Genomic DNA, 57,671 nt, shown 5'->3' on the forward strand with positions numbered 1-57,671 from the left:
CGAAAACAATAGATAAACAAATTATGATCACACGAACCGCTACAGATAAACCGGCTCTCGCCATTAGTATTAACGGTGTAACTGGAGCGACAATGGTGAACAATAAAACCGTAAATCTTCCCACACTACCCTTCATCGTAAACGGTTCCATGTATCTGCCACTTCGCTTTATAAGTGAGCAACTCGGAGCAAAGGTTGAGTGGCTCCCACAGGAGGAGCGCATCGCCATCACGATGCAATAAGGAATAATCAAAAAAAGGTGTCCCATCACGGGACACCTTTTTATTAATCTTAAGATAAACGTTCGCTGAAATCTTCGAAAGCAAACTGTTTGATTACTTTGATTCCCTCTTCTTCATTGTAACTAACAATAGAAGGCAGATTCACACCGTTAAACATATGGTTCTTCACCATGGAATAATGGGCCATATCAAGGAATACGAGTCTGTCGCCGTATTTCAAAGGCTCCTTGAAGGAATAATCTCCGATAACATCTCCCGCAAGGCAAGTCATTCCACCTAATCTGTACGTATAAGGAAATTCCCCAGGTTGTCCAGCATCGATAATGTGCGGACGGTACGGCATAGCCAGTACGTCCGGCATGTGGCACTCTGCTGAGGTATCGAGAATCGCAATGTCCATTCCGTTATGCATCACATCAAGAACGGTAGCTACCAGATATCCGGTATTGAGAGCTACTGCCTCTCCCGGCTCCAGATAGATTTCCACACCGTAAGTCTCTTTCATGTGTAGAATACACTTCACCAGGGTCTCCAGATCATAATCAGGGCGTGTAATATGATGACCGCCACCGAAATTAAGCCATTTCATTCCTTTGAGATAAGGTCCGAACTTCTCTTCGACTACCTTGAGCGTACGCTCAAGTGTATCCGAATTCTGTTCGCACATGGTATGGAAGTGTAGTCCATCAATGCCCTCAAGCTCTTCCGGTCTGAAGTTAGGGAGAGTTACTCCCATTCTGGAATAATTGTAGCACGGATCATACAGCGGAACTTCGATCTCGGAATATTCCGGGTTCACTCGAATGCCGCAGCTGATGTGTTTCGGTGCATTCTTAACGCGATCCTTGAATCGATTCCACTGGTCAAAAGAATTGAACACAATGTGATCGGAGTATCCAAGGAGCTCATCAAACTCACTATCTATATAAGCTGGTGCATACACATGAACCTCTTTGCCCATCTTTTCATAGCCAAGTCTGGCTTCGAACAAGGAGCTTGAGGTTACACCATGCAAGTACTTCCCAACTAACGGATACAAGGAATGCATGGAGAAGCCTTTTTGCGCGAGCAAAATCTTTGCTCCAGTGCGTTCCTGTACAGAATTCATAATCTCAAGATTACGTGTAAGCAATCTTTCATCTACAAGGTAACATGGTGACGGGACCGCGCTGATATCTATATCCATTATCGCGCCTTAGTCTAACAGCGTTGGCGAGAAATCTTCTTGCCAAGGCAGACCATGTTTATTTAAAGCTTCCATGAATGGATCTGGATCGAACTCTTCAACGTTGAATACGCCCGGCTTCTTCCAGATACCTTTTATAATTAACATCGCTCCGATCATTGCAGGAACGCCTGTAGTGTAAGAAATGGCTTGGGAGCCAACCTCTGCATAGCACTCTTCATGATCGCAAACATTGTATACATAATAAGTTTTTGGCTTTCCGTCTTTAGTTCCTTGGATGATACATCCAATGTTCGTTTTGCCTTTTGTTCTTGGTCCCAAAGAAGCTGGGTCCGGTAAAATAGCCTTCAAGAATTGCAGAGGAACGATCTCTTTTCCTTCATACATGATAGGCTCGATAGAAGTCATGCCCACATTCTCAAGCACTTTCAAGTGAGTCAGGTAATTCTGCGAGAAGGTCATCCAGAAACGGATCTTCTTTACACCCTTAATGTTAACGGCCAAAGACTCTAATTCTTCATGATACAAAAGATAAATATCTTTTGGTCCAATTTCCGGAAGATCGTATACTTTTTTCTCGGAAAGCGGTGCAGTTTCAATCCACTCGCCATTCTCGAAATAGCGGCCATTGGCTGTAATTTCACGAATATTGATTTCAGGATTAAAGTTTGTTGCAAATGGATATCCGTGATCACCAGCATTGGCGTCTACAATATCAATGGTATGAATCTCATCAAAATAGTGCTTTTGAGCGTAAGCTGTGAACACGCCCGTTACACCTGGATCAAATCCACTACCAAGCAACGCGGTAAGGCCTGCTTTTTCGAATCTTTCTTTGTAAGCCCACTGCCAAGAGTATTCAAATTTCGCTGTATCTTGTGGTTCATAGTTGGCAGTATCCACATAATGCACTCCTGTTGCCAGGCACGCATCCATGATTGTCAGGTCCTGATATGGGAGAGCGACATTAATAACGACATCCGGCTCAAAGCTCTTGATCAGTTCAATGACTTCGTCCGTATTATCTGCATCGACCTGAGCAGTAGAAATCTTCGTGCGGCCTCCGGCTAATTTATCTTTCAGAGCGTCACATTTCGCGACAGTTCTGCTAGCTATGCAGATCTCTTCAAATACATCCGGGTTCTGGCAGCATTTGTGAACAACAACACTGGAAACACCGCCAGCGCCAATAATTAACGCTTTTCCCAAAATAAAAACCTCCTAAAATTCCATTTGCAAAATCAACAAGGCTGATTATACATAATATTTTTGAATAAATCAATAAAAACCGACAAAAAATGATGTTTATTGTGTAAAATCTTCAAGGATTCTTGTTAATACTCTTGAATGCTCATATTTCCTCGATTATCCACCTATATATCTAATGAAAATCGCTGGAATGGAGTAAATTTCCGGAAACTAGGACAACTAGATTATTCTATCACAATAGGGGGCTACTTCATACGTTTTATTTTAAGTTCAATGAGAAACCTCACCACCCTTTCAACTCCGCGTAGAGACGTTCAGTTTCAGTGGCATCCTTATTGTTGTAAAGCACATATATATCTGACAATTTGATCACAATGTACGGCGGAGAATTTTTCACAAGATAGACCTTACTTTTTCCAAACCCGTCAAACTTAAAGTTTCCAATGGCTACTGTATCCGTCGCAACACCATTTGTTCTTCGGCCTCTTGGTAAGCTGTCCACAAGCGTCAGTTCTTGCACATCCTTCATGGCAAAGCTGTAATTGTACATCGGATATTCAATCGAGACCCTTCCATTTGTATCTGTAGTTAAGGTAGGTGTTGAGAAATCAGTCTGAACGCCCATCCAACCCGTCCCGATCAACAGCAATGCAACGAATACAAAGAGGCCGTAATATATACTCTTACCCGTTTTTGTCCCAATATTAATCGTAGTACCAATCCCAAGACGCTTCGGAACCATAACAGAGCGATCATTGGGGTTATTATACGTTGTCCCATTAATCCAATATTCATCATCATCCGTGTAAAGTATCTCATGATCACCTTTTAGCAGCGCAGCTTCAAGTTGTTTCAATTTATTATGTACATAAAAAATACCTGTCACCGGAATAACGGAGAAAAAGAAGACCCCCAAACTCCATACTATAGATGAAGCCGCTCCATTTAAGGATAAGGAATACACCGAAATTACGGCGATACAGCTATTGATGATCGCCATGCCAAACCATAGAAAGGACCAGTATCTGCGATTAGCCTGGTTAAGCAGGATATTAGTCTCGCTATTATGCGTGTAAACTTTAGGCTTCATTCGATTAAAGGAGATAGCAATAATACAGAAAAATACGGTCAACCCTAACGCTATGCCACCAGCCATTCGAAGAATTTCAATACTATCCTCCGGAACTGGAATCATAAAAGATAACGCAGCAATCAGTGCAGGGATTATGTACCAGTATAAAGAAAGACTCATTTTCTTTTTTAGCAGAGATAGCTTGGTATCCATTCGAACCATTCGCTTCTCTCCCACGAACCACTCATTTTCCCGTTTCAGTTCTATCGCTGCACGATGTGCCTTAAGGAATGGAATTCGAAGCAGAAGCATCATTCCACACGTCCAAACATAAAAAAAGATCAGTGTGAAAGAGAGATAGGAGCTTAAGAACAAGATAGGAATCAAAGCCAGAACTGATAGGAGTCCATATTTTTTATACCTCTTCTCAGTTGAAATTTGCAGTTCGCGCAGACGTTCATCCTCAAGAGCAAACACCGGCAGACTAACCCCAAACCACAGATTATCCTTCAGCTTCAAAGTACTCATATACGTAAAAAACAAAATAACTAAAATAAATATAGCTATACAAAAGAAGACGATAGCCATCTGAGTGTCCCCCTAGTCCGTGATAGATGTAGACTTAAACGATACGGATGAAAAGATTCCGGCACACATTTGCATAAATTCCTCCCGGCCAATCCCTTTTACACTCGCCTCCGAGATGACTAACCGTAGTTCATTTTCCAGCTTCTCCTTAAACTCTGGCTGTCCATTCCCTATCGGAGCAACTGTAGCACCATGCCTGCGATCTATCGATATGAAGCCTTCATTCTTCAAAATCGCGTACGCTTTGTTCACGGTCATTGCATTTATCCCTAAATCTTCAGCCATTTGGCGCACCGTCGGTAATTTCTCCCCATCCGCCAGTTCACCTGAGCCTATTCCAATCACGATCTCATTACGAAGCTGTACATAGATTGGTGTATCACTGTTAAAATCAAGCGTAATAATCATATTATCCATCCATTCAAAAAAAGTATTATTTGTATTAGTTATACTAATACAAATAATACTTACTGTCAAAATACCACTATTTAATTGGAATGAATTTGAACAGCATAAGCTTCGGCATCCCATTCTACCTTAGCGCCTAACATTTCACTCACCAGTCTTAAAGGTACATATACACTATCATTAATAAAGACTGGCTTTTGATCTGTGGCTATCACTTTTCCATTCACTGTCGTTTGTCCATTAACCGAATTTAAGATCAGCGTAGTAGAGGTAGATTCCTTCACGGCAATAACTGATCTCGATGGAACGTCCCAACGTACATCCACTCCCATTTGCTGAAATATTCCTCTTAAAGGAACGTAAGTAGAATTGCTGAGCAGTAAAGGAGGCATGGTCAGATCCATTTTACTATTGTTCAACAGGACCTCTATCGATTTCTTCACGGGCTGAGGCGTGTCAATCATAAAATCTCTAACCCCCAACCCAGTCTGTCCAAATTCATTCGTCCCCCATGCAAGAACATGACCGTCTTTTAAGAGCACATAATGATTTCTGTTCCCGCTGGTAATCGAAACTGCATTTTGAATACCACTAATCTGTTTAACATTCATCTTATTCTTATCGCCAACTGTCCACTGCCATACGGTCCCATCGGCTTTTACTGCAGAGTCCGTTGTCATCGATACGACATCAGTGAGTCCTGGAATCTGAATCGGCTGTAAAGTTCCACCCGGATTCATATCTGTGTAATTATTCCATAACCAAACGGTACCATCCCATCTCAAAGCTACTCCACTCCACCCATCAGTATCAACAGCTCTGTACTCCCCGCCGCCTTTAAGTAGGGTAGGCTTTAGAACCGCATCCTTTTTAATGCCTCTAGTTTTAGATGAGCCCCATACCCACACCTCTCCGCCGTTTCCAAGTGCCACTGAATTATTCGATCCTGCAGCTATAGCTAAAATGGAGGGTAGTCCTTTCACCTGCACCGGTGTTAGCCCGTTTTTCCCCGAATTATCACCGAGTTCTCCTTGCTCATTGCCTCCCCACGCCCATACCGTTCCGTCTTTTCGAAGCGCTAAGCTATGTGTGTCTCCTGCTGAAACAGAAATCACATCCGTTAGCCCCTTCACTTGAACCGGCTCTACAAGGACTGTCGAGGACTGCGCTCCAGTGCCAAGTTGTCCATGTTCGTTCCCCCCTACTGCCCACACTGTTCCATCGTCTTTCAACATCAAATTATGACGGTAGCCACCTGAAACTCGCTTAACATGATCGATGCGCATTTTGACTGGAGTATACGCTGGCGTGGTTGCCCCATTACCAATAGAACCGTATCCACCACCCCAAGCCCAGGCTGTTCCATCCGCAGTGATGGCATAAGCACTTCTATCCCCCGCATCCAGCCCTGTGATGCCAGACAATAACTTCTTTTCATCCGGGAAATTCACAACACTGTCCGCTTTTACTATTAATGGTGAGGCTGTAGCTAGGATAATAGCTGCCCCAACAACTACAATACCTATTCGTCTTATCTGAATTTTAATGCTTGAAATTTGTCTTCCCACTTAAGATCACTCCTTTTAGAATCGGTAGGGTCAAACTGTTGATCTGCAACAATAGAGACCCCCACTGTATTCAATCTTCTTATATAGACTGTGGAATATTATGTAAAGTTGCGAGAAACTGTAATTTTTTAAATCAATTTATACGCTTTAACCTGTAGTTTAGGATTGAAGCTGATTTTAACTGTTTATATGGCATAAATCGCTTGTTGCTGCGCTCTAGGTCTCTCGTCCGTCTTTTGACACACTAAAACTTCAAGAGCATAATAAGCATCGGCATATTGCAACGGATTCCCACAACATACAGAGTTATGCAGGATTTTAGTTTGTTTTGCACCAGGGAGGATGATTACGAGTGAAAAAAGATTTTCAAATAAAAAACAAGCCCTTTCTAATTTTTAGCTTTATCCTGCTCTTAAAATGCGCAGTGGCCTGGTTCGTAGTATTTAGTGACGGCCCTAATTGGAGCATGCTGCTCACAGAGATCCCGTTCTTCTTTATCGTCTTTGGACTCATTGAATGGATGGCTTCCAAACGGAAGTTTCTGTATTACATGATTGCGAACTTATTAATTTCAGTGATTTATTTTGCCGTCCTGATGTATTACAAATATTACGGCGTAATTGCTACTTACCATGCTTTGCAACAGGCAGATAAGGTAACCAAGGTCGGAGAAAGCACATACTCCTTGCTGGATCCATACTATTTGTTCATTTTTGTGGATATTGTAGTCTTCATGTTCTTCATGTTCCGTCCCAAATATATTGCGATCTGGAAAGAAAGAGGTATGAACCGGCGTATGAACCGAACTGCCTTGCTTGGGATCATCAGTGTTTCACTTGCGATCTGTGTCTTTAATATTTGGCCGAATCACGCCAGTATGAACGAGAACAAAAAGGCAGAACGTATGGGGATTCTCAATTACGAGGTATATACCATTTTTGCCGACACCACAGAAAAGAAAGAAATGATCGACAGCAAAGAAATTACGCAGCAGTCTGTGGACGCTACAAAGGGAATTACGGAGCCAGTCTCACCAAAGTATTGGGCAGCGGCTCAAGGTAAAAATCTCATTGTAGTGCAAATGGAATCTTTTCAGAATTTCCTGCTTGGCTTAAGCATTGACGGACAGGAAGTAACTCCCAATCTAAATAAACTTATTTCAAGCGAACATTATTTCAATAACTTCTATACAAATGCGGGGCAAGGAACAACATCGGATGCTGAGTTTGTTGTGAACACCTCTCTCTATGTTCCTCATCACGAAGTAGCCACTTCGTCCAACTATATGACTAAGGAACTTCCAAGTTTGCCTAAGCTGATGAAAGCTAATGGATATAACACGGCTACCTTTCACACCAATAGCGTAGAATTCTGGAATCGCAAAACCTTATACAAGGTGCTAGGCTTTGATAAATACTACGATCAGTCCTTCTATGGAGATGATGATCATATCGCATTTGGATCTTCCGATGAGGTGCTGTATGCCAAGACCGTTCCTGAATTAGTCAAAATGGATGCGGAAGACGATCCTTTTTACGCGATGGTCATTTCTATGAGCGCTCATCACCCTTATAAAATGCCAGAATCTAAATTTAAAATGACGTTGCCTAAACGGTACGAAGGGACCTTAGTCGGCGACTATATTTTAGCCCAAAATTATGCGGATTACGCCATGGGACAATTTCTAGACGAACTGAAGTCCAGCGGGTTATGGGACGATAGCGTGATTGTCTTCTACGGAGATCATCAAGGTGTATCCCTGTATTCCCTTGACGGCAATGAGAAATCATTAATGGAGGAAATGGTCGGACACGAGTATGGATATACCGATATGTTTAACGTTCCTTTCATAGTTCATGCCCCGGGCATAGACCAACCTACTGTGTATACCCAAACTGGCGGTCAGATTGACATCTTACCAACCGTAGCTAATCTGTTAGGGATTTCTATGAAGGACCAGCTCCACTTCGGAGAAGATCTGATGAATCAACAGACCAATCTGCTACCTGTTAGACATTTTCTTCCTACTGGTTCTTTTATTAATGACACAAGCTTGTACTTGACTGGTGTTGATTACGATGATGGAAATAACTATAACCTAATCGACGGCTCTGAAACTGAGGGCGGCTCAACACAAGCGCAATTTGATGCCGTTCAGCGGCTCCTGAATATGTCTAATAGTTATATTCTGCAACGGCCGGATTTATCTTCTACGGATGATGGCGAACAGAGTAAATAATTGATATTTAATAAAAAGAATGCCCTTCAGCCATTGGCCGAGGGGCATTCTTGCGTTTATTAAAATAATTAAACCGTTGTTGCAGGCACACTCTCACGAATTGCCTCTTGCTCTACAGGTGCGTTAACCAGCATATACACACGAGATTCGTAAGGGCGTAATGCCACTGTCTCGATCTTCTCGGCAGGGTCAACTTCATAGTTATTCAACAGCAACTCACTGGAGTCAAATTCCAACTCAAACGGAAGGTCGAACAGCGCTTCCTCTGAAGTCAGGTTTGACATGACCAGTAATTTCTCATTGCCAAGTGTACGAGTATAAGCGTAGATTCGTTCATCTTCAGGCAGGATCAAATCATAGGTTCCATAAACGGTAATAGGATTAGCGGCCCGAAGTGCGATTAGCTTTTTATAATGATGGTAGATGGAATCAGGGTCCTGCTTCGCACGCTCCACATTGATCTCCGTGAAATTAGGATTGACCTTCATCCAAGGCTTGCCGCTACTGAAACCAGCGTTCTCAGAGTCATCCCATTGCATTGGCGTTCTAGAATTGTCGCGACCGTTCTTCCAGATAACCTCCATTACTTCTTCATGTGATTTTCCGGCTTCTGTCTCTAAACGATACAGGTTCTTCATCGCCACATCATCATAATCATCCATGGAATCAAATCGTACATTAGTCATCCCAATTTCTTGACCTTGATAAATAAACGGTGTTCCTTGCATTAGGAAATACATTGTAGCCAGCGATTTGGCCGATGTCTTCCAATACTCGCCATCATTTCCCCAAGTGGAAACTGAACGTGGTTGGTCATGATTCTCGATAAATAATGCATTCCAGCCTCTACCCTCAAGACCTTTTTGCCAGCGGGAAAGTGCTGATTTCAGCTGCAGAACATCCAAGCCACCCGTAACACTCTTATTCCAAAGAGCTAAATGCTCGAATTGAAAAATCATATTGAATTTGCCCTGCTCCTCGCCTACCCACATTTCCGCTTGATCGACACTAACACCACTCGCTTCACCAACGGTCATAATGTCATAACGATCAAATGTTTCCTGTTTCAGCTCCTGAAGAAAATCGTGAATTCCTTCCCGATTCATATGACCCGCGCCGGACGAAACGAACGGAAGATTATCTGGATTTGGCAGATCAGGAAGACCTGGAATTTTCTTAATATGTGAAATAGCATCCACTCGGAAGCCGTCGATCCCTTTATCTAGCCACCAATTGACCATACCGTATAATTCCTGACGCACTTCAGGATTCTCCCAGTTGAGATCAGGCTGTCTTTTGGAGAATACATGCATGAAATATTGCTCTGTAGCAGGGTCAAGCTCCCAGATCGAACCGCTGAAAATACTCTCCCAGTTATTCGGTTCCTTTCCGTCCTTAGGATCTCTCCAAATATAATAATCACGTTTAGCATTATCCTTGCTTGAACGCGCTTCTACAAACCAAGGGTGTTCGTCTGAAGTATGGTTAATGACAAGATCCAGAATCAGCTTCATGCCCCGCGCATGAACCTCGCTTAATAGCTGATCGAAATCAGCCATACTGCCGAACTCCGCCATAATATCCTGGTAATCTGAAATATCATATCCATTATCATCGTTCGGGGATTTATAAATAGGACAGATCCAAATGACATTGATGCCAAGGTCCTGTAAATAATCAAGTTTTGAGATGACTCCCTGCAGATCTCCAACACCATCGCCATTGCTATCCATAAAGCTCCGTGGGTAAATTTGATACGCTGTGGCTTCTTTCCACCATGTTCTGTTCAATGTATGCAGCTCCTTCGTATTCATATACCCTCTTAGGAAAATATTTTCCTATTTTATTCACGAATTAGTGATTTTCATAATAAAACTTAAGATTATCGACTAAAATACTATCTATTCAGGGTTTATTTAAGGAAATTATTTTCCTATGCGATCATTATAGGATCTTTTATTTTCCTGGTCAATAACAATCTTTTGGATTCTTGAAGCTATCCGTGATATGCTTGCGATATATTCTAGAACGAATACAAGATTGGAAAGTTATGGTGATATTCTTGAAGGTAAAAATTAAAGATATAGCCAAAATGGCTGACGTTTCAATAGCTACCGTTTCAAGGGTTGTCAATAACAGCAAACCGGTAAACGAGGAAGTTCGTAAGCGTGTATTAGAAGCCATGAAACAAATGAATTACCGTCCTAATGTCATCGGTTCAGATGCAGGTAGATCGGATACACCTCTGATTGGTGTCATTATTCCGCAGAACAGTAATACCGTGCTTGATGATTTCAATATTGGCATACGTGATCTCGCCGAGCTATATGGTTATGATGTTTTGGTCGGGTTAACAGACGGAAGTGTTAATAGTGAACTTCATTATTTGAACTTATTCCACCATATGGGGACTGAGGGTTATATATATGTAGGCTCGGTTCCGAGTAAGGAGCATTTGGAGATTATCCAGAAATCCGGGTCACCTTGCGTGTTAGTTGGAGAACAATCTCAGATTGATTCGATCCCTTCTGTCCATCTGGATAATGTTACCGCCTCCTATGAAGCCGTTACTTATCTGATTCAAAAAGGACATAGAAGTATCGGCATGATCCGGGTATCTGGAGATAATGCAGTGGGTGGCGATCGATATCGCGGCTATCAACAAGCGCTTATGGATGCAGGCATTACCTTAAGAGAAGAATGGGTAGTAGAAAGTGGAATGGCCGTAGAAGATGGAAGTGACGCTATGCGCCGGATTAAGGATAGCGGGGAGCTACCTACTGCGGTTTTTTGCTCCACAGATTGGATAGCTGTAGGGGCGATGAATTTTCTGATTGATAACGGTATTCGGGTGCCAGAGGATGTTGCGGTGTTCGGATTCGATAATAGCTTTATCGCTTCTGTCGTTCGTCCCAAGCTGTCCTCGGTGGAATACTCCGGAACGGAGATTGGAATGACTGCTACCCGAACTTTAATCAAGCTGATTAAAGGGGAAACTGGTATTCAGCATCATGCAAATGTAGCTCATTATTTGGCAATTCGTGAAAGTACGGGTTAGGGAAAGCTTCCCTAACCCTATTTTTAAATCTGATAATGGTTATTGTGTAAATCCTACACGGGCGCGTTCCCGTCCTTTAGTATCTAGTGTGATGGAACAGACGGAAGTCATGGGAATATAAAGCTCCTCGAATTCTGTCCGATATTTAATAAACTTCTCAGTTACCGTTTCCAAAATGCCTTTTCTAGCGTTAGAGCCATCTACAAAATAAATGGTTACCTCTTTGCCCTGCAAAGCTTCCAGCATCATTCACTTCACTCCTTCGACTTACAGATTTGTGATAACTTTGTCGATAATCCCGTACTCCACTGCTTCCTCGGCTGACATAAAATAATCCCGATCCATATCTTGTAGTACCTTTTCCACCGTCTGTCCGGTTCGGTCCGCTGTAATCTGGACAAGCACTTCCCGTAGCTTCAAAATACGTTTGGCTCTAATCGCAATATCACTGGCCTGCCCCTGCGCACCACCATGTGGCTGGTGAATCATAATCTCACTATTAGGCAGCGCATAACGTTTACCTTTAGCCCCAGCTAACAATAGAAGTGAGCCAAAGGAAGCCGCCATACCTGTGCAGATCGTATTTACTTGCGGTTTAATGAGCTGCATTGTGTCATAAATACTTAATCCCGCTGTTACGGAGCCCCCTGGACTATTGATATACATGTGTATATCTTTATCTGGATCCTCAGCTGATAAGAACAGCAATTGGGCAACAACACTATTCGCTAATTGATCCTCAATCTCCGCCCCTACAAACACAATTCGGTCCTTTAAGAGCCGCGAATAAATATCGTAGGATCTTTCCCCTTGATTCGTTTGTTCAATGACATAAGGAATGTACGCCATGCGTATGCGACCTCCATCCGTTTATTTTATTTGAAATCTACCCTGTAAACGGATTAGTCTATGGATAGGATACGTTAAGCGGGCAAAATATTATTTTTATTATTGCGTATCTTAATTTGGAGCTCATTCGTTTATTATTAGAAGTAACCGAAAGCACTTTACCGGAAAAGGGGTTATGCAGAGTGATCAGCCTTGAGAAGCTTAGCGCCGGCCATGAACCGGATGAGAATCATACCACGTCTTTGCAAATGGCCCTGAAGCGGTATTGCCTTGCACTGACACAATCCCCGTGGGAAGCCGAAGATTTGGCTCAGGATACGTGGGTCAAAGCACTGGGCTATATGAAGACTTCCAAACATTCGAAGCTGAAGAGCGATATGAACGATACAAGTCAAATGAACAATAATTCAGAACATACAAGTCGTACGAATTTCAGCTTGCTAACGAATCATCCGAATCCTGAGGCGCTACTCCTGCGGATTGCCAGAAATACCTGGACAGATATTATGCGGCGAAAAGCCACGTTGTCACGAGTGCTGGAAATGGATCAACCACGGACAGAGGAAGCAGCAGGGTATGGTTTATTTGAGATTGAGGCTGCTTTTCAAGCCTTACAGAAGCATCTGTCTCCACTGCAGCAAGCGGTGTTCCTGCTCCGCGATGTTTTCGAGCACTCCGGAAGCGAAGCTGCCGAAATCCTCGACACCACGGAAGGAGCGGTTAAAGCCGCTCTGCATCGAGCTCGGCAAGCCCTTCCTGCAGTCAGACAAGAGCTTCTTCAATCTGACGGTCCTTCCATACTGCAGGATACGGAATTACAGATTGCCTTGAATCGTCTTGCATCCGCCTATGAACAAGGGCAAATCGCCGAGTTGATTGAGCTTGTCCTTGCAGATGAAAGTCAAGACACTGTAATGGCCGTGTCCAGCCAAAGCTTCCAGAGCTTCCAAAGAATTCAACCTTTCCAATCTGGCGGATTCAGCTCTATGGGCTGGAACTATTCCGAGCCAGGAATGCGGATGGTGGCTTAGTCTTTCGTGACGCTATTTCGTAATACTGGAGTAAGCTTAGCTAAATGAAGTTTGATGAGTTGTATAGTTGGGTGATGTTTTAGCTTTGAGCTAGTGACGTTGCAAAATGTGCAACAGAATCCATGAAATCAACGCTAAAAAACGAATCTACTGCACTATCTGCAATAGATTCTTAATAAAAGTGACTTATAAGTCGATTTCTCATCTTTTGATTGTATAAAGTGCAATAGAATCAAATTATGTCCTATATAGTTTAAATTCTATTGCACAAAGTACAATCACACTAATGAAATCTCCTCACATATCTTTATGCTTCATTCATCACCACTCATCACTCTTTAAGGTACAATTCCCCTGCTTTCTACGGAAACCTTTAATTAGACTTATAAATAAACATTAATGTTAGTTAGGAGTGATATTTTATGAGGAAAATTCTTATCTTAGGCGGCACGCGCTTTTTTGGAAAAAGGTTAGTTGAACGATTGCTACAAGATTCCGTAAACGATGTAACGATACTTACACGCGGGGAAACTAGCGATTCCTTTGGAGATCTCGTTCACCGGATCCATGCGGACCGTTTCCAAGCGAACGAGCTCGCTCAGGCGGTAGGAGATACACTATGGGATGTCGTGTTCGATAATATTTGTTATTCACCGGACGAAGCGGATCAGGCACGCCGGATTTTTGATGGTAAAACGAAACGGTATATCCTCACCTCAAGTTTATCCGTCTATGATTTCAGCGAAGAAGCGCTGATCGAGGACATTTTCGATCCTGAAACTTACCCTATCCGCCACGGAGGGCGAAATGATTTCACCTATCAAGAGGGAAAAAGACTGGCGGAAGCCGTCTTCATGCAGCAGGCTACCTTTCCAGTCGCTGCGGTTCGCTTTCCAATTGTGCTGGGCATAGATGATTATACGCGAAGACTTCATTTTCATATTGAGCATGTCCGTAATGAGTTGCCGATTGGTATACCGAATCCCGAAGCACATATCTCCTTTATCCGTTCGGATGAAGCTGCTGATTTCCTATATTGGCTAGGCTGTAGCTCTACTATGACAGGACCGTTCAACGCTTGCTCAGACGGTACGGTTAGAATTAAGGATATTCTCACAATAATTGAAGAAGAAACAGAGAAACACGCCATCATCCAGAAGCAAACCGCAGACGAGCATATGTCACCCTTCGGAATTGAACAATCCTGGTTTATGGATACGACAAAAGCCCAGTCGGCGGGGTACAAGTTTCTCAATCTAAAGAACTGGCTCCCAGAGCTAGTTAGCTCTCTGAACAAAACCTACGAGGAATAACTTCTCCCACACACAAGCCCTCTTCACTCATTCATCTATGTGACAAAAGCTACCCCTAAGTAGATATCTTCTACGAAGGTGGTAGCTTTTTCATTTTACAAAACCTCTGCGAACATTTCAGATAACTGCACTCTATACAACTAAATCAAGCTAGCCAAGCTTATTCTCGACTTTAGTTGTATTCAGTGCAATTAAAAACTAGCTAAACACCACTGACAGTCATTTCTCGGAGAAATAACTGCACTAAGTACAACTAAACTCTCATAGAGGAAATCACATCCTTAAATAGCTGTATTAAATACACTTAACGCGCAAAAAAGGTAGTTAGAAAGGCTCCCCCTCTACGCTACCTTTTTACGTTACTGAATTAGTGAATCAAGTCGCTCCCTATGTACGACCTGTCAATCAAACCTTCCCCTATGCGGAGATTGTCAAATAAGAGCGTTCTTCAGGTGTTTCATCACCAGATGTGTCACTGTCATCTCCAGCGATAATCTCGTCTGCTATGTCCGAATTAATCTTGAAGACGTTGATTTCCTTGAATAATTTTTGCGAAATCTCATTAATCTCAACGGCTTGGCGGGCAATGTCGTGGATCGCGTTGTCCTGCTGCACACTAGAGGCATTCACTTCCTGAACCCCTGCCGCAGTTTCCTCAGCAATGGCAGCTACGTTGTGAACAGACTCTGCGAGTCTACGATTCATAGTCTGTGTCATATCTACCTTGTCATGGATTTGCCCAATCTGCTTACTAATCTCAACGATCGACTGATCTATCGCTTCAAAAGACGACAACGTTTCTGCCACTTTTTGATCCTGCTCTTCAAGGTTTCCTTTAGTCTCCAGCATATATTTCTGAAATTCATCCATCCCTGCTTGCAGCTCGTTAATAATCTGACTGATATGTACGGAGGACTCTTTGGTCTGATCAGATAATTGTCTCACTTCATCTGCTATGACAGCAAAGCCCTTCCCATAAACTCCCGCCCGCGCTGCTTCAATCGCTGCATTTAGTGAGAGAATGTTGGTCTGGTTTGAAATGTTTGTAATCGATTTGGTAATTCTGGAGATATCCTTCGATTGGTCGCTCAATTTGGTTAAAGCAAGATATACTTTATTCACAGACTCACGTGAGTGCTCTGATACCTCGCGCAAAGCGATGACGGACTCGGAACCTTTTCGAGTATTGTGATTAGCCGTTTGACTAGTCGAGAGCATAACCTCGGTATATTCCGTAATTTCATGAACTTCCCGTTCCAATTCCTGAATCAAGCTTGCGCTCTGCTCCGATTGTCCGGCTTGCTGCTCAGCGCCTACAGAGATTTCCTGTATTGTGCTTACGATTTCTTGGTTCGTATGAGCGGTGATCGATGAAGATTGTTGAAAAGAGTGCGAATAAGTCGCGAGCGAAGAAGCTACCGATTGGGTCTGCTGAAGCATCTCTCGAACCCGCAACACCATATGGTCGAAATGATGACTCAGACTTCCTAGCTCATCATTATATGGCGAATTAATCTGCTGCCGCAAATCTCCCTCAGCAATTTTACGTAGAGCTACTTGCAGCTTATTTATAGGGTTCAGGAAGGAACGAATAAGCATAACAGCAATAATAAGTGTGAAAATGAATACTAGTATTGCTGCATAAGCCCCCATAGAACTAGTCAGATTTAACAAATCAAAAGAATAGTCTTGAGCCTTCTCTGCGTTCTCTGCTGCTGCTGTATATAGTTTCTCATTGGTCTCCAGCATAGCTTTATTCATAGCCAATGCCTTCGTATGTAATTCATCAATTCGTTCCAGAACGGCCATGGGATCAAGCTGCTCATCCTTTAGGGTATTCACTAATCCGTCAAAATAGCCTGTATATCCTCCAACTTGATTATGTAACTGTTCTAACTCCTTAGACGCTGGCGAATCTGCTTCAAACTTCACTTTGCCCAATTCTTCCATTAACTTTGTCTGTTTGTCTTTAAAAGGCTGAGTAAACTCTAAATCGCTAGAACCCGCTAGAGAGGTCTCCACACTGTTCATTTCTTGAAGCAGTTGAGTAATGGTGGATACTGTAATTCTTTTTTCCATCTCCATTTTTTGTGTTTCCATAGAGATTTCTACTTGATTGATTTTATAGTTTTGGTATAGCGCTACCCCTAGAAAGAATAGTACCACGGCAGAAAAACTCAAGATCAACTTCCACTTCATTGATAGATGCATAGACCTAGCCTTCAACAATATCATCCTCCGTATAAAGCCTCATATGGCAATAGGTACTTTTTACTAATATCTAAATTGTAGAAGCTGTACATTAAATACCGGACACAGTTTTGTATGAGAAATGTAAATTTTGTCGAGTACACGTTCACAACTATCCTATTGCAATTGACGTAACGTTAAGTGCTAAAATACTTCTCATAGGGCGCCTTATCAATCAATAGAACGGGAGTTGTCTATGAGTGAATTTGTGACCATTGATAAGCTTTCTACGCAAATCGGACTGACGAGTCGGACGTTGCGTCACTGGGAAGCACAAGGATTATTTGAAAGTCACCGTGAGGCTAGCTCGGGCTGGCGGATTTATGATGAGCACGCAATCCTTGCCATTCAAATCACTGCATTATTAAGAAAGCTTGATATTAGTATTAAAGATATCGGAACCGTTCTAAAGAACATGTCCGTACAGTCCTTGTATGAAACACTTCTTCAGCAATCCGCTTCAATTCATAATGAGAAATCCAAGCTAACACAAAAAGATCGCGAAATCCGCTTCTTATTACAATTAATATCCGCACGTACGGAGGAGTCCATAACTAACCATTTGTTATTAGAGCTGAATGAAGAATCATGCAATACATTGGATGATTTGAATGAGAATGAGGAGGTTCTATCTATGACAACAATTAAACACTCTCCACCTATCCATGTAAGATTCATTACACTTCCAACTATGAGATTTGCTTATAACATTGCAGTCAGTACATCCCCAGAGGATGAAGCTATGCTACCTGTCTTGGAATGGTTGGAAGTTAAACACCTCTTGGGGACGGCACGTTTATTTGGCGGGAATACAAATCCGCATCCTAGTGGTGAGAATAACCCTTATGGCTATGGATTCTGTGCCTCCATTCCTGAAAATGTAGAAATACCAAGCCACCTTAAAGAGATGCGGTTCGACGGCGGTCTCTATGCGATGACGGAAAGCAGTGATGATATCTACGGCTCATGGCAAGCACTGATGAGTTTTTTGGATAATAACCTTGATTATCAAGCTGACCACGATTCAAGATTATGTCTTGAGGAGCATATCCGTAACGATAGTCCCAAAGGCAGCGGAAATGAGTATGTATTAAATCTGCTCGAACCTGTAAAAAAGAGAGCATAAAACAAAACGCTCTCCTTTGCCCATCAAGGCATTGGAGAGCGTTTCTATTGTCATCAAAAAATATGATGATCGCTTAAGATTGACTCAGCTTTAACAGCTTCGCTAACATTTGAGCTATTTCTTCACGAGTCGCTGTATCTTTTGGAGCAAAGTTAAGCCCCGTACTTTCTGCAACAGGCTTGCCTGAAATAATCCCTGCCTGCTGAGCAGCTGCGGCTGCTTCAAGAGCATAAGAGCTTATCGACTTCTGATCCGCAAAAGCTGAACTGTCGCCACTTACAGGCAATGTCCAGTTCATAGCTTTCGCTAATCGCACGATCATGACAGATAGCTGCTCACGAGTTACATTAACCCGAGGATTGAACTGTCCATCACTCACGCCGGTAACAATTCCCTTGCGATTAGCCCACGCTACCGCTGCCGCATAATAATCGTCAGCCTTAACATCTGTGAAGTTTCCTGCTCCTTCTGCGCCCAGATTAACACCAGCCAATCGAGCTAGGAGCAAGGTAACATCTGCTCTGGTTAGTTGACTCTTAGCTCCGAACTTACCTTCACCAATGCCGGTAATTACATCACGAGCTGCCAAATACGTAATAGAATCTTTAGCAAAGCTGCTGCCAATATCAGAGAAGCTCACTTTGTTGTACCCTACTGCATACGTGGAGAATTGTGAAGTTTGGAAATTCAGTTGTCCCTTTGCTGCGTTATAGCTACTGCCTGCTAGTACAACCGCTTGCCCCGCATTCGTCAAATCATAAGCTACGACTGCATTAGCATCTTCATTTGCTCCTAGTGTATACGGCACTGTTATTGTCGCAAAACCAGTACCTAGATTAGATAGACGCTGACTGCCAGCGGAAATCGCCAGGTTTATTACTGGACGACTGCCAACCACAGCCTGAGCTTTGCCTTTCCCATCCGTGTCCACACTGCCGATGGACAGCTTAATGTCCTCACCCTTTGCTGCTGTGTGCACAGCCAAGAGTGCATTACGATCCAATGTTATCGTACTAGCTCCTGCTTCAACTACAACTGACTTTGCAGTACTACCTGTAAGTGCCGCAAAAGCACTCGATGGGAAGTTAAGTAGAACTTCACCTGAAGCTGCATTAACCTTAGAGCGGAATATCAACTGACCATTAGCATCATTCGCCAGAGACTTAAGTCCCTCTGTAACCATATCCAAAGTAACGGAGGCAACTAACTTACCTTCTGCATCCGCTGAAGCCTTAACCTCTACGACAATCTTATTACCTTCTGTGGTTACAGCTGGTGTTGTCGCCTGTTTAACTGGATCTTTAGTCGTTACCGTTGTACCAGGTCCCGGATTTGAAATCACCGGATCTGCTGCAGATACGGTCACAGTAGATTCAGCTACGCCATAACCATCTGCGCTATAGGCGGAGATAACCGCTGTCCCCTTTGCCAAGGGAGTGACCTTTCCGTTGTTATCAACGGAAGCAACACTTGGATTCGAAGAACTCCAAGTTACCACATTCGATCCACCCTCAGCAGGAACTACGCTAGCCTCAAGCGTTGCTGAAGCTTCGCCAACCTTCAATGACAAAGAAGTCCGATTCAGTGTTACCTTCGAGACATTCAATTGATAAATGGCCACCGTACCACCAACTTCATTCGCTACGAGTACTAATGGCAATCCAGTCGGGCTTGATGTTGCCGAAATAAATTCGATACCTTCTGGACCAGTGTCCGTTTCAATGGTGTTCGCAGGTGTGAATTGACGTGTATTAATATAGTTCACAAAATTCGGTTCCTCTGGATTCGTCACATCATAAGTCATCAGACCACCGATTCGCTCAAGACCAATAAAGGCCAGCGCTTTTTGTCCAACCTTGCCTACCTTGACATACTCAGGCTCAGGTCCTTTTTTGGTACTACGGTTATCCATGGTCGTGTTACTGTTGCTTGCATTGAAATATTCTGGCAGGCGTTCTCCGGTAATCTTTTCAAAGTCGCTGCCACTATCGTAGACCTGTTCCATCGAATCTGCTTCCCAAACGGAAAATGAACGGCCACCGTACAAGTAAATTCCATCATTGCCCATGTCAGACATAACTTCTACACTATCATATTTATCTTTATTTTTATTCAGAAACTTAGCCGCATCTGATTCCGGATCTAATGAGCCCTTCATTTTTTTGACTGAGCTCACGTTCACTTTACTATCCCATTCCGTTGCGTCACCTTCGTTGGCCGTGAACAGATAACTTTTACCTCCGACCGTGTACTGATCTATACCATCAGGCATATACGTACCGAAGAATGGAACATTTTCTAAATTCACTTTATTATCTTTTACCAGGTCCAGAGCATTGTTAGGAAGGCTTAAATCCTTGAAACCTAATCCTTTAACCCATAGAACCTGCTTGGAGGCAATATCGATGGCAGCAATAGCATTATTCTCTTGAAGCGCTACATAAGCAATGGTCTGGTCATCAGAAAGCACCACAAACTCCGGCTCCAGATCACGTATCGCATCCTTTTTTTCGCCTTTGCCCGTAATCTGTTTAGATACCGGATCAGCTACTCCACGAATATGGACAAGATCGTCAATTACATCAGGGTTATCGAACTTCACCTGAATCGAAGTGTCCTTGAGCGTATCAATGATCGTTACACTACCTTCAGGATCACCGACAGTCATGCGTGGTTCAGCTTCGTCCGCTGTCAAAATGTAACGGCCATCATCGGTATACTTCACCATGTCCGGTTGTACTCCAGCTTCATAAGAAGCCAACAATTCACCATCATAATCGAGTACAAGAACCTTACCGTTCTTCATAGCATCTTCTTCTTGAATGGCTACAGCGATCCGTTTAGTAGCGGTGTTGATATCTACACTCGTCAGGTCTCCGTATGTAAATCCATCCACTTCGGATAGCTGTTCTACGTTAATACTATATTCTTTTTGCGGATTGGAAGGGTCCTTGAGATTCACAATATCGACTGTTGCAGGGTGAGATGAACCATTAACGAGGTAGAACTTGCCGTTATCACGGTTAAACTTCACGATCTCCGCCACGCCGCCATCTTTATTGGTCACGCCTACAGCGTATCCGCCGATCTTAGTTACACTAAGTAGATCTGGAGTCAAAGGCGCTGCGGCTTCCGCCACATTCAGTGGTACTATAGCTTCTGTCTTCTTCCTGGGTGTCGAACTGTCATACACTGCGATACTTACGGTGGCCGCCCCTACTTTCGTCGGAGTTCCACTAATATTCCCAGATGCTGCATCCAGTGATAGTCCGTCCGGTAAACCCGTAGCTTCAAAAGAATAAGGCTGTACTCCCCCATAAACGGACAATGTTACCGAATAAGGCGATCCGAGCTTTGCTTCTGAAAGATTCTGAGTTGCGATGCCAAGATCGCCTACATTTATTCCCCATTGTCCATCTGCGCTGTTATGCGGCTTTGCCAAGGCCAAAGCTGAAGCATCTAAGGCATCAAAGCTAATCTGTTTGAAATCTGCTTTATTGTTGTCTGAATCTACGAAATCAACGCGTCGAACGGACTTTTGTTTAGAAGTACCTTCCGCTTTCCCCGTAGGATAGTCCGTCTCGTATCCATCTATCTTAGCATTATCATCATTTGCTGCTACACCGATCATGTCCACGTAACTACTTGACATTGTTTGAAATGGATTCACAACCTGCAGCAAGTCTGTACTGCTTAGTAGAACAACCTTCATGCCTTTGTTATTAAAATACATCCCCGGCCAGGACTGATCGCCTTTGGCACTGATATCGTTTTTGTGATCCTTGTTGTTGGCATCATCGGTGATGAGATAAGAAGAATGCGCTTTAATGGTTCCGTTCAAATCTAACTTGCTCCATTGCCCAGCGAGCTTAGGATCCGAATATTGTATAGACCAACCTACTAAACTCACATCGGAATCGGTTGGGTTATATAATTCAATGTAACCTTTCGAGAAAAATCCACCTGATGCATCGGCAGTGTTACCCCCACCATAAACTTGATTAACAATAATATGAGGAATCTTCACATTGTATTGACCATCTGCCGTATAAGGCGTACCTGATTGAACGGATGCAGCCACTGCTGGACCTGCCATCCAAGCGGAACCTAACAACATCTCAGCTGTAAGCATAAGAGAAACAATAGCTTTACCTGTGGGTTTCAAGTAGATTTTCACTCCTATTGATAGTTTCTATCAATATAGAGTAATAGTATTACCTAACCTGCAGATTTGCGTAATGGTGATGTAAACATTCTCTATGCAGTAGCAGGAGTGATTTTCACAAATATAAATCGTGTAAGAGGCCCGACTAATAGAATTTGCAGTGGAAGTGCAACAATAAAATTCTTACCTATCGCAGACAGATAAGCCATCGGTAGTGCTGAGGTGAACCCTACATGAAGAACTGCGCCATAGAAGGACATAAACAGCACCATTCCGGTCACCATAAAAAAGGAGATGAACATGATTTTTTTGATCATCGGATCATTCTCTTTTACCAGCTTATGTGCGATCCCTTTCGCAACTTTCCCTACAACAAAGACATCCAGAATAAATGCAACTACAAACGCAGGTACGTAGCCGATGATCACATCTTTAACTAACGTACCTGACCAGCCCTCCATCAGCGCTACATTGTAAATGCTCATACCCAGCACCATCAAAGCACACATGATGAATGTAAATAATAATGCTTCTTTTTTGTTTCTTCCCATCTTCAAGCTCCTTTTATCTTTCAGTATTGTCAACCTGGATTACAATATCACAGCCATTCGAACTAAGTCAACCAAGTTGACAATGAATACAAATGACTTATACTTGGATTAATGAGCGATGATTTAGGAGTGTTCACATGGATAACCATCTGCAAGAAATGAATCTTATTGATTTACTTAGTGAGAAACATCTAGCCCTACGTAAAATAGTGACTGACCAAGACCCGGATCAAATTAATAAGACTGAATCCCATATCCTGGCAGTTCTTGAAACACATCAAATGCTCACAATCTCGGAAATCAGTAGAATTATTCATATTTCAAGACAGGGTACGCATAAAAGTATTCAAGGATTGTTATCCCGCAACTATGTAGAAGCCGTGGAGGTCAAAGGAAATCAACGTGACAAAAACATCATCCTTACCCAGAAGGGTATCGAATGCAATCAAAGAATGATGATCACCAAAATCGAATTAGAGCAAAGAATCGCTAGCAAGCTTGGGGCAGCTAACGTAGAGCATCTCAAATCTTTGTTAAAAGAGGAATGGCTCTAAGCTCCAGCAAAAAAAGACGCAGGGCTCTCCACCCTGCGTCTTTAAAAATCTTCAATTATTTTCCGGGAAATTGTCGTTAATTAGCTGTCAAAGCACTGTTTGCCGCGCTCTCCCCGCCAAGACGACCTGAGGTAAAGGAGTACCCAATACCAACGCCGTTTCCAACATAAGTATCGTTAAACAACACGCCTTCAGATTCAAGACCCACAGCAAACAATCCTTTCACTGGCGTCCGTTTATCATTCAGAACTTGGAACTTTGTATTTACTAGCAAGCCCCCAACAGAACCCAAGTTATTGATCTCAGCTATGATTGCATAATATGGACCTTCTTCACCCATAGGTTCTAAATACTCAGCAGCTTTACCAAATTCAGAGTCAACACCAGTTTTTGTCGCTTCTTTATAACTATTGTAATTTTCTACAAACACGTCAACATCCATTCCTGCATTCGTAGCTAATTCTTCAATCGTATTTCCTTTGAAGCCATCTCCGTTCTCCACCATCGAATCAAATACTTTCCCGACATTTGCCCAAGGGTTCTCAAGTGTAAATTGATCCGCAAATTCAGCATAGAATTCCGGTGGCATTCCTGGAAGACTTGGTGCATGAACACCGTTCATTCCTTTGGTCTGAAGTGCATCCAATTGGGATTTCGAGACAATAACCATATGATAGGGTCCATTAAATGCACTTGTATTCGCTGCTGCAACCGAAGTTAGAGTCGCTGCTTCATCTCTGAATCTTGCGCCAGAAGTACCTACATTCATGAAATTCGGAAGATAAGTCATCATTAGTGGATAACTTGCTTCAAAAGGCTCATATTGTGCTTTTAGACCTTGGGTTGCTCTAGCTAATGTTTGGTGAAGCATTTGTCCACCGAAGTTGTCCGGTACCTTGGCTCCAGCTTCCCATGCCATTTCGAGACCTTCCCCTACGTTTTGTCCTAATCCACCGTTAACCCCTTCGAAACCAAAAGCCTCTTTAACCATCTCTTTATTTGCAGCATAACCACCCGTTGCCATTATGACACTCTTCGCTGAGATTTCTAGCGTTGTACCGTCTGCTTTCTCAGCAACTACTCCCGTAACTTCTCCAGTTTCATTCGTAATCAACTTCTTGGCAGTCGTTTCTGTGATCACTTGTCCGCCATGTTGTTCAACCGATTCGGACAACATTTTCCGAAGGGTTTCTTCACGGGTTTCATAAGCCGGCAGCACATGTAGTTGTTCACCGAAGAAGTTCAGGAAGCTAGTTTTATATCCTTTTTCGGCTAACCAATCGTAAGTTTCACCGGATTTAGTAACATATTGTCTAATCGCTGCTGCATCCACTCTCCAGTGATTGTTGACAATCCAATCCGCAATTTCTTTTTCCACATTTACTTTTAGATTATTACTAGTAGCAGCAGAGGAGTTGTAGAACTTACCTGCCCAAGACAGATTACTTGCTCCCCCGATGACACCAGTTTTTTCTATAATAATAACCTTCGCACCTTTATCAGCTGCTGTAACCGCCGCAGATACACCGGATGCTCCAGCGCCCACTACAACAACGTCGGTTTCCAGTTTTTCTGTTTTCCCTTCACCGGCTTTTTTGACACCTCCAGCTTTGAGGACTTCTAGATTACCTCCACCTTTGGTTACGGCATCCTCTACAGCGGCAAGCATGGCTTCACTGGAAAGACTGGCACCACTAACAGCATCAACCACCAAGGTTTGTCCTTCTAGAATTTGTTCTTTCATTTTTTCAAGTGCGCTATCGCCTAGGCCCCCTGTTTCCGATTGGCTTACAATCTTAATATCTTTAATTTTATCGGGCTCATCCATAGTTACTTCTACCTTAATAATTCCCTCTTTACCTTCCGCTTCCCCAGTGAACGTACCCGCTTTAAAGGACGATGACGACGAATTAGCCGACTCCCCATTTCCCGTACATCCGCTCAGCATGGAAACGATCAGCACCATACAAAAAGATAACATGAGCATTTTCTTGACGAAATTTCTGTTACGCATTCTGTTCTCCCCCAGTGTCTAAAATCTTATAACCTGAAACCGATAACGTGATAATTTTCACAAACTTAATGATTAATCAACAACGCAATCTGACAGGCTATATACCGAAGTATAAACATTGGTGCAACACCAAGGTCAATGTCTACTTTTTGTCCAACTAGAAAAAAACACCCGCTCAAAGAGCAGATGTTTAATAAGAGAAGCTATCGGATTGGGATATTCACTTCCAAATAAGATCTATTCTGGCCTTCGATTTTCTCAGTAAGCAATAATTTCCCGACCACATCTCCCGCTATGGCATAATGATTAGCCTCGATATAGTCGATCATGAACTGCAGAGAGTTCTTCGTAATATATTTTTCATCCGGACATAATATGGTAGCTGAGATACAATGACTTGGGCTAATATACTCTGCATATTCTTCGCTATCCATTTCGAATTTTTGTGCTTCTTTTTCTAGTAAGGTAAGGCCCCAGCTGTAATCAAAATTATTGTTTTCGCTGACAAAGTTATCTGTATCTTCAATTCTAAAAGAATAAAATGCATAAGGAAGCAAATCCATCCAAGTGTTGACCAAACTTTTAACCATATCATTTTTTATTAATGCATTCTTATCCGTTTGCTTTAGTCTGTACATACCTGGCAGTTGTTTAAGTTTACACGTATATAAAGAGGACTCTAATCCCCTGAGTTCTTTATGAATTTCATTCATCTTATTAAGCAGCATCGTCTTCTGCTTGATCTCTTCTTCTAAATTCAACGCTGTTTCTTGCATCCTACCCATAACTTGTTCTAAGGAAGACTCCTTCATCAGGTTTGCCACTTCAGGCAATGGAATCCCTATACTTCTGTACCATCTACTCATTAGCAAATCTCTTGCATCTAAATCATTAAAATATCTGTAATTATTGCTGTTATCTTTAGTGGGTCTAACAATATCATGTTTCTCGTATAACCTCAGCGTATCCGCAGTCACACCGAGAATGGAAGCAAATTCCCCTATGCAATATTTCAACTGATGTCCCTCCATCCATATCATGCATACCCAGCCACATGAAATGATACACAGAAGGACCATTTTTAGATATGAAGTAGTTCATTTCTTACGATTCTAATGTATGCAAAAGATCACGCCAGACCAAACCAGTGAACTAATGTAAATCCAACTAAGGACAACAAGACCGAACCTATAAGCCCTGCTGCAAAAGACTTCATCCCCAGTCGTCTAAATGCCGCCAAGTCAACGTTTAAACCAAGTCCAGCCATCGCCATAGCGATTAGCATATAAGCTATCGTTACAATTCCATTTGCCACTGATGCTGATACGATCCCTAATGAATTCACACCACTGACGAGTAAGAAGCCTAGAATAAACCAAGGAATAGGAATGCTTTTCCATGAGGCTTTAGACTGTCCACCTTGCACTTTTCTTTCTGCACGATTGGTCCAAACCCCAATTAAGATAGCGACAGGAACGAGTAAGGCCACCCGAGTCAATTTGACGATAACCGCCATATCTACTGCTGCACTCCCACCTGCATCTGCTGCTGCAATGACGTGAGCAATTTCATGTAAGGTCGCTCCAGAGAAAACCCCATAGCCTAGATTCGATAAGCCTAGTAAAGGATACAAAAATGTGTATAGCAACGTGAATATTGTACCTAAAATTGCAACTATCGCTGCGCCAATCGCAGTTTCGTCGTCTTTGGCTTTGATTTGTGGAGCAATCGCCACCACCGCTGCCGCACCGCAGATCGCTGTTCCGCACGCTGTTAAAATACTGAGTCGCTTATCAACTTTGAACAGTCGGGCAAGTCCGTATACAACAGAGATCGTAAATACGATCACAATCACAGCCAGTAGAAATACCCGTGGACCTGCAGCAACAATATCCATTAAATTTAATCGCATACCGAGCAGGATAATCCCTAGACGTAGCAGCTTTTTGCTGGAAAAATCAGTGCCATGGGTGATCGTACCCGGCACTCCAACGGTTGCCCGCCAAATAATTCCGATTAAGATGGCAATGACCAATTGGCCCATAATAGAGAGAAATGGAAAGCCTGCTAAATATTTTGCGACTAATGCAATGATTAAGGTTAACCCAATACCAAGTGCAAAACCAACTTGTTTCTTATTGTTCGATTGGTATAATCCCTGTGAATCCCCCATGTCGTGTACACCCCTTGTATGAATCTCTAGATGACGGAGGTATGTATTTCCCTTCCCCCATGAATCAACAATAATACGCCATGGATCGAAAGTTAAATACCAATATACTATCCGTAAGATTAGTATTCCTTATGCTTGAATTCACGCAAAAAAAAGCTCCTTCGAGAAGCAGCATGCCAGAGCATCCACCTCACCAAAAGAGCGATTGTGTTCCTATATTATATTTACACTTCAAGCTTCTGAAGCTTAGTTCCCTTCGGTAGTACAGAAGTAATATACTCGTGAACGGGATGTTGTCCTTCAGCTTCCGCAAGTACCGTCACAATTCCTTGGTCCGTACCCGTTCTGATCAGACGTCCCATTCCTTGTTTAAGTCTTAGCAGCATGTAAGGCAAATCCACATCTTCAAAAGGATTGGAGGTCTCCGCACGTTTTGCCATAAATACAGGGTCGAGCGGAGGATAAGGTAGCGACCAAATGATCACATTAGATAGTGAAGGTCCTGGTATATCTAATCCTTCCCACAGCGTCACCGCACAAAGCACACTATGCTCATCCCGTTGAAAAGCTGAGATCAGATAGCTGATCTCCTGATCCCCTTCATAGAGGAAAGAATACTTGCTGGATTCTGCTCTCTGCGAGCTGAGCTGCTTGAACTGCAGAAGTTCTTCTCGAGTTCGGAATAGTAGCAGGGCTCTTCCTTCTGTCTGCTGGATAAGCTTTAGGGAGATTTCCATTTTCTCAGCAAAATCACCACTCCGAAGCTCTGGTACATAGACATTCATCTGGTGCTCATAATCATAAGGTGAGTCTACAGAAAAAGACAGGAAGTCGTGTATCCCAAGACTATCCTTCAAGTATTGAAATGATTTATCCACGGATAAAGTAGCCGAAGAGAATACAATTGGCATTTTTTGCGTGAATAAACTGTCTTGAAGTACTTCCTTAACATTACGCGGCATGACCGACAGCGTTAAGCCATCGCTATCTTCTGTCGCCCAGCAAATTAATGCACCTGAATCCTCAAACAATCTCAACGCGATCTCTATAGTCTCCAAACGTTCTTCCACAATCCGCAATTGATATTCATCAATCGTGTACAGTCCACTTTCGAATACTAATTCTTCTTCAATAGCGGCAATTACACTACGCATGCGATGCACCTCACGGATTAGCGATGCATTTAGCTCAATGCTTTTTCGATCCGATCCAGGAATGGTGCGGCATTGACGACGAATGTGTTTAAACATTTGCTCACTTTGCATAATCGCTTCATCGATAAGAACAGCAAGCGTTTCACGAATCTCATTCTGTAGCAGACGAGAGATTAGTTCTTCAAAGACAACATGCTTCATTTTATAGCCTAACGCCTTCATGGCAGCAGATTCTAACAAATGCCCTTCGTCAAAAACAACTGCACAATGCTCTGGAAGCAGAGGAATTTGACCCTCTCGTTTACGCGCTTCATAAGTCCAGACATGCTCCATGTAATAATCGTGGGAACAAATGATCAGGTCGCTTGATTTCCGGTAATGATCACGGGACAACGTTTGTCCACAGCGATGACGCATATCACAAGTAAAACAATCCTGAAACGTATCCCAGTTGATCTTATTCCATTGTTCATCATTCAGATCTGAATAATCCCTACGGTCGCCGTAGGCATGGAACTGCTGCATCGGTGCATGAGAATGTACAAAATCAGGTAAAGTACCATACAAACTCTCCAGCGGCAAGCTCCCATCATCATTGTTACGAGCATGGTCCAGCTTTTTCAGACACATATATTTATCTGGAGATTTCGCTAGTCTGGCATCAATATTCATATTCAGATGCTTCGCAAGCTTGGCAATATCACCCTCTGGCTTCACCAACTGCTCAATCAAGGACTCGTCCGCACAGGCGATAATCGCAGGTTTGCCCATATACCTTGCATAACAAATGCTATACAACAAATACACTAAAGTCTTACCCGTACCGACCCCTGCCTCAGCAAAAATCGTCTTCTTCTCAGCAAAAGCTCGCTCCACCTGAAACGCCATGTAAATCTGTTCATCACGAACTTCAAACCCTGCCTCAGGAAGAATTTCATAGAATACATCGCCGACCCATTCCCCTACTTGCTCCATAAAAGGTCTGGTCCGATCATATTCAAAAGGATACTGTGTCGCCAACAAACCTACCTCCAATATTTGATCAGGCATATCACGTTATGCCATGAAAAATAGAATCAACGGAAAAACTCTATTATCTCATAAGATTGGAGTAATTACAAAGTAGTTCATTCGAAAATATGTTAGATATCGAGTTTACGAGTACCAATCCATTTCACCATTTCAGGATCCCGATGTGAAAAGAACAAACTCTGATTCGTATCTAACTTAGCAATGGATGCCATATCCTCTTGGCTTAATTCAAAATCAAAGATATTGAAGTTTTCGATAATTCTTTCTTTACGAACTGACTTCGGAATCACAACGATTTCTCTTTGTGTGAGCCACCGTAAAATCACCTGAGCCACGGATTTATTATACTTTTCAGCTATGGATACCAGTAACTCATTCTGGAACAAATTATTTTTCCCTTCAGCAAAAGGCGCCCATGACTCGATTTGAACATTATTTTCTTTCATAAATTCCGCATTTTCGATTTGCTGGTTGAATGGATGCGTTTCAACCTGATTAACAGCTGGGACTACTTCATTTTGAAGAATTAAATCAATCAAACGATCCGGGTGAAAATTACTAACGCCGATCGCACGGATCTTGCCCTCACGATATAATTCCTCCATAGCTCGCCATGAGCCAAACACATCGCCAAATGGCTGATGAATTAAATACAAGTCCAAATAATCAAGCTGTAATCGGTTCAGTGATTTTTGAAATGCTTTCTTTGTGCGCTCATAACCCGTATCTTGAACCCAAAGCTTTGTAGTGATAAATAATTCCTCTCTTGCCACGCCACTCCGTTTAATAGCCCTGCCAACTGCTTCTTCATTTAGATAAGAGGCGGCAGTATCAATCAGGCGATAACCTGCCATAATAGCGTCATAAACGCTTTGCTCACATTCATTTGCATCTTGAATCTGATAAACACCAAAACCGAGTATAGGCATTTCAACATTATTGTTCAAAACTACTTTTTGCATAATATTACCCTCCAAGTTTTCAATGATTATGTGTAAATCCTCTTTCTGTTTGCATATCCTTATTATGTACCTGATGACAAAGTGACCGTTATCCCATTCTTGCCAAATGTTTGCCTAATCCTCTCACTAACACTTATGTAAGGGATGAATATAGACTATAATCAGACTATAAAGAGATAACGAAATGAGAGGATCAAATGCCTGAAATAATCACTAAACAGCAGAATGAACTCGTAAAAATCATTGACCATTTCACAGAAAAAGATGGTGTTCACCAAACTGCTATTCCCTCTTTATTTTTCATGCGTGACTCGAATGCGTCCATACCAAAGCATGGAGTTTACAAGCCTTCCTTATGTTTGGTGGTACAAGGGGCTAAGGAGGTATGGCTGGCACAGGAGCGTTTTAGATACACCCCCTCCGATTACCTCATTGCATCCGTTCACCTGCCAGTTACCGCCCAAGTCACTGAAGCCACTTCCGATGTTCCATACTTAGGGTTCAAGCTTGAATTTACACCAAGTCAAATTTTAGAGGTTTTACAGGAATCTGAAGTTCGAATTTACGCTAAAGAAAATCCTAAGCGAGCTATGTTTGTTAGCCAGATGGAGTCTTCCTTAATGGATGCGGTCCTACGGTTAGCTCGATTGTTAGATCAGCCTAAAGACATTCCAGTGTTAGCTCCATTATTTACAAAAGAGATTCTTTATCGGGTGCTACAAGGGCAAAATGGGATTGCATTGGAGCATATTGTAATGGAAGGAAGCTCAACTCATCTAATCAAAGATGTTATTGAACATATCATGAATAACTATGCTAGTTCTTTTAAGATTGAGGAGCTTGCCGAAATAGCGAATATGAGTGTTTCTTCGTTTCATCGGTACTTTAAAGAAGTAACTGCAATGAGCCCCATTCAGTTCCAAAAACATCTGAGACTTCAGGAAGCCCGCCGGTTATTACTAACCGAGTCAGCAGATGCCACCGATGTGGCATTTCGAGTAGGCTATGAAAGTCCTTCGCAATTTAGCCGTGAGTATTCCCGCATGTTTGGTTTTCCGCCTAAACAGGATGTAAAGCGTCTGAAGGCATAACACGTTTAGATAAAACCTAATCTTAAATAGTAACTGACCCAAATAAGGGTTAGCATAGCTAACTGTAAAAAACGATAACTTAGTAAGACTAGTAGGCAGCCGGTCATCACGACAGCCAGATGCCGCAAGCTTGCAGGTCGATCAATACCTCGTAGGGTGCCAATAACGGAACTTCCGTCGTTGCGACTCTGAAATTCTGCGGTCCAAAGACTCTAATTTGTTTCATATGCCCCTCCATTAAGTAGTTCAATTATTTTGTTAGTTTTATTATGTAATAACAACATTATAATAACTAACAATCTGCTATCAAATTTATTATTTACAGTGTAAAATAGGATATAATCTATCTTTATTCTGATAGCATTAGCAAATTAACTACTGATTACAAGGAGGGCTTATTATGGTAAACGTACAAGGACGATGGGCACTTATTACGGGGGCAAGCAGAGGCGTCGGTTATGAGACAGCGATTTTCATGGCCAAGCAAGGGTGTAACCTTATTCTACATAGTCGAAACTTAGAACATACCAAGAAAGTGAAGGAAGAGGTACAAGCGCTTGGTGTTGATGCATATTGCGTACAAGCCGAGCTTGCCAATCACGAAGAAGTAGTTGCCATGCTAGATGACATTGAAGCTAAAGAAATCCCTGTTGATATTATTTTCAACAATGCAGCCGTGCAAATCGCTTACAGAAGAGATTACTGGCAAACTCCTGTGGAAGACTTCGATATGAGCTTCCGAATTAATTTCATTTCCATTGCGACGATTTGCCACCGATTGATTCCTAAGATGATTGAACGGGGCTTCGGACGTGTCATCAATACAACAAGCGGAATTAAGAATGAACCAGAGCAGGCAGGATATGCAGCAAGCAAAGCAGCCCTTGATAAATTTACGAAGGATTTGGCATCGAGGCTGGAAGGCACCAACGTTATGATTAATATTACGGATCCAGGGTGGTGCAGAACCGATCTAGGAGGCCCGAACGCACCTGGAGCAGTGGAGAACGTTATTCCCGGAATCGCGGTAGGTGCTTTTGTGGATGACAAGAAGAGCGGACGATTCCTCCATGCGCAGAATTTTACTGGCATGACATTGGAGGAAGCCGTTGCCAAAGCGGAAACAATCGAAGCTAATCCCTATATTATATAATCTATGAATTCTAGAAGGCCAGTGAGCTCAAATAGAAGCCAAGAGCCATTTCAAAGATGAAATCATACGCTCAATTACGAGTATCCATTGATTATCCAAAAGATCTTGTATTCATTCTTCTTAGACAAAATAATAACTCCCCTTCAAGTAACGGTTATTAATTAAACCCCTGTCTACTTGAAGAGGAGCTTATCAAAATCGGTAGCCTGTTACGTAATTTATAATAGTGAGGTTACGAACTTTACCTCCGGAAAGCGACTATTCGGTCCTTTCATTAAGATTCCGCCTTGATTTTTCAGATACATATCGAAGAAATCCAGCATATAGGCATTGATAACGGAGTTTGCTCTTTCAGGAGCAATCTTTCCGGTAATGCCCAGTATTTTGAATATCGGAGTAATGAACTGTACGTCGGTAAAATTCAAATGCTCCGTATTTTCGATATAGAGGACTTGTCCCCCTACGTCGACTGTTTGGCGCATCCGTTCAAGCTCCAACTTTTTATCTTCCGTTACTTTATCCTCCCACTCTCTTGTTGAGCCCATACGGTTAAGCTCTGAATCCGTGTAGACCCGGTTATCCATCACCATTTTTAATTTTTCAAATTCGCTTTCCGAGTGGATGAACAAAAACGGCTTACGCAGACCCTCTCTGTCACGCAATCGATAAAGCCCTCCATCAAAGTCTATTCCAACCGCGATTCGCGGATCGTAAGAAGCGTCATAGGCCGTCGCTCCACCGATGGAATGACCGAACACACCGACATTACCGAGATCAACTCTCCCTTTTAGATGACTTGGAATCTTCCCCGATTGGATGAGCTCAAATTGGTCCAGCACAAACGCCACATCGTCGGTTAAAACTTTACCCAACTTGTCGCGATTACCTCTTTCCGTCTGGTAATCATGGTCAGGCGAGAATAAATCGTTGGTTGTGCTGGTCGTGATTCGACCGTCCGGAAACTCGGTTGCAAATGTATTATAGGTGTGGTCAATCACTGCCACGATATATCCGTGACTCGCGAGATATTCAGCTTGCGCCGTGTGGAGGAACCTGGAAGAGCCGAAGCCGGGATTCGCAAGGATCAGTGGGTATGAAATCTGTGCAGAAGAGACTTCAGCCCCCGAATAAGAATGACTGGATACGTACTTTAGGTGTTGTAAAGTAAACTGGGGAAGGCCATAGTTCGTGGCCATATAACGTAAAATCTGGGTATCTGGAATAAAGGGAGCGTACTTGCCAGTGCCATCTTGAGCCGGATACCATACCTGAACCATCAATTCTCTCTTGCCTGTCGCGGTTTTGCTAAATGTTTCCTCACGGTTTTGGTCTATGAAATGAAAGATTTGCGTGCCTACCTGCAACTCGCCGGTTGGCGCCGGAAAGTCGAATACAGGAAACACATATAGGAAGCACCCCGTTGCGATTAGCCCAAACACGATAAAAAGGCGGCCCAGCACCCTACGAATTCGCGAAGCAGTCCGAGCGACTTTCCGCGTTCTAAAAACGTCTATAAGCGAAAGCATAAGCATCAGGATTGTAAATCCGTATAAAAATACAAGCTGAACCCTGTATCCTTCGACAAGTAAATGTATCACTAAAAAAATGGAGCCTGCTCCGCTTGTCAGGAGCATAGCAGATCTTCGAATACGTTGATTTAAAATGAACAGGAGTCCAAAAAAACTAGCACTTGAAAAGAATAGCAGCATTTCAAAAAACCTCACGACCAACTCCCCCTTAAAATTAATCCTCTCAATGGATTAGTATAGAGGAGCTGTTAGGTTGATGCCATTGATCTAGATGACATTTCATTGATCTAGATGACAATTACCTAACACTTTTGTAAGGTTTCGTGAAAAAAATTACTGAACATGTATTTAAGATTTGATATCATTTTGACTTAAAAAATTCATAAAATCATTACTCAGCTGCACGATCTCATTGTTAGCATTATTCGCATAATCCGGCAGCATCATATCCCTAACCATTTTAGTTCGTAGCCATGTCATAAAGAAAAGATCCAACAATAAGTTTGGAAATTTAAGCACCTTTTTAAGCATTGGTGGGTCAATTGAAACACCTCCTTTTTGTATTGCCCTTAGATACGCTTCTAAAGTGACTGTTATTTTGCGTGCCGTCTTTCTGGTTCTGGCTGTTTCTTTGTCAATGATCTTATTCTCAGAATGCAAAATGCTCAACATGGCAATGTCTGATACGGAATGTGTGATTAGATACGACTGCATATCCTTTTTAATAACGTAGGGAAGCTTTGCTAATTTAAATAATTTTGCGAGGTTTTCTATGCGTTCTGTCACTACACCATTAATTTCTCCAAATGCAGTTGCCGCTATAATCTTTGGTAGAAATCGAGCATGCAATACTTCATCTTTAATCTGTCCACCGAAGCCAGGAAAAGCTGGTAAAAGTCTATCCCCTACGATATCCAGCCACGAAGAAAATCCAATTGAATTACTAGACATTGCGCTTGTTGGACTATTTTTTTAGGGTAAGTTTTAGTAAAATATCCTTACAATAATAAAGGAGTGTGTGCCAATGATTGTCACCCTGATTTCTCTACGGTTCAAATTTCAACTGTAAACAGGGGGCATTAATGAACACGTCCCCGTTTGCAAGATATGGGGGATTACAGTGTCAATTAACAAATCACTTTTCTCTGGGCAATTAGTTCGTTTATGTGCATCCCGCCCTGAAGATGCCACAACCTTGGCGTTATGGAGTGAAGATGCGGAATATCTAAGGAACTTGGATACTGACTTCGTCATGCCGGATTCTGTTGAATCATTCGAGAAATCGAACAACAATAGTACAAAAAGTATGGAATTTCATTTGCGAACTATCGAAAGCGATATACTTATTGGATTTGTTGCTCTGTTTAGCATCGAATGGAACAATCAATGTGGAAAAATGGCAATTGGCATTGGCGATCCAAACTTTCGGGGCAAAGGCTACGGCACTGATGCGTTGCGTTTGATTCTAAGGTATGGATTCTATGAACTGAACTTACATCGAATCGGACTCGATGTCATCAGTTACAATAATAGTGCAATCCATGCCTATCAAAAAGTCGGATTCCAAGTTGAAGGCACGATGCGGGAATCTGTACTAAGAGACGGGCAGAAGTATGATCGTATTCTAATGAGTATCCTGCGAAACGAATATCAGAAATAACGAAAACAAGCTTTTCTTAAAATCGGTTTGAGCAATTTCGAGTCCATCCATCACATTTGTGACCTAGAACCAAGCCCCTTTTCGAGGGGATATTTTATTTCACCTATAAAACTTGCCGCTACTTGTGATAAGGTTCCGCACTGTCTGTAACGGCAAGTTTAAAGGCCATCCTTTGTGGGATGGCCCTTCCTTTTCTGGCTTTGTTAAAGTATCGTACCCGGTTAACACAAAAAGTCCATATCAATATAGGGAGTGTTATTTAACAAATTTTCATAGTAGAAGCGTCGGGCTTGCTCATCCCATTCGCTCCAATCAGGAGCGTTAAAATCTCTGCTTCTATAGAGCGCGGCTAAAACTCTAGCTTGCCTTAAATTAATAAATAATGGGATTTTGTTTAACCAATCTTGACTCACAGTATTTTCCTTACAATAGCCGTTTAAGAAGTTGCAATAGTAACGCTTTGCAATCTCCTTCCTTACATCTCCAGACACAACCCACGGAATAGGGATTTCATAAAATAATGGTGTAGCAATATCAGAAACAAACCAGCTATATTCCGCGTCATCATAGTCAATAATAAAGGCTTTGTCCCCATCATTAAGATAATTGCCAGGGCTGATATCCCCATGAATAAGACCGTACGTATCTTTTTCCTTGGGTAGAGCGCTAACTTCAGTAATTAAACGATCAAAGTTATCGTGTAATTCTAACGGACAGTATTTCTTAAATGAGGCTAATAGGGCATTATCATTCCATTCATAGCGTGAATGTTGGGACGAATAATTAAGTGAAAACTTATGTATTTTCCCGACCATTTGACCGATATTCTCATAAAACGTATTGCTCTCCTCGGCTATTACTGCATTTCTGCCGGGTGCTTTCTCAAAAGCTGTCACAACAAAGGACTCGTCAATTATATGAATAAGATCCCCTGATAAAGACTGAATGGGCTTCGCTACTTTCATTCCGCGATCGGCCAGGAACATGATAAAATCTAGTTCCGCTCTTGTTAATAATTCATTCCGATGTGTGACATGGGCAATTCTTAAAATAACTTCTCGATCTCCAACTACCCCGGAATAAACGAAATTTTGAAACCCATTTAATTCGAAAATTGAGTCTTCACGTATTCCAAAACATTGCGCGGACTGTCTCAAAATATCTTGTGTGTATAGTAGTTTAATCTTTTTATCCATATAACCTCTCCCCCTTTACTTTTATGGTATCAAAAGGTGCTGATTGAAAATATACTGAATTTGATTTAAAATCAAATTCTACACAAAAAGCCACATCAGAAAGCTTGATGTGACTTACAAGTGAATCCCCATTTTTTATGCAACTTTTCAGGGGTCGGGACATAAACCATGCGGCCATGAATGTACTTCTGAATTTCTTTTAGCAACTCTTCCGGAAAGATGATATCTGCATTTACATATTTTATGATAGCTCTGCTCCTTAAATTTTTTTTTTGAAAATTTAAGGGAGCAAAGTCATTCTATCTGACGGGGCTCATGAGATGCCCTCAGTGCGGGGCAACGCTTGTCGCGCATACGACACGCTGAAAGCTACGTCATCGAACGGATCGCGGCGGTAGTACAAACGCCAAAACTGCTGGACGATATTGTCGTTAGCCTCAATAAGTCGCGGAGCAAGAGCGTTGCTCCGCTTCAAAAAGAGCTATCACGATGACCCACTTCCTTTAGTGGGAAGTGACGAGATGTTCCACTCAAAAAACGATAGATTTAAGTACCTTAACCCTTTATGCTTAACTATCGTACTCCGTTAGAATTCCTGTTGAACGAACATTTATATTGTTACTCATGTGGCATTTTGTCCATATTAATGCTGATACCTTCATTGTATTGAATTCATCAACTCATAGTAATATTTAGAATCACTAGTCTTATTCAGGCTATACCAGGCGTCTAATGTTTTTGGAGAAAACACATCCAAAGCTTTCAAGATGTGTGCAGAAAATTCCAACGGAGCTATTCCAGATGCTGTGATCAGTTTTCCATCAGTTACAGCAGACTCCATTTTGTAATACTTTTCTCCTGTATAAGTGGGACAGATCATTTTAAGGTATTCCAGATCATTGCTTGTATGCCCACGTGAATTCAGCAATCCTGTCTGGGCAAGTCCCATTGTAGCACCACAAATCGCTGCAACCCATATACCTTCCCTTAAACACCTCTCAGCGATTTTTAAGAGGGGGTCGTGAATGGTTTCTGTCCATGTATCTCCACCGGGTAAAATCAATAGATCTGATCTTTCAATGCTGCACTCATCCAATTTGATGTCAGGCAGTATTTTCAATCCACCCATTGTAGTTACTGGAGTCTTATCAATTCCCACGGTAACTATTTTTGATGGGGCCAGCCCCTTTTTATAATATCTTCCCGAGTTCAGTTCGGCAGTTAAGTAGCCTATTTCCCAGTCTGCCATTGTGTCAAACACATAAAGATATACCGTATTATTCATTTGCAAGTTCTCCTTATTTTATAATTCATCAAGTGATACCAACCATCGGTAATCAATGATTATCATCATTATAAAATGACTTCACTGACATCCACTGTCAGTGAAGCTATTAAAGTTGATAATATTCCATTAACTCCGACACAACACCAACTAGTTTTTCCTTCAAACTCTGTGGTTCGATTACTTGAATGGATTTCCCGTAGGATAAGAGAAAATTAGGAACATAGGTATGAATTGATTTTTCCTCAAGTAAAAAGATTGCTTGATTTGATGTACGCTCTTTCAGATGATGCCCCAAAAACCAATGCAGGCATAAGTCATCCAATGCCTCTGAGCTACCTTCGATAATTAAAGCAATTAACCCGTCCTTGCCGACTAAATCAGGTAATAGATTTCGCAAAAAAAATTCCCGAGCCAAAAAAGCTTCGGAACGCTTAAATATGTTTTGAGTACGCTTGATTTGTAAAATCCGTTCTACCCGAAAGCTGCGAATCTCATTTCTCAGGTGGCAAAATGCAACAATATACCATTTATTGTTCCAGTAAACCATTCCATAGGGATCTATCACCCTAGTCTTGGGTTGATCATCACGGCGTGTGCGATAATCAATTTCTACAGAGAATTCGTTTGCTACAGCTTGCTCCAATTCCGCCAATACTGGCTGAATAGAAGGGTCTCCCTTACGGTTTATAACTTCAAATCCGTCTAAATGACGGCTGAGAACACCTTCCTGTTCCTGATTCGAATACATTTTCAATTTGGATGTCGCATTACCTAATGCCTCACTCAAAGGGTATCCGGCTTCTTTTGCAAAAACAGCAGCATGAAGAAGTGCTTTTTTTTCTTCAATATCAAATAGCAGAGGTGCTCTGATAAAATTATTCAGCAAGCTATACCCGCCATTATGACCAGTGTCGGATATTATAGGCACTCCACTGGCACCTAGCGCATCAATGTACCGATAGACTGTCCTTATATTTATTTCTAACTTTTCGGATATTTCTTTTGCGGTCATTTTAACGCCCGAATTCAGCATCCATAGGATTGCCAGCATATTATCGTTTTTTGGCATCACATATACCTCATCTTTTATTAGGAACGCTCTAAATTATTAGCTTTGCGAATCGCCTGCATCCCTTTATTCATCAATCTAACAAAATATAGAGGAGATTAGCTCATATAATGAACTAACCATCCTCTATTTATGTTACTACAATTAACTCAGTCTACAACTTTATTTGCCGAAATATTATTAGATAATCAATTTATAGGCATCAGGACCATTCATTTTATCAATAAGATATTCACTACAAACTAGCCTTCGACTTAACTTGAAAAAACATTCATAATCATTTTAATAATTGTAGTGACTATCCATTAAGTGATCTTGGTATACAAGGGCATTAACACTCAAAGCTAGCAAAATTTTTTTTAGTATTAAACAAAAGGTGGGGAAGAAATGCATTGGAAAAAGTATTTTATTCTATTGCTACCAACGATAATAATTGGGCTATTTTTATTTTACATTCTTCCAGCAATCCAAAGGCCTTATGTTTTAATAGTTCCTATGGTATTTTGGTTGATCTATTACTTTTGGAGATATATTGAAAGAAAACAAAAGAATAAATGATAAAGCGCTCATTCATTAAAAAACGGCAGCCTAGGACTTTGTTTCACTCGTCCAGGGCTGCCTCTTTTTTTAGACAAGTCAATTACAGTACCTACTTCCAAAAATCCGACCCAGCAAAAACAAACTTTTTATCCAGCGCTTCTCCCCCATCCTCAAAGCAATCTGCCCAAGGAACACGTTGCTTTCGTACATTAGCAGCATCCTTCACGCCATATTCCTGATAACCTACGGTTAGCTCATTGGCGGCATTATTCCAGTTATCCCAGCCCAAAGGATGAATATGCGAACCCATCTTGCAACCCACAAATACAGTCTTAGCGTACTCACGCCAAGGACGTCCTAGAAACACTGAAGTAATATCAGGGTCGGCTGTTAAGAAGCAATTCTTGAAAATAAAACCATGTGACTGTCGCTCGGGTGTCGAAGCTGCTGTTATATACCCTGCTTGATTCTCGCGATGACGCAAGCTTCGGATCTCACATTGATCGAAATAAGCCGTTGCACCGCCAAAAATAAAATCAACCGTTCCTTCTATATAACAATGCTGATACAACTGGCGATAATGGATATGATGATCTCTCAGTGGAATGCCTCCGAATGCCCCTCGCTCTCGTGGAGCAGGCGGCAAAGGTCCTGTAAATAACGTGTCTTGATACCCTTTGAAGGTACAATGTCTGAACACGGTTTGGTCGCAATGTGCATAAACGGCTACCGCCTGACCAATAGGTTCTCCCTGCCCAGCACTGTTGGTAATCACCAGGTTCTCTAAGACCAGGTCGGTACCTCCCAGAAATAACGTTGGTGTAGCAAACGTATTGATTTCTTCACCCGCTTCATCACGCTCTTTGGCATAACGATTCATGGTTATTTCCACGGTTCCAAGTCCAATGATCGTAAGATTAGAACGGTAAATTCTAACTGTCTCATGGTAGACACCTGACAAAATATAGAGCGTATCCGCTTGGCTAATTGGCTCACGCTCTAGCGAATTTATCGCCTCTTGAATCGTGTGATAATCGCAACAGGATTCTTTGCCTACTACTAGCATCGGTGGCTAAGTTCCTTTCTATGGATTTTAGAGATGCTTCGCCAAAAATTGCTGCCATAAAGTCCGCATTTCCAAGGTCTCCATATGCCCACCACTAGAAATGACAGGTTGCCAATGTTCTGATTTCCCTGCCGTTTGATAAGCTTCGGACAGCCCTCTATCCAAGAGTGCTACTCCTTCAGTGGGACATAGCCGATCATTTCTGCCTACCAGGCTCATTCGCGGGCGGGGAACGATCCGCTTTTGAATATCGAGCGTTGTGAAATACTTCAATAACCCGGGCACATAAGAATAGTAACCATGGTGATCTAGTCCTCTTACCGCAATTAGGGTATGTGCATCTACTTGACCACAAATATCGACAATCACCCCGACTCGTTCGTCTAATGCAGCCAGCCACCATGCCAACAAACCACCCATGGACATACCGATTGTTGCGATTCGTGACGTATCAATATCCTCACGTTGGCACATGTAATCTAGCATACGAATATTGTCATATAGCATCATGCCCCACATGACCTGCCCCTGCCACAGCATTTCCTTCACTAACTCACTCTCAGTTCTGCCACCACGCTCATTAAATCCCCACATGTCGATACAGCAAGCAGCGTAACCCATCTCTGTTAAGACTTTAGCAAAAGAGGGCTGTTGCAAATAGGAACTACTCTGAACAAACTCGTTACGTCCATTCGCGTAATTCCCTCCATGAGAATGATTAAAGATAACTAGTGGAAACGGCCCTTCCTTATCCAAAGGGATTGCCACATAAGCCGGCACCTGTTCAATTCCATTAAGATCCAGTAAAAGAGATACCAGACTATATCCGTCCCGCTCCTCTTGGTTCATCACAGTTACGGCAATCGGCTTATCCGACGGAAGATCGCCCAACAGTTCCTTCAGTTTATCACGCTCCATGGTTCCCTCCCTTACGGACACACATTCTGTTCTGTGGGCGAAACTGTAACTTGTTCTACTAGTTTTTCAGGCTTGCTCGTGTTCTTCGAATGACAATTCATGATCTCAATCGCTTCGCCATTTTCAATATAAAAAGCAGGCCCTTCATGATTCTCGATGGTCACCTGATGAAATTGCACATCCCTTGCATTGCCCAGAAAAAATCCGCGATTGTTCATGTTCTCGATCCCTGTCATCATATCCGGATGCCCGGGAACTGCATTGCGTGCCATGGAGATATCAATATTTGTAAAAGTAATCTCCGAAACATACTGCTCCGCAAGTCCATATAAGAATCCCGCAGATGCATGAACATTACGTGCGGTAATATTGGCGAAATGAATTCGTCTAAAGCATGGCGTTTCATCTGTAATCGGATAAGGATTTTTGTCCCACACATACTTCTCTTTCCCGCGTGGTCCACAGAAATAGTATAGATTTAGTGTGAACGGACAAATGACTTCTTCCATTACAATATTACTGATCCGAATATCTTCAATCGTCCCTCCGCGTCCACGTCTTGATTTCATGCGTATGCCACGATCGGTTTGTTTAAAGACACAGTTACTAATGGTTACATTACGAATATCTCCGCTCATTTCACTTCCGAGTACAACACCCCCATGCCCATGAACCATGGTACAATTGGTGATCGTGATATTCTCGCATGGAATGCGCTCTTTCGTATCTTCAGTTCCCGCTTTGATAGCAATACAGTCATCACCTACATCAATATTACAGTTACTAATCCGAACATTCGTACAAGATTCTGGATTAATACCATCTGTGTTCGGAGAATCAGCCGGGTTCAAAATAGACAGATTATCGATCGTCACATTGTAGCAGCCCACAGGATTAACGGTCCAGCTTGGAGAATTCACTAGCGAGACATCCTTAATCGTTACCCGCTGACAGCTATCAAATCCAATCAAAGTTGGACGGGGATATTCGAGCTCTTCCCGACGGTTCCGAAATATATCCCACCATGCTTTGCCATTACCATTAATAGTTCCGCTTCCGGTAATCGATACATTGACTAAACCTTTGCCATGAATACAAGGCGTATGAACCTGCTGCTTCACCCCTTCCCATCTGCATTCCACCGCAGGATAATTCACCGGATTCGTACTGAATGAAAGAATCGCTCCTGGATTTAAATTTAATTCAATATTGCTTTTCATAACAATCGCACCCGTATAGAAAGTACCTGCTGGCACATAAACGGTTCCTCCACCAGCCTCACTTGCCGCTTCAATCGCATGCGCAATCGCCCCTGTCGCTAACATCCCGCTATTCTTAAGCGCGCCAAAATCCTCAATATTATATACGGACATTTTATAGCACTCCTATTCTATATCAGATCCAGCCTCTTAATTGTTCGTACTCCACACAGGCTTGCAAGAAAGCACCGACACCCTTTTGGTCGTTAGTGACAATAGGCTCACTAATGTAATAAGCGAACGTGCCGTCTCGTTGATCTGCTCCACCTAACCCTGCTACTTGGCAATTCTTATTTAGATTGACCCATCCTTCTTTGGTCTCCAGAACAAACTCTGAGATAAGTCCTTGGAAGGCGAGATCTAACGGTTCGTACCAACTAGCCTCTAATACGCCTAATCGAATACCTTTTGCCATAGCATACACAATCATGCTAGAAGCAGAAGCCTCTAAGTAATTCCCTTTGCGTTGCCCCAGATTCACTACTTGATACCAGACGCCAGATTCAGGATCCTGATATTTCTTCACAGCTGATAAAGTATCGTTTAGAATACGCACCAGCTCTGGATAATCGGAATGCTCACTCGGCAATAACTCTAGAACATCTACTAAAGCCATAAGATACCAGCCAAGTGAACGCGCCCAAAAGTTTGGAGAGCATCCTGTTTCGCGGTCACACCAAGGTTGAAGACGCTGTTCATCCCATGCATGATATAACAGACCTGTTTCCGAATCCTTCGTATGCTTCTCACACAAGATAAATTGTTTCGTAACATCTTCAAGCCCCTGCCCTTCTTCAAAAGCTAGCAAGTAGGCTAAATAGAAAGGCGCGCCCATATAAAGACCATCTAACCAGATTTGATAGGGATAAATATTTTTATGCCAAAAAGCACCTTCCGAGGTTCGCGGATGTGTCTCTAGCTGCTTTCTAAATAAGGTAGCCGCTTGTTTATATTTTTCCTGCTTGGTTTCTTTATATAGCGTAAATAATAATTTCCCGTTGTTAATGTGATCGATATTGTATTCATCTAGTCGATAACCCTTAACGCTGCCATCCTCCTGAATAAAGTTATCCATCTGATCTTGAATGAATTGCAGATACTTCGCATCACCGGTTTGCTTCCAAAGCCATTCAAATCCATTCAATACGACACCATAGTCATACGTCCAGCTTCCGTTGTAGCCTTTATCTTCATAGAGCTTTGGTGTCCTCGCCATGATTGAGTCTGCTGTGCGGATTGCCCAATGTGATCTCTTCATCCCAACCCCCTGATTATCATTAAATTTAAGAATATCTTTCCCACAAAATAATAGGACTTGATTCTCAGTCCCAGAGAATCAAGTCATTGTCTAGTAAGAATTCAATCGAATCACCCTTGGATTAAGCTCTCCATCTCAACACAAGCCATCACCAACGCGCCTACGCCATGTAAATCATTTTTAACTTTAGGTCTAGTGACGTAACTCTCGTAATCTCCAGCCGAAGTACCGATACAGATGTCCGGCAAAATCAACCTATCCTGCTCATCCCACTGAATGATTTGGATTAACCCTTCATACCCTTTTCTAGCCGAGGCTGTAGCGACTTCCACATCGCTTACAATGCCATGCTTCACTGCTTTGGCAATCGTGTAGACGAATAAACATGAACCTGAGGTCTCCAGCCAATTATCCGGCTCATGCCCCTTATCTACGACCTGATACCAAAGTCCACTTACGGGATCTTGATAACGAATAAGGGCATCAACAAAATCACGTAAAGTAGAAGATAATTCAGCTCGGGCTGGGTCTTGGACGGCCAACAGATCAAGAAATTGCGACAATGCGAGACCATACCAGCCCAGCGATCTGCTCCAAAATTCCGGTGAGCACCCTGTCTCCGGGTTTGACCATGGCATCCGGCGACTCTCGTCCCAAGCATGATACAATAACCCGGTTGTCTCATCTTTCATATACTTACGCATTAACATCTCTTGATGGAGAACTGTATCACGCAAGCTAGGATCGCCATAGACATTAGCATATTTTAACGAGAATACGCCTGCCATATAAAGCCCATCTAACCACATTTGGTTAGCATATTTATCCTTATGCCAATACCCACCTTCAGAGGTTTTGTTTAACGTAAGCAATAAATTCCTCAGCTTCTCCGCAGCAATGCGATACTTGAGTTTACCTGTCCGTTTATGAAGATTAAACAGCAGTTGTCCAGCTTGAACAGCATCCAGCTCATCGCGGGCGAAATAAAAATTACCATATTCATCTACCAAATCATCCACGTATTCCTGAATATAGTTAATATAGCGGTCTTCTTGATAAGCATTCCACAAAAGCTCCATCCCACACAGAAATACACCTTGATGGTAATGCCAACGATGTGCTGGAGGAAGCTCTCCCGCTCTGTAAGTATCCATTAAAGAATCGCATGCCTTTTTTGCCCAATCCATTGGTGTTGTTGGTATCCTGCCAGTCATCTCCAAGCTCCTTCCAAAGAATAATCTCTCTCTTCCTCTTATTAGCCCTTCATAGAACCTAACATGGCACCTTTGGCAAAATGCTTCTGTATGAATGGATATACACAAACTATTGGTAAAGTAGCAACAACGATAACAGCCATCTTAATTGTTTGGTCTGGCGGCGGAACAGTTGTATCCAGTGTAGAGCTGTGATCCATACCGCTGGCAAGGACAACAATTTGTCTGAGCAGAACCTGTATTGGCCACTTCGAACTATCATCCAAATACAGAATCGCATTCATGTAAGTATTCCAATACGTAACCGCATAGAACAATCCGATAGTCGCTAACGCAGGTAAGGATAATGGCAATACAATTCGAAATAATATTCCGAAGTCGTTGCAACCATCAATTTTGGCCGACTCCTCCAGACCTTCAGGTATATTTTGGAAAAAATTCCTCAAAATGATCATGTTAAACGCACTAATTGCTGAAGGAAGAATAAGCGCTGCATAACTGTCTATTAGTCCCAATTCCTTTACCACGAGGAAGGTTGGGATCATTCCACCATGAAAGAGCATCGTGAATACAACCATAAAGTTAACCACTTTACGTCCGTCCAGATCTCTTCTGGTAAGAGCGTAGGCCATCAAAGAAGTTATAAACAAACTAAGGAAAGTACCGACTGCCGTAACACCAATGGAAACACCCATGGCTTTAAATATTGTATTCGTTGAAAAGATGAACTTGTATGCTTCCAGACTCCATACCTTTGGGATCAGTACAAACTTACTAGAAGCTAGTTCTGCACTCGTTGTGAAAGAGCCTGCTACAACGTGAACAAGGGGGAGCACAGTTATTAAAGCAATGATCGCAAGCAGCGTGAAGTTTATAGCAGAAAAAATTCTGCCACTGATTGTTTTATCTTCTACCATTTCTATTCCTCCCACAACATATCAATAAACGCCTTCTTCTCCCATTTTCTTAGATGCTTTATTCACCAACATAACCATGATCAAGCCGACAATTGATTTGAAGAATCCAATGGCTGTACTGTAACTAAACTGCCCCTGTCTCAGACCAGCAGTATATACATACGTATCGATAATTTCCGCAACTTCTCGATTCATGGAGTTAAGCAGCAGAAACACATGTTCAAATCCAAGATCCAGAACGGAACCAATTTTCAGAATAAATAATGTGATAATTACGCCTCTAATCGCTGGAAGTGTAATATGCCAGACTTGTCTGAGTCGTCCAGCTCCATCCATACGTGATGCTTCGTAAAGTCCTGGATCAATGGCAGCTATGGAAGCTAAATAAATAATCGTTCCCCAGCCTGCTTCTCTCCAAATCACCTGAATAATATACATGGGCCTGAACCATCCAGGATTCAGCAGGAAATTAATTTTTTCAAATCCGAAATAGGAAAGTAGCTCGTTGATAATTCCTCCATCCATCGTAACCATTACAAAAGAAATGGAGACGATGATAACCAACGACAGAAAATGGGGCAAATAGAAGATCGTCTGAAAGGTTCTTTTGAAAAAGCTGCCTTGAAGTTCATTCAACATCAGGGCAAGAATAATCGGCATTGGGAAATAGATAAGAATGTTTAATCCGAAAAGCACAAGTGTGTTCACTAAAATATTTAAGAAATCCGGCTCTGTGAACAACCTGCTGAAATGCTTCATTCCTACCCAGTTACTGCCTGTTATTCCTTGATAAGGTTTGTAATCTTGAAAGGCGATAATTAGTCCGTACATAGGAAAATATTTAAAAATAATAAAATATAGCACTCCCGGTGTTAGCATGACGTAGAGCCATTTATTTCTCCACAGACGCTTTTTAAGTTCACTGCTGCTTTTGTAAGTCTCACGCTTTATTTGTGGAGCTGGACTGGGCCGTGCGGTGAGTTCCTGCATGATTCTCTTCCTTTCTCCTTCTTTATTCAAACTCTTTATTTCTCCATGTGACTATGAAGAGAAAAGGTTGTTGAAACAAAATCAACAACCTTTTCAGCTAGGTTTTATTTCTTATACAATGCGTTGTACTCATCAATAATCTTAGCTCCGCCACGGTTCTTCCAGTTCTCAACTTCTTTTTCGAACCCTGCTTTGTCGATCTGTCCATAGATATATTTATAAGTTGCATCGGTAATAATCTGTTGAAGCTCAACACCTTTTTCTGTGTACGTAGCCGAATCCATCGCAGCTGTTGGATCTGGTACCCCCACCTTGACATTCTCAAGAACCAATTGATCCGCATGAATTCTTCCTGGCAGCGTGTTATAGTTCTCGTACATTCCATTGGTTTCAGCTTCGCCGATAACGCTGTCCTTATATCCTTTTACTTCACGTTCAATCAATTCTTTGTCATCTGTAGCTTTTGCTTTACCGTCTTCAACGGTATAGTGAGTACCCTCGATTCCCCAATACATCAAATTAGCTACTTCTGGGGTCATCATTTGATCAAAGAAAGCAAGAATCTTCTTGAGTTCTGCCTCATCCTTTACAGCAGATTTTGGGAACAAGACAACATTGTTATAGCCTGGAATCATCCATTGAGCATACTTTCCATCTGGACTTGCAACCATACTATGCGCATCCAAAACAGCATCAGGGTTATTCTTAATAGTATCTTTATTGAGGGAATCAATATCTTGCATGGAGCCCCCAATATAGAGTCCACCCTTTCCAGCCTTAAACATATTTACAGCATCTGTTTTACTGGTAGCAGCGAAATCTTGATTAATGTATCCGCCATCACGAGCTTTTTTGAAGAAGTCCATCGTGTCGAAATATTCATCGAATGTAAATTCAGGCGCTAATTTTCCATCCTTCTCTCCCCAGGTGTTCGGTGTTCCGAACCAAGAAGAGACAGTTTTGAAAGCTCCATAGGTCAACTCATTACGGTCAATAATACCTGTAGTATCTTTCTGTCCATTACCGTCTGGATCTTGTTCCGTGAAGGCCTTAGCCATTTCGAATAATTCATCTACATTTGCTGGTGCAGCAAGTCCTAATTTATCAGCCCAGTCTTTTCTGTAAATGATACCTTGACGTGCTAGAGGGCGGCCGATATATAAGGTGTATAGCTTGCCGTCCACTTTCGTGTTATTCAGAATTTCTGGTTTCAATTTACTCAAATTAGGAAACTCGCTTAATAGCGGACCTATTTCCCAGAATTGTCCGTCTTTTATCGCTTCTTTCATCTGAATGAAGGTTGTCTGATTCTTCAAGTACGTCACTTGCGGCAGTGAGCCGGTTGCAAAAGATGAATTAAGTTTTTCTTCATAAGTATCAGCCGGGAAAAATTGATAGGTCAGCTTCGTGTTGGTCAATTTTTCAAGTTCAAGCTTAATCGTATCAGGCGGGGTCTCTGGAATATTTAACGGAAGCATAATCTTAATTTCTGTTGGTCCTGCTTTCACTTCTTCTTTAGGTGCTTCTGTCTCAACCGGCTTAGCAGTGCTCTCACCACTTGCAGTTTCAGAACTTGCTTGATTGTTGTTGTTACCACCACATCCAGCTAACAATGTGCTGAACGCTAACAGTGCCGTCAACAACATGGTGAAGGATTTCTTCTTCATACCATTTTGACCTCCATAATTTGTATTGGTTACGAGTTCCACGTTACATCGTCGGCAAGGTTACGAAAACAATCATTTCCCCATAAAGCCCCGTTCTTAAAGGGATCTGAGCAAATGATTATGGTGATAACACAAAAAAATCCACCGCATCAGCCGCAGTGGATCAAAGATTATCTAACCTATTTACTTTTCTATCCCAAGCTCAGCCTCACCATATTCTTTAATAATCAGATCTCCTCCGCTAGCTCTCCATTTCTCAACTTCCTTCTGGAATCCCTCAGCGGTTATATTGCCTAATATGTAATTGTACGTAGCGTCCACAATGATTGTAGACAATTCCACATTTTTCTCATCATAGGTGGATGAGCTTAAAGACACGGTCGGATCGTCGACCAGAAAAGATTCATTATCTTTACTTAGCAGATCCGCAAGTGAGGTCAATTGCTCCTTCTGAGCTACCTCCATAATGTTCTTATTACTAATATCTGCAATCATCAAAGAATATAACGGATTTACTTCTTGCACCCGCAGTTCTGAGGTTTCCTCGGGAAGAATGATTTTTCCTCCCTCAAGCTTATAATGGCGCCCTTCAAACCCATACATCATTATATTCGCTACATCTTTATCCATGGTTCGATCAAAGAATTCGAGTACCTGGCGGAGTTCATCCTCCGTAGCAATGGCTTTTTTGGAGAAGAGATAGAGTCCATTATAATTGGGTATCGACCACACCTTATATCCTTCAGGCCCTTCGATCCGATTGATTAACGTAAGTTCTGCCTTTGGATTCAAATTCTGAGCTTCAATAGACAGCCGCTTTACATCTGTCATACTGCCAATAAATACACCAGCAATACCATTAATGAACTTATCACGTTGTACTTCTTTGCTCGTTAAGGCGAAATCCTGATTAATAATTTTCTCATCATATAATTTCTTCATGAAATTCATGGTGTTCATATACTCAGCGGTCACAAATTCAGGAACGAATTGATGATTCTCTAGTTTCCAATTATTCGGGGTGCCAAAATACGAACTTAATGTCTTGAATACCCCATACACAAGATCATTTCGATCGACTAATCCGAAGGTATCCTGTTTGCCATTCTGATCTGGATCGTTGTATGTAAATTGCCTCATAACCTCATACAGTTCATCCAGTGTTTGTGGATTATTTAAATGGAGATTGTCGAGCCAATCCTTACGAATAATAACCCCCTGTCTGGAAGAGGGGCGTTCCGTATATAGGCCATAGATCTTACTATCTACAGAAGTCTGCTTAAGAATAGCGGAGTTCAGTTGTTTAAGATTGGAGAACTCCTGAAGATAGGGGCCGATCTCCCAAAAGGCATCCGAACGAATAGCATTTTTCACCAGATTGTAGTCTGAGAATTTTACAAATGTGACCTTTCCCAGGGAATTGGTCGTAAGCGCCGTGTTCATCTTATCCGTGTAGACCCCCTCTGGAACCCACCTTATATCGAGCTTCACACCTGTCAGTCTTTCGATCTCTGCCATAATCTCTTTCGAAGGCTGTTGTGGAAAATGAAGGGGTGCCAAAATTGAGATGCTCGGGGAAGATACTACTGGGCCGGCTTCGGCAGATTCCTTATCGTTGCAAGCGCTTAAAAAAGAGAAGACGAGCATGGTAAATAAGCAGAAATACAGCGTTGCCCTTTTACCCATAGATACTTTAGACATTTCTGTGGCCTCCTAGGTATTGTAAGGATTATCACTCTATATCTTGAAAATTTTACAATTTATAAGCATAATTAGAGCTAATGATTATCACAGAACGAGATGATTATTGTTATTTCATACCAAGTTACATACACTTAGATCAAGTGTCTACTTCTACATAAGTAAAGGTGCTGAGTCCCGTGAGACCATTAAGCTTTCTAAGTAAGCTAACGATGTTTGCCTTTGTTATTAGCACGCTGCCTGTGTTGTTCATCGGTTCTTTTTCATATTTCACATCTTCAAAAGAAATTCAAAAAAACGTTAACAACAGCAAAATGGAATTAATCTTACAAATCACCTCAAATGTAGAACATAAGTTAACAACTGTCAATCAAACATTAAACCAAGTGATCAATTCTAGTGTATTAAAAAAAGCACTAAACAACCCTTTAAATGAAACCGATTTCATTTTATACAATGATTTAAGAAACGAAATTCGCAATATGCAGTCCTTCGATACGAAGCTGGAAGATGTCATCTTATTAAATCAGCAGCAAAATTGGATGATCAAAAATTCTGGTGTTTATCGCTTAAATGAGTACAAGGACCATGCACAGCTCACCAACCTGATGAATATTGCCGAAGATACCTCGTGGATCCTGAACCCGTCCTCCATATTTTACAGTGAGGAAAGCATTAACGTCACAGGCTGTAACTACAGCATTAGTCTTATCAAGAAACTCCCAACCAATAAGCTGCAAAAATATGGGCTCGCCTTAGCTAATATTCCTGTCTGCAGTCTTCAGGATTTCATTAACTCGGATGTACAGCCACTCGATGATATTATCGTTCTGGATAAGACAGGTCGATTCCTGCTCCATCCGGACCGCAACTTGATCGGGAAACCAATGAAAGAAGGCGGATTTACAGAAGATTCTTTCATTACTAATCCATCTAAACTTTCAGGTCAGTTTAAGACCAGGATCCACAAGAAGGATTACTCCGTCACTTACATGCGCTCTCAGATGAATGGCTGGGTCTATCTTTCGGTTACATCCATGGAAAGTTTAACGAAAGAATCCAAAAAAATTAGCCTGTTTACGATATTCGTGTGTAGCTTTATGCTTCTATTGTCTATTCTCTTGGCATGGATCGGTTCAAGACGGATGTACACTCCCATTGAAAGACTACTCAATCAAATGGGCCAACGCAAACCGGACATTAAATCCAGACACACGAATGAATTTCAGATTATTGGAGAACAAGTTCATTCTTTATTCCAATCCAAATCACAGCTTGAAAAAGAAGTCCGTCAGCATATCCAACAGGTGCGTACCTTCTTCCTAATCAATGCTTTCCATGGCAACGTTAAGAAGCGCGATCTGCATGAAGAGCTGGAACAATTCGGCTACCATAAGCAGCTCGAAGAATGGAAGACGATGGCTGTGATTACGTTGTCGATTGATTTTGCCGATGATTCCAGCTATGAGAAAAAAGATCTTAATCTCTTATTATTCGCTGCCCACAATATAATCGAAGAGTTAGTCTGCCCTGAACAACGACTGGCACCAGTAATTATGGATCATGCAGTAGTCGTCTTATTGGGGAGTCCAGACAGTGATACCAAGTCTTTTCACCAGACATTATATTCATTAACGGAGAAGCTGCAGCAGGAAATAAACAACTACCTAAAGCTTCAGGTGAGCATTGGTTTGAGCCTTCCCTTCAACACATTCGATAAATTATCCACTGCTTACAGAGAGGGACTCGAAGCATTGAAGCATCGGATCAAACTTGGTAAAGGTGTCATTATCCAGTATGAAAATATTAACTCTGGCAAGCACTATCTGAATTTGAACTACCCTACTCATAAAGAAAATGACTTACTGGATGCTATCAAATTAGCTGAAACAGATAAAGCAAAAGAACTCATTCATTTGCTCTTCAAATCTATCTTTGCTCATGAGCTTTCACCACAGGAATACCAGATCCCGTTGACGCGCTTACTCAATAATTTACTCATTATGATGCAGGAATCCGGTATTAGCTTAAATCAAATTTATCATGCTAATGGTTCCATATTTGAGGAGCTGCATGACCTCCATACTGTAACGGAGATTGAAGATTGGTTTTGGAGCATGGTCATTTATCCGATGATCAAGATTTTTAACAGCAGACAAAATGCTCAATACCACAACATCTCAGAGAAGATCATCGATTTAATACAACATGATTACGATACAGATCTTACTTTAGAAGAATGTGCTTCACGTCTGCATTATAATGCCAACTATATCAGCAGCGTCTTCCGTAAGGAGACCCAGTACTATTTCAGCGAATATTTAACGATGTACCGATTTAAAATGGCGAAAAAATGGCTGAAGGAAACTGATATGCCCATTAAAGATATTGCAGCCAAATTAAGATATAACAACTCTCAGAACTTCATTCGCTCTTTCCGTAAGCAGGAGGGCATGACACCCGGACAATACCGGGATCACAACGCTGGCACAAAACTTAAATCCACCTTTGACGAATCAATGTAAAAAGAGAGAACTATTGTTCAGGTGGAACAAGCATAAACGCCTTCGGCGTCCTAATATGGACGGCAAGCGTTTAAGCGAGAAATATAAGACATAAAGTATCGTGTGAAACTTATACTTTCTTATATTTTCAAAAAAAGAGTCTCTCTTTTTTCCTAAAATATGTTAACGTGTGCATATAATCTTTTAAGGAGGAATTGGAACATAATGTTGAGCTTCCGTGTACATTCCAATCATGCAGAACAAATCGAGCTCTCTCTGGAAACCTCACTACTCACCCTTTATCCCCTTGCAACGCCTGGGAGACCGCCCAACACAAGCTGAGCTTCACGCCTACTCCTCAGAATCACAGATGACTTCTCTAACACCTCCAACTTTTATATGGACTACAGCAAATGATGCCAGCGTTCTTGTGGAGAATAAGGACGGCATGGTTTAGGGCTTGCTAAAGAACATCCTCATTGCCAGCAATGGCTTTCCCTTTCTGAGAATTGGCTAAGTAAACACCACTACATTCAAGGAGAAGATCCTATGACACCCACATTATTTATCGCGGGAGATTCCACTGCGGCTATCAAAGGCGCTGGAGAAAAACCTATGACAGGCTGGGGAGAATACCTGCAAGGTTATTTTGGGATTTCTGTTCGAATCGAGAATCGCGCCAATAATGGTCGCAGTACCAAATCCTTTATAACTGACGGCCGTTTGGAGGACATCCTTAAAGACTTCAAGGCCGGTGACTACCTCTTCATTCAATTTGGACATAACGATGAGAAAAAAGAAGATCCTTTGCGTTTCACTGATCCCGACACTGAATATCGCCGCAACCTAATTCAATATATTGAAGCTGCTCGGCAGTTAGGCGGGACTCCGGTTTTACTAACCTCTGTAAGTCGCCGCCGCTTCAACTCCGATGGAGAGCTTGACCCGCTTGCTGTAGGCGCTTATCCCGAGGCTATGAAGCAGATAGCTGAAGAAACGCACACACCGCTGCTTGATATTTTCGCAGCTTCACAAGTGCTCTATCGTTCGTTAGGTGTTGAAGAATCCAAAAAGTTATTCATGCATTTGCCTGAAAAAGCACATCCGAATTACCCAAATGGAGTTATGGATGATACTCATTTCTCTGATCAAGGTGCTCAGCACATCGCCAGACTTGTGGTTCAGGCTATTGAACAATCTACTGCCTTACCATTAACAGACTTACAACAACTACTACAAGGAGTGATCACAGATGTCTCTAATTAAAGAAGTTATTACAGAGTACTATCGTATCCCTTTGCCGGAAATCATGGAGGACGCTAAACACGGACTGCACACTCACTTTGAAGTTCCCATTGTCAAAATTAAAACCGATGACGGTCGTGAAGGGTTAGGTTATACCTATACTGGCGGATTTGGCGGCAAAGCGATCTGCTCACTAATTGCGAATGAATTAACTCAGATTTTAATCGGTAAGGATGCTAGCTGTGTGGAAAGTATCTGGGAGCAGATGAACTGGGGAATACATTATGTTGCTCGCGGGGGTCTGGCTAGCTTCGCCATTGCAGCATGTGACATCGCTTTATGGGATTTACGTGCGAAGAAAGCAGATGAACCGCTTTACAAACTTCTGGGTGGCGCAAGCAATGAAGTCAAATGTTATGGCGGAGCGATTGATTTGAATTTCCCATTAGATAAGCTCCTGCGCAACAATCAAAAATACCTAGACATGGGCCTCCAGGCTGTCAAAATTAAACTAGGACAAAAAACATTAGCTGAAGATGTGGAACGAGTGGCAGCGGTGCGCCAATTAATCGGTCCAGATGTAGCCTTTATGGTCGATGCGAATATGAGCTGGAGTGTAGAAAAAGCAATCAAAGCCGCACGAGAGTTTTTGAAATACGATATTCTTTTCTTAGAAGAACCAACGATTCCAGAAGATTACGCCGGCTATGCACGTATCGCAGAAGAGTCAGGCATTGCTGTTGCAGGCGGAGAGAACTTGCGGACATTAACTGAATTTCATCACATGCTGCAATATGGTCATGTCGATTTCCCGCAACCCGATGCTTCCAATATAGGTGGGATTACGGGCTGGTTAAAGGTAGCTCACTTAACACAAGCGTATAACCTTTCCGTCTCCACGCATGGAATGCAGGAATTACATGTTAGTTTGTTAGCCGCTATGCCCAACGCAGGTTATCTGGAAATGCATAGTTTCCCTATCGATCAATACACCACTCGCCCGCTAGTGATTAACAAGGACAATGGCATGGCAATTGCGCCTGAAGTAACAGGCACTGGGGTTACCTTTGACTGGGATAAATTAGCACCACACAAACAACAATACTAATGGGAGCGATCGATCATATGAGTATTCCCCTGCACCTAGGTGTTCGAGCACATGATTTCACACAAGTACCATTGAAGGATTTAATTGAGAAGCTTCAGTTCTATAATTTCGCTCATATTCAGTTTGCACTTAAGAAATCTTTTCCTGACAGCACTCCGAGTCTGACTGCTATAAGCCCTGGAACAGCTAGTTATTACGGAAATGTCTTTAGACAGGCTGGTATTCAGATTGCGGTGCTTGGCTGTTACGTTAATATTGTAGACACCAATCCATACAAACGGGCACAAGCGTTAGCCGAGTTCAATACGCATCTTCGCTTGGCCAGAGATTTCGGCGCCAGTCTAGTAGGTACGGAAACCGGAAGTATGGGACTTGGGTATACCACAGATAATTTTACAGAAGAAGCTTTTCAACAGGTCGTTACTTCGGTAAAGCTAATGGTCGCAGAGGCCGAACGTTTTGGTGTGACGGTAGGTATTGAAGCAGGACTTCATCATCCGCTGTATTCCGCTTCCTTAACTCGCCGACTGCTGGATGAGATTCCTTCTAATAATCTTCAGATCATATTGGATTGCGCAAATCTAATGTCACCTACAAATTACTTGCATCAGGAAGCTATTATTATGGAAGCTTTGAAGCTTCTAGGAAATCGAATTGCCATCATTCATTTAAAAGACTTTATCGTGCAAGATGGAGCCATCAAAATTGTTCCTGTAGGTCAGGGCTGGCTTGAGTTTGAGCCGATTCTCCGTTATATGAAATACGAGCGTCCGCATATTCAGGGCATCTTAGAGAGTACTCCTGAATCGCATCTAAGAGAAAGCATCGCTTTTTTACAGCAGATATATGAAGAAGCTTAAATATAAGATCACATACAAAAAAATCCACTGTACACCTCATTACCGTGTGCAGTGGATTTTTATATTCTGTTTAACATCCGTTTGACCTCCATGAAATAATGGGCTGTTATGATCAAGACATCAAGAGTACCTGGGAGGGGTTCTATGCGTCTTGCTTTATTTACAGACACATTTCTTCCGCAAACGAATGGCGTTTCCCTTACGCTTCAGCGCTTAACCACTCATTTGAACCGGCGAGGTATCGAGCATCTGCTATTTTCGCCGAAATCTGCTCCTGAAGACAGTTATGCCGATCCCATACGTCCCATTACCAGTATCCCCTTTTTCTTATACCCGGAATGTAGACTCGCGCTGCCGAATATGTCCTCCATCCAGTCAGAGCTAAAAGCTTTTCGACCCGATCTGCTTCATTTGGCTACTCCATTCAATATTGGTCTATGCGGCCTTCGCTATGCGCGAAAGCTTGGCCTGCCTCATGTCGCCTCCTACCATACCCATTTTGATCGCTATCTTGAATATTATCGGATGAAAAAAATCGCCCCTCTTTATTGGAAGTACATGAAGTGGTTTCATCGGTCCTGCGATGTTACCTTCGCGCCCTCCAACGAAACACTCGATTCCCTCCAAGCTCAAGGTTTTCAACGTTTGAAGCTTTGGTCTAGAGGCATCGACTGCAATCTCTACACTCCGAAAA

Annotated in this window: 45 protein-coding genes (2 of these 45 only partly in view); 15 read left to right on the plus strand and 30 right to left on the minus strand. The window is 42.1% G+C overall.

Translation table 11 applies throughout. The features are described 5' to 3' along the window. Window positions 1-242, plus strand: the end of a protein-coding gene (locus ACQKMP_RS04845; protein ID WP_427468913.1) for a stalk domain-containing protein. 1,282 nt of this gene lie to the left of the window's left edge; the window shows 242 of its 1,524 coding nt (coding positions 1,283-1,524); its start codon lies off the left edge, out of view; its stop codon occupies window positions 240-242. A gap of 49 nt (window positions 243-291) precedes the next feature. Here ACQKMP_RS04845 and nspC read toward each other — a convergent pair whose 3' ends face one another. From nspC to ACQKMP_RS04870, 5 genes are all read right to left on the minus strand, one after another. Next, the gene (nspC, locus tag ACQKMP_RS04850; protein WP_339246762.1) at window positions 292-1,428 is read right to left on the minus strand and encodes a carboxynorspermidine decarboxylase; all 1,137 of its coding nucleotides are present in this window, start codon (window positions 1,426-1,428) and stop codon (window positions 292-294) included. Between the two features lie 9 nt (window positions 1,429-1,437). After that, window positions 1,438-2,637, minus strand: a complete 1,200-nt coding sequence (locus tag ACQKMP_RS04855) for a saccharopine dehydrogenase family protein (protein WP_042126167.1) — start codon at window positions 2,635-2,637, stop codon at window positions 1,438-1,440. A 283-nt stretch (window positions 2,638-2,920) separates the two neighbouring features. Next, window positions 2,921-4,297, minus strand: coding sequence for a DUF5808 domain-containing protein (locus ACQKMP_RS04860; RefSeq protein WP_427468914.1), 1,377 nt, complete (start codon window positions 4,295-4,297; stop codon window positions 2,921-2,923). Between the two features lie 12 nt (window positions 4,298-4,309). Then, window positions 4,310-4,705 (minus strand): GntR family transcriptional regulator, encoded by a 396-nt coding sequence (locus ACQKMP_RS04865; protein ID WP_340968592.1) that lies wholly within the window; start codon window positions 4,703-4,705, stop codon window positions 4,310-4,312. Between the two features lie 80 nt (window positions 4,706-4,785). After that, window positions 4,786-6,273 (minus strand): stalk domain-containing protein, encoded by a 1,488-nt coding sequence (locus tag ACQKMP_RS04870; RefSeq protein WP_427468915.1) that lies wholly within the window; start codon window positions 6,271-6,273, stop codon window positions 4,786-4,788. Window positions 6,274-6,625: 352 nt separating this feature from the next. On the opposite strand from ACQKMP_RS04870, the gene ACQKMP_RS04875 reads away from it, so the two are divergent. Beyond that, window positions 6,626-8,512, plus strand: a complete 1,887-nt coding sequence (locus ACQKMP_RS04875; protein WP_427468916.1) for an LTA synthase family protein — start codon at window positions 6,626-6,628, stop codon at window positions 8,510-8,512. Window positions 8,513-8,580: 68 nt separating this feature from the next. On the opposite strand, the gene ACQKMP_RS04880 is transcribed toward ACQKMP_RS04875, so the two are convergent. Continuing rightward, window positions 8,581-10,302, minus strand: a complete 1,722-nt coding sequence (locus ACQKMP_RS04880) for a glycoside hydrolase family 13 protein (protein ID WP_427468917.1) — start codon at window positions 10,300-10,302, stop codon at window positions 8,581-8,583. A gap of 272 nt (window positions 10,303-10,574) precedes the next feature. Here ACQKMP_RS04880 and ACQKMP_RS04885 point away from each other — a divergent pair, with 272 nt between their 5' ends. Beyond that, window positions 10,575-11,570, plus strand: coding sequence for a LacI family DNA-binding transcriptional regulator (locus tag ACQKMP_RS04885; RefSeq protein WP_256716226.1), 996 nt, complete (start codon window positions 10,575-10,577; stop codon window positions 11,568-11,570). 39 nt (window positions 11,571-11,609) lie between these two features. Here the strand turns inward: ACQKMP_RS04885 and ACQKMP_RS04890 are convergent, their stop codons facing one another. After that, window positions 11,610-11,819 (minus strand): hypothetical protein, encoded by a 210-nt coding sequence (locus tag ACQKMP_RS04890; protein ID WP_231573413.1) that lies wholly within the window; start codon window positions 11,817-11,819, stop codon window positions 11,610-11,612. Between the two features lie 18 nt (window positions 11,820-11,837). Next, window positions 11,838-12,419, minus strand: a complete 582-nt coding sequence (clpP, locus tag ACQKMP_RS04895) for an ATP-dependent Clp endopeptidase proteolytic subunit ClpP (RefSeq protein ID WP_339246745.1) — start codon at window positions 12,417-12,419, stop codon at window positions 11,838-11,840. A 182-nt stretch (window positions 12,420-12,601) separates the two neighbouring features. Between clpP and ACQKMP_RS04900 the strand changes: the two genes are divergently transcribed. Together ACQKMP_RS04900 and ACQKMP_RS04905 are read left to right on the plus strand one after the other, a co-directional pair. Continuing rightward, window positions 12,602-13,450: an RNA polymerase sigma factor gene (locus tag ACQKMP_RS04900; protein WP_427468918.1), complete on the plus strand. Its 849-nt coding sequence runs from the start codon at window positions 12,602-12,604 to the stop codon at window positions 13,448-13,450. 422 nt (window positions 13,451-13,872) lie between these two features. Next, window positions 13,873-14,763, plus strand: coding sequence for an NAD-dependent epimerase/dehydratase family protein (locus tag ACQKMP_RS04905; protein ID WP_427468919.1), 891 nt, complete (start codon window positions 13,873-13,875; stop codon window positions 14,761-14,763). A 417-nt stretch (window positions 14,764-15,180) separates the two neighbouring features. Here the strand turns inward: ACQKMP_RS04905 and ACQKMP_RS04910 are convergent, their stop codons facing one another. After that, complete coding sequence (locus tag ACQKMP_RS04910; protein ID WP_427468920.1) at window positions 15,181-16,974, minus strand: methyl-accepting chemotaxis protein; 1,794 nt, start codon at window positions 16,972-16,974, stop codon at window positions 15,181-15,183. Window positions 16,975-17,209: 235 nt separating this feature from the next. On the opposite strand from ACQKMP_RS04910, the gene ACQKMP_RS04915 reads away from it, so the two are divergent. Further along, the gene (locus tag ACQKMP_RS04915; RefSeq protein ID WP_379422270.1) at window positions 17,210-18,139 is read left to right on the plus strand and encodes a MerR family transcriptional regulator; all 930 of its coding nucleotides are present in this window, start codon (window positions 17,210-17,212) and stop codon (window positions 18,137-18,139) included. Window positions 18,140-18,212: 73 nt separating this feature from the next. Here the strand turns inward: ACQKMP_RS04915 and ACQKMP_RS04920 are convergent, their stop codons facing one another. Together ACQKMP_RS04920 and ACQKMP_RS04925 are read right to left on the minus strand one after the other, a co-directional pair. Further along, complete coding sequence (locus tag ACQKMP_RS04920) at window positions 18,213-22,304, minus strand: choice-of-anchor I family protein (RefSeq protein WP_427468921.1); 4,092 nt, start codon at window positions 22,302-22,304, stop codon at window positions 18,213-18,215. 92 nt (window positions 22,305-22,396) lie between these two features. Continuing rightward, window positions 22,397-22,855: a DUF2798 domain-containing protein gene (locus ACQKMP_RS04925; protein WP_042186683.1), complete on the minus strand. Its 459-nt coding sequence runs from the start codon at window positions 22,853-22,855 to the stop codon at window positions 22,397-22,399. 137 nt (window positions 22,856-22,992) lie between these two features. Between ACQKMP_RS04925 and ACQKMP_RS04930 the strand changes: the two genes are divergently transcribed. Further along, complete coding sequence (locus ACQKMP_RS04930; RefSeq protein ID WP_339246729.1) at window positions 22,993-23,409, plus strand: MarR family transcriptional regulator; 417 nt, start codon at window positions 22,993-22,995, stop codon at window positions 23,407-23,409. Window positions 23,410-23,485: 76 nt separating this feature from the next. On the opposite strand, the gene ACQKMP_RS04935 is transcribed toward ACQKMP_RS04930, so the two are convergent. From ACQKMP_RS04935 to ACQKMP_RS04955, 5 genes are all read right to left on the minus strand, one after another. Beyond that, window positions 23,486-25,423: an FAD-binding protein gene (locus ACQKMP_RS04935; protein ID WP_339246727.1), complete on the minus strand. Its 1,938-nt coding sequence runs from the start codon at window positions 25,421-25,423 to the stop codon at window positions 23,486-23,488. 203 nt (window positions 25,424-25,626) lie between these two features. Then, on the minus strand, window positions 25,627-26,439 hold the full coding sequence (locus ACQKMP_RS04940; protein WP_379422276.1) for a MerR family transcriptional regulator: 813 nt from the start codon (window positions 26,437-26,439) through the stop codon (window positions 25,627-25,629). A gap of 113 nt (window positions 26,440-26,552) precedes the next feature. Then, complete coding sequence (locus tag ACQKMP_RS04945) at window positions 26,553-27,596, minus strand: YeiH family protein (protein ID WP_042186676.1); 1,044 nt, start codon at window positions 27,594-27,596, stop codon at window positions 26,553-26,555. A 224-nt stretch (window positions 27,597-27,820) separates the two neighbouring features. Continuing rightward, window positions 27,821-29,800 carry an ATP-dependent DNA helicase gene (locus ACQKMP_RS04950; protein WP_339246721.1) on the minus strand — a complete coding sequence of 660 codons (1,980 nt, stop codon included), beginning with the start codon at window positions 29,798-29,800 and terminating at the stop codon, window positions 27,821-27,823. Between the two features lie 92 nt (window positions 29,801-29,892). Further along, window positions 29,893-30,744 (minus strand): aldo/keto reductase, encoded by an 852-nt coding sequence (locus ACQKMP_RS04955; protein ID WP_379422282.1) that lies wholly within the window; start codon window positions 30,742-30,744, stop codon window positions 29,893-29,895. Window positions 30,745-30,941: 197 nt separating this feature from the next. On the opposite strand from ACQKMP_RS04955, the gene ACQKMP_RS04960 reads away from it, so the two are divergent. Next, window positions 30,942-31,835: an AraC family transcriptional regulator gene (locus ACQKMP_RS04960; RefSeq protein WP_379422284.1), complete on the plus strand. Its 894-nt coding sequence runs from the start codon at window positions 30,942-30,944 to the stop codon at window positions 31,833-31,835. Between the two features lie 400 nt (window positions 31,836-32,235). Beyond that, window positions 32,236-32,988 (plus strand): SDR family NAD(P)-dependent oxidoreductase, encoded by a 753-nt coding sequence (locus ACQKMP_RS04965; RefSeq protein WP_339246715.1) that lies wholly within the window; start codon window positions 32,236-32,238, stop codon window positions 32,986-32,988. 218 nt (window positions 32,989-33,206) lie between these two features. On the opposite strand, the gene ACQKMP_RS04970 is transcribed toward ACQKMP_RS04965, so the two are convergent. Both ACQKMP_RS04970 and ACQKMP_RS04975 read right to left on the minus strand, forming a co-directional pair. After that, the gene (locus ACQKMP_RS04970) at window positions 33,207-34,712 is read right to left on the minus strand and encodes an alpha/beta hydrolase family protein (protein ID WP_379422287.1); all 1,506 of its coding nucleotides are present in this window, start codon (window positions 34,710-34,712) and stop codon (window positions 33,207-33,209) included. A 153-nt stretch (window positions 34,713-34,865) separates the two neighbouring features. Further along, window positions 34,866-35,468, minus strand: coding sequence for a hypothetical protein (locus tag ACQKMP_RS04975; RefSeq protein ID WP_427468922.1), 603 nt, complete (start codon window positions 35,466-35,468; stop codon window positions 34,866-34,868). Window positions 35,469-35,643: 175 nt separating this feature from the next. Between ACQKMP_RS04975 and ACQKMP_RS04980 the strand changes: the two genes are divergently transcribed. Further along, window positions 35,644-36,177 carry a GNAT family N-acetyltransferase gene (locus tag ACQKMP_RS04980; protein WP_379423512.1) on the plus strand — a complete coding sequence of 178 codons (534 nt, stop codon included), beginning with the start codon at window positions 35,644-35,646 and terminating at the stop codon, window positions 36,175-36,177. A gap of 221 nt (window positions 36,178-36,398) precedes the next feature. On the opposite strand, the gene ACQKMP_RS04985 is transcribed toward ACQKMP_RS04980, so the two are convergent. From ACQKMP_RS04985 to ACQKMP_RS05040, 12 genes are all read right to left on the minus strand, one after another. Next, window positions 36,399-37,373, minus strand: a complete 975-nt coding sequence (locus tag ACQKMP_RS04985) for a phosphotransferase enzyme family protein (RefSeq protein WP_427468923.1) — start codon at window positions 37,371-37,373, stop codon at window positions 36,399-36,401. A gap of 658 nt (window positions 37,374-38,031) precedes the next feature. Beyond that, window positions 38,032-38,658 (minus strand): type 1 glutamine amidotransferase family protein, encoded by a 627-nt coding sequence (locus ACQKMP_RS04990; RefSeq protein WP_283911136.1) that lies wholly within the window; start codon window positions 38,656-38,658, stop codon window positions 38,032-38,034. Between the two features lie 109 nt (window positions 38,659-38,767). Further along, complete coding sequence (locus ACQKMP_RS04995; RefSeq protein ID WP_427468924.1) at window positions 38,768-39,730, minus strand: helix-turn-helix transcriptional regulator; 963 nt, start codon at window positions 39,728-39,730, stop codon at window positions 38,768-38,770. Window positions 39,731-40,379: 649 nt separating this feature from the next. Continuing rightward, window positions 40,380-41,336, minus strand: coding sequence for a pectinesterase family protein (locus ACQKMP_RS05000; protein WP_427468925.1), 957 nt, complete (start codon window positions 41,334-41,336; stop codon window positions 40,380-40,382). 27 nt (window positions 41,337-41,363) lie between these two features. Continuing rightward, entirely contained in the window at window positions 41,364-42,254 is an 891-nt protein-coding gene (locus tag ACQKMP_RS05005) for a dienelactone hydrolase family protein (protein WP_340968558.1), read from the minus strand. Between the two features lie 11 nt (window positions 42,255-42,265). Further along, window positions 42,266-43,627 carry a glycoside hydrolase family 28 protein gene (locus tag ACQKMP_RS05010; RefSeq protein ID WP_076283265.1) on the minus strand — a complete coding sequence of 454 codons (1,362 nt, stop codon included), beginning with the start codon at window positions 43,625-43,627 and terminating at the stop codon, window positions 42,266-42,268. Between the two features lie 22 nt (window positions 43,628-43,649). Continuing rightward, a complete protein-coding gene (locus tag ACQKMP_RS05015) occupies window positions 43,650-44,771 on the minus strand; it encodes a glycoside hydrolase family 88/105 protein (protein ID WP_339246692.1) in 1,122 nt (373 codons plus the stop codon). Between the two features lie 110 nt (window positions 44,772-44,881). Further along, complete coding sequence (locus tag ACQKMP_RS05020; RefSeq protein WP_427468926.1) at window positions 44,882-45,985, minus strand: glycoside hydrolase family 88/105 protein; 1,104 nt, start codon at window positions 45,983-45,985, stop codon at window positions 44,882-44,884. A 41-nt stretch (window positions 45,986-46,026) separates the two neighbouring features. Further along, window positions 46,027-46,902 (minus strand): carbohydrate ABC transporter permease, encoded by an 876-nt coding sequence (locus ACQKMP_RS05025; RefSeq protein ID WP_042186649.1) that lies wholly within the window; start codon window positions 46,900-46,902, stop codon window positions 46,027-46,029. A 21-nt stretch (window positions 46,903-46,923) separates the two neighbouring features. Beyond that, complete coding sequence (locus tag ACQKMP_RS05030; protein WP_427468927.1) at window positions 46,924-47,892, minus strand: ABC transporter permease; 969 nt, start codon at window positions 47,890-47,892, stop codon at window positions 46,924-46,926. A gap of 104 nt (window positions 47,893-47,996) precedes the next feature. Further along, window positions 47,997-49,559, minus strand: coding sequence for an extracellular solute-binding protein (locus ACQKMP_RS05035; protein ID WP_042186645.1), 1,563 nt, complete (start codon window positions 49,557-49,559; stop codon window positions 47,997-47,999). Between the two features lie 183 nt (window positions 49,560-49,742). Further along, the gene (locus tag ACQKMP_RS05040) at window positions 49,743-51,260 is read right to left on the minus strand and encodes an extracellular solute-binding protein (RefSeq protein WP_427468928.1); all 1,518 of its coding nucleotides are present in this window, start codon (window positions 51,258-51,260) and stop codon (window positions 49,743-49,745) included. Window positions 51,261-51,439: 179 nt separating this feature from the next. Here ACQKMP_RS05040 and ACQKMP_RS05045 point away from each other — a divergent pair, with 179 nt between their 5' ends. The 5 genes from ACQKMP_RS05045 to ACQKMP_RS05065 all read left to right on the plus strand — a co-directional run. Then, complete coding sequence (locus tag ACQKMP_RS05045) at window positions 51,440-53,785, plus strand: helix-turn-helix domain-containing protein (RefSeq protein ID WP_379422313.1); 2,346 nt, start codon at window positions 51,440-51,442, stop codon at window positions 53,783-53,785. 528 nt (window positions 53,786-54,313) lie between these two features. Then, window positions 54,314-55,030, plus strand: coding sequence for a rhamnogalacturonan acetylesterase (locus ACQKMP_RS05050; RefSeq protein WP_427468929.1), 717 nt, complete (start codon window positions 54,314-54,316; stop codon window positions 55,028-55,030). Continuing rightward, window positions 55,017-56,117, plus strand: a complete 1,101-nt coding sequence (locus ACQKMP_RS05055) for a mandelate racemase/muconate lactonizing enzyme family protein (RefSeq protein ID WP_427468930.1) — start codon at window positions 55,017-55,019, stop codon at window positions 56,115-56,117. Before ACQKMP_RS05050 ends, ACQKMP_RS05055 begins: the two co-directional genes overlap by 14 nt. A gap of 17 nt (window positions 56,118-56,134) precedes the next feature. After that, entirely contained in the window at window positions 56,135-56,977 is an 843-nt protein-coding gene (locus ACQKMP_RS05060) for a sugar phosphate isomerase/epimerase family protein (RefSeq protein WP_427468931.1), read from the plus strand. Window positions 56,978-57,121: 144 nt separating this feature from the next. Then, window positions 57,122-57,671 carry the beginning of a glycosyltransferase family 4 protein gene (locus ACQKMP_RS05065; protein WP_427468932.1) on the plus strand. It continues 611 nt past the right edge of the window, so only the first 550 of its 1,161 coding nucleotides appear in the window; it begins with the start codon at window positions 57,122-57,124; its stop codon lies beyond the right edge, outside the window.

Source organism: Paenibacillus sp. NPDC101420, assembly GCF_050277435.1.
Classification (GTDB): domain Bacteria; phylum Bacillota; class Bacilli; order Paenibacillales; family Paenibacillaceae; genus Paenibacillus_AQ.

Coding starts and splice junctions, on each gene's coding strand:
- nspC (WP_339246762.1), bottom strand. CDS start 1,428: ATGGATATAGATATCAGCGCGGTCCCGTCACCATGTTACCTTGTAGAT.
- ACQKMP_RS04860 (WP_427468914.1), bottom strand. CDS start 4,297: ATGGCTATCGTCTTCTTTTGTATAGCTATATTTATTTTAGTTATTTTG.
- ACQKMP_RS04865 (WP_340968592.1), bottom strand. CDS start 4,705: ATGATTATTACGCTTGATTTTAACAGTGATACACCAATCTATGTACAG.
- ACQKMP_RS04890 (WP_231573413.1), bottom strand. CDS start 11,819: ATGATGCTGGAAGCTTTGCAGGGCAAAGAGGTAACCATTTATTTTGTA.
- clpP (WP_339246745.1), bottom strand. CDS start 12,419: ATGGCGTACATTCCTTATGTCATTGAACAAACGAATCAAGGGGAAAGA.
- ACQKMP_RS04905 (WP_427468919.1), top strand. CDS start 13,873: ATGAGGAAAATTCTTATCTTAGGCGGCACGCGCTTTTTTGGAAAAAGG.
- ACQKMP_RS04910 (WP_427468920.1), bottom strand. CDS start 16,974: ATGCATCTATCAATGAAGTGGAAGTTGATCTTGAGTTTTTCTGCCGTG.
- ACQKMP_RS04915 (WP_379422270.1), top strand. CDS start 17,210: ATGAGTGAATTTGTGACCATTGATAAGCTTTCTACGCAAATCGGACTG.
- ACQKMP_RS04925 (WP_042186683.1), bottom strand. CDS start 22,855: ATGGGAAGAAACAAAAAAGAAGCATTATTATTTACATTCATCATGTGT.
- ACQKMP_RS04930 (WP_339246729.1), top strand. CDS start 22,993: ATGGATAACCATCTGCAAGAAATGAATCTTATTGATTTACTTAGTGAG.
- ACQKMP_RS04935 (WP_339246727.1), bottom strand. CDS start 25,423: ATGCGTAACAGAAATTTCGTCAAGAAAATGCTCATGTTATCTTTTTGT.
- ACQKMP_RS04945 (WP_042186676.1), bottom strand. CDS start 27,596: ATGGGGGATTCACAGGGATTATACCAATCGAACAATAAGAAACAAGTT.
- ACQKMP_RS04950 (WP_339246721.1), bottom strand. CDS start 29,800: ATGCCTGATCAAATATTGGAGGTAGGTTTGTTGGCGACACAGTATCCT.
- ACQKMP_RS04955 (WP_379422282.1), bottom strand. CDS start 30,744: ATGCAAAAAGTAGTTTTGAACAATAATGTTGAAATGCCTATACTCGGT.
- ACQKMP_RS04960 (WP_379422284.1), top strand. CDS start 30,942: ATGCCTGAAATAATCACTAAACAGCAGAATGAACTCGTAAAAATCATT.
- ACQKMP_RS04965 (WP_339246715.1), top strand. CDS start 32,236: ATGGTAAACGTACAAGGACGATGGGCACTTATTACGGGGGCAAGCAGA.
- ACQKMP_RS04975 (WP_427468922.1), bottom strand. CDS start 35,468: ATGTCTAGTAATTCAATTGGATTTTCTTCGTGGCTGGATATCGTAGGG.
- ACQKMP_RS04985 (WP_427468923.1), bottom strand. CDS start 37,373: ATGGATAAAAAGATTAAACTACTATACACACAAGATATTTTGAGACAG.
- ACQKMP_RS04990 (WP_283911136.1), bottom strand. CDS start 38,658: ATGAATAATACGGTATATCTTTATGTGTTTGACACAATGGCAGACTGG.
- ACQKMP_RS04995 (WP_427468924.1), bottom strand. CDS start 39,730: ATGCCAAAAAACGATAATATGCTGGCAATCCTATGGATGCTGAATTCG.
- ACQKMP_RS05000 (WP_427468925.1), bottom strand. CDS start 41,336: ATGCTAGTAGTAGGCAAAGAATCCTGTTGCGATTATCACACGATTCAA.
- ACQKMP_RS05005 (WP_340968558.1), bottom strand. CDS start 42,254: ATGGAGCGTGATAAACTGAAGGAACTGTTGGGCGATCTTCCGTCGGAT.
- ACQKMP_RS05010 (WP_076283265.1), bottom strand. CDS start 43,627: ATGTCCGTATATAATATTGAGGATTTTGGCGCGCTTAAGAATAGCGGG.
- ACQKMP_RS05015 (WP_339246692.1), bottom strand. CDS start 44,771: ATGAAGAGATCACATTGGGCAATCCGCACAGCAGACTCAATCATGGCG.
- ACQKMP_RS05020 (WP_427468926.1), bottom strand. CDS start 45,985: ATGACTGGCAGGATACCAACAACACCAATGGATTGGGCAAAAAAGGCA.
- ACQKMP_RS05025 (WP_042186649.1), bottom strand. CDS start 46,902: ATGGTAGAAGATAAAACAATCAGTGGCAGAATTTTTTCTGCTATAAAC.
- ACQKMP_RS05030 (WP_427468927.1), bottom strand. CDS start 47,892: ATGCAGGAACTCACCGCACGGCCCAGTCCAGCTCCACAAATAAAGCGT.
- ACQKMP_RS05035 (WP_042186645.1), bottom strand. CDS start 49,559: ATGAAGAAGAAATCCTTCACCATGTTGTTGACGGCACTGTTAGCGTTC.
- ACQKMP_RS05040 (WP_427468928.1), bottom strand. CDS start 51,260: ATGTCTAAAGTATCTATGGGTAAAAGGGCAACGCTGTATTTCTGCTTA.
- ACQKMP_RS05050 (WP_427468929.1), top strand. CDS start 54,314: ATGACACCCACATTATTTATCGCGGGAGATTCCACTGCGGCTATCAAA.
- ACQKMP_RS05055 (WP_427468930.1), top strand. CDS start 55,017: ATGTCTCTAATTAAAGAAGTTATTACAGAGTACTATCGTATCCCTTTG.
- ACQKMP_RS05060 (WP_427468931.1), top strand. CDS start 56,135: ATGAGTATTCCCCTGCACCTAGGTGTTCGAGCACATGATTTCACACAA.